This is a genomic window from Thalassotalea crassostreae, assembly GCF_001831495.1.
Taxonomy (GTDB): Bacteria; Pseudomonadota; Gammaproteobacteria; order Enterobacterales; family Alteromonadaceae; genus Thalassotalea_A; species Thalassotalea_A crassostreae.
Genome location: NZ_CP017689.1, coordinates 2,249,189 through 2,306,859, shown reverse-complemented (window position 1 = coordinate 2,306,859; position 57,671 = coordinate 2,249,189). Strand labels below are relative to the sequence as shown.

At 39.9% G+C, this 57,671-nt stretch carries 31 protein-coding genes (2 of these 31 running past the window's edge); 26 read left to right on the top strand and 5 right to left on the bottom strand.

Translation table 11 applies throughout. The features are described from left to right. From LT090_RS09900 to LT090_RS09885, 4 genes are all read left to right on the top strand, one after another. On the top strand, positions 1-2,413 hold the 3' portion of the coding sequence (locus LT090_RS09900; protein WP_068545420.1) for a M36 family metallopeptidase. Its footprint begins 2,060 nt before the window's first position; the window shows 2,413 of its 4,473 coding nt (coding positions 2,061-4,473); its start codon lies beyond the left edge, outside the window; its stop codon occupies positions 2,411-2,413. A gap of 24 nt (positions 2,414-2,437) precedes the next feature. Next, positions 2,438-5,572 carry a TonB-dependent receptor gene (locus tag LT090_RS09895; protein ID WP_082897079.1) on the top strand — a complete coding sequence of 1,045 codons (3,135 nt, stop codon included), beginning with the start codon at positions 2,438-2,440 and terminating at the stop codon, positions 5,570-5,572. Positions 5,573-6,003: 431 nt separating this feature from the next. After that, entirely contained in the window at positions 6,004-9,153 is a 3,150-nt protein-coding gene (locus tag LT090_RS09890) for an FG-GAP-like repeat-containing protein (RefSeq protein ID WP_068545421.1), read from the top strand. An 11-nt stretch (positions 9,154-9,164) separates the two neighbouring features. Continuing rightward, on the top strand, positions 9,165-11,138 hold the full coding sequence (locus LT090_RS09885; protein WP_068545422.1) for a vanadium-dependent haloperoxidase: 1,974 nt from the start codon (positions 9,165-9,167) through the stop codon (positions 11,136-11,138). Positions 11,139-11,609: 471 nt separating this feature from the next. On the opposite strand, the gene LT090_RS09880 is transcribed toward LT090_RS09885, so the two are convergent. Beyond that, entirely contained in the window at positions 11,610-15,413 is a 3,804-nt protein-coding gene (locus LT090_RS09880; protein ID WP_068545423.1) for a putative Ig domain-containing protein, read from the bottom strand. Positions 15,414-15,936: 523 nt separating this feature from the next. Here LT090_RS09880 and LT090_RS09875 point away from each other — a divergent pair. From LT090_RS09875 to LT090_RS09855, 5 genes are all read left to right on the top strand, one after another. Continuing rightward, entirely contained in the window at positions 15,937-18,663 is a 2,727-nt protein-coding gene (locus LT090_RS09875) for a putative Ig domain-containing protein (protein ID WP_068545424.1), read from the top strand. A gap of 527 nt (positions 18,664-19,190) precedes the next feature. Continuing rightward, entirely contained in the window at positions 19,191-22,280 is a 3,090-nt protein-coding gene (locus LT090_RS09870) for a TonB-dependent receptor domain-containing protein (protein WP_068545425.1), read from the top strand. A gap of 70 nt (positions 22,281-22,350) precedes the next feature. Continuing rightward, positions 22,351-28,854, top strand: coding sequence for a S8 family serine peptidase (locus tag LT090_RS09865; protein WP_068545426.1), 6,504 nt, complete (start codon positions 22,351-22,353; stop codon positions 28,852-28,854). A gap of 44 nt (positions 28,855-28,898) precedes the next feature. Continuing rightward, complete coding sequence (locus LT090_RS09860) at positions 28,899-31,352, top strand: Calx-beta domain-containing protein (protein WP_068545427.1); 2,454 nt, start codon at positions 28,899-28,901, stop codon at positions 31,350-31,352. Positions 31,353-31,561: 209 nt separating this feature from the next. Beyond that, positions 31,562-32,212, top strand: coding sequence for a LiaF domain-containing protein (locus LT090_RS09855; protein ID WP_068545428.1), 651 nt, complete (start codon positions 31,562-31,564; stop codon positions 32,210-32,212). A gap of 119 nt (positions 32,213-32,331) precedes the next feature. On the opposite strand, the gene LT090_RS09850 is transcribed toward LT090_RS09855, so the two are convergent. After that, the gene (locus tag LT090_RS09850) at positions 32,332-36,177 is read right to left on the bottom strand and encodes a S8 family serine peptidase (protein WP_068545429.1); all 3,846 of its coding nucleotides are present in this window, start codon (positions 36,175-36,177) and stop codon (positions 32,332-32,334) included. A gap of 366 nt (positions 36,178-36,543) precedes the next feature. On the opposite strand from LT090_RS09850, the gene LT090_RS09845 reads away from it, so the two are divergent. The 11 genes from LT090_RS09845 to LT090_RS09795 all read left to right on the top strand — a co-directional run bounded on the left by LT090_RS09845 (position 36,544) and on the right by LT090_RS09795 (position 47,177). Next, a complete protein-coding gene (locus LT090_RS09845; protein ID WP_082897080.1) occupies positions 36,544-37,776 on the top strand; it encodes a carbohydrate porin in 1,233 nt (410 codons plus the stop codon). 208 nt (positions 37,777-37,984) lie between these two features. Next, positions 37,985-39,133, top strand: coding sequence for an acyl-CoA dehydrogenase family protein (locus LT090_RS09840; RefSeq protein WP_068545430.1), 1,149 nt, complete (start codon positions 37,985-37,987; stop codon positions 39,131-39,133). Positions 39,134-39,358: 225 nt separating this feature from the next. Continuing rightward, positions 39,359-40,354: a YeiH family protein gene (locus LT090_RS09835; RefSeq protein WP_068545431.1), complete on the top strand. Its 996-nt coding sequence runs from the start codon at positions 39,359-39,361 to the stop codon at positions 40,352-40,354. A gap of 446 nt (positions 40,355-40,800) precedes the next feature. Beyond that, positions 40,801-41,772, top strand: a complete 972-nt coding sequence (locus tag LT090_RS09830; RefSeq protein ID WP_068545432.1) for a 1,2-phenylacetyl-CoA epoxidase subunit PaaC — start codon at positions 40,801-40,803, stop codon at positions 41,770-41,772. Then, positions 41,766-42,086: a metal-sulfur cluster assembly factor gene (locus LT090_RS09825; protein ID WP_068545433.1), complete on the top strand. Its 321-nt coding sequence runs from the start codon at positions 41,766-41,768 to the stop codon at positions 42,084-42,086. Before LT090_RS09830 ends, LT090_RS09825 begins: the two co-directional genes overlap by 7 nt. A gap of 48 nt (positions 42,087-42,134) precedes the next feature. Beyond that, positions 42,135-42,368 (top strand): hypothetical protein, encoded by a 234-nt coding sequence (locus tag LT090_RS09820; RefSeq protein ID WP_068545434.1) that lies wholly within the window; start codon positions 42,135-42,137, stop codon positions 42,366-42,368. Beyond that, entirely contained in the window at positions 42,368-42,577 is a 210-nt protein-coding gene (locus tag LT090_RS09815; RefSeq protein ID WP_068545435.1) for a PaaD-like zinc ribbon domain-containing protein, read from the top strand. Before LT090_RS09820 ends, LT090_RS09815 begins: the two co-directional genes overlap by 1 nt. A gap of 104 nt (positions 42,578-42,681) precedes the next feature. After that, positions 42,682-43,536, top strand: coding sequence for a Phenylacetic acid catabolic protein (locus tag LT090_RS09810; RefSeq protein WP_068545436.1), 855 nt, complete (start codon positions 42,682-42,684; stop codon positions 43,534-43,536). 243 nt (positions 43,537-43,779) lie between these two features. Beyond that, positions 43,780-44,931, top strand: coding sequence for an acyl-CoA dehydrogenase family protein (locus LT090_RS09805; protein WP_068545437.1), 1,152 nt, complete (start codon positions 43,780-43,782; stop codon positions 44,929-44,931). 24 nt (positions 44,932-44,955) lie between these two features. Continuing rightward, entirely contained in the window at positions 44,956-46,131 is a 1,176-nt protein-coding gene (locus LT090_RS09800) for an acyl-CoA dehydrogenase family protein (protein WP_068545438.1), read from the top strand. A gap of 212 nt (positions 46,132-46,343) precedes the next feature. Continuing rightward, a complete protein-coding gene (locus LT090_RS09795) occupies positions 46,344-47,177 on the top strand; it encodes a hypothetical protein (protein ID WP_198360657.1) in 834 nt (277 codons plus the stop codon). Between the two features lie 104 nt (positions 47,178-47,281). On the opposite strand, the gene LT090_RS09790 is transcribed toward LT090_RS09795, so the two are convergent. After that, positions 47,282-48,334, bottom strand: a complete 1,053-nt coding sequence (locus LT090_RS09790; RefSeq protein ID WP_068545440.1) for a helix-turn-helix domain-containing protein — start codon at positions 48,332-48,334, stop codon at positions 47,282-47,284. Between the two features lie 99 nt (positions 48,335-48,433). Between LT090_RS09790 and LT090_RS09785 the strand changes: the two genes are divergently transcribed. Together LT090_RS09785 and LT090_RS09780 are read left to right on the top strand one after the other, a co-directional pair. Beyond that, the gene (locus tag LT090_RS09785) at positions 48,434-49,468 is read left to right on the top strand and encodes an AraC family transcriptional regulator (RefSeq protein ID WP_068545441.1); all 1,035 of its coding nucleotides are present in this window, start codon (positions 48,434-48,436) and stop codon (positions 49,466-49,468) included. Between the two features lie 206 nt (positions 49,469-49,674). After that, positions 49,675-51,015, top strand: coding sequence for a carbohydrate porin (locus LT090_RS09780; RefSeq protein WP_068545442.1), 1,341 nt, complete (start codon positions 49,675-49,677; stop codon positions 51,013-51,015). A 100-nt stretch (positions 51,016-51,115) separates the two neighbouring features. Here the strand turns inward: LT090_RS09780 and LT090_RS09775 are convergent, their stop codons facing one another. After that, entirely contained in the window at positions 51,116-52,396 is a 1,281-nt protein-coding gene (locus tag LT090_RS09775) for an ACS family MFS transporter (protein ID WP_068545443.1), read from the bottom strand. Between the two features lie 38 nt (positions 52,397-52,434). Next, positions 52,435-52,857, bottom strand: coding sequence for a MaoC family dehydratase (locus tag LT090_RS09770; RefSeq protein ID WP_068545444.1), 423 nt, complete (start codon positions 52,855-52,857; stop codon positions 52,435-52,437). 294 nt (positions 52,858-53,151) lie between these two features. Between LT090_RS09770 and LT090_RS09765 the strand changes: the two genes are divergently transcribed. The 4 genes from LT090_RS09765 to LT090_RS09750 all read left to right on the top strand — a co-directional run. Continuing rightward, positions 53,152-54,267: a YkvI family membrane protein gene (locus tag LT090_RS09765; RefSeq protein ID WP_157726597.1), complete on the top strand. Its 1,116-nt coding sequence runs from the start codon at positions 53,152-53,154 to the stop codon at positions 54,265-54,267. Between the two features lies 1 nt (position 54,268). After that, on the top strand, positions 54,269-54,730 hold the full coding sequence (locus LT090_RS09760; protein ID WP_068545446.1) for a MaoC family dehydratase: 462 nt from the start codon (positions 54,269-54,271) through the stop codon (positions 54,728-54,730). 288 nt (positions 54,731-55,018) lie between these two features. Beyond that, entirely contained in the window at positions 55,019-56,842 is a 1,824-nt protein-coding gene (locus LT090_RS09755) for an acyl-CoA dehydrogenase C-terminal domain-containing protein (RefSeq protein WP_068545447.1), read from the top strand. 172 nt (positions 56,843-57,014) lie between these two features. Then, positions 57,015-57,671: the beginning of a molybdopterin-dependent oxidoreductase gene (locus LT090_RS09750; protein WP_082897083.1), read on the top strand. 1,713 nt of this gene lie beyond the right edge of the window; 657 of the gene's 2,370 nt are visible here — the first part of the coding sequence; it begins with the start codon at positions 57,015-57,017; the stop codon falls past the right edge of the window.

Here is a 57,671-nt window from a genome sequence, read left to right as displayed (position 1 = left end):
GCAGGGCGCTTCAATGGGTGAAGGTTGGAGTGACTTTATCGCGATGATGTTGCAACTGAAAGAATCTGACCGAAATATTCTAGGTAATGAGTTATTCCAAGGTCATAACCCAATGTCTACATTTGTCGGCCGAAATCTTATCGGTAATATCTCATTTAAAGAAGGCATTCGTCGTTACCCATACACAACGGACATGAATATTAACCCATTAACATTAGGTCATATCGCTTTTAGTGCGGAACTACCGCGTGAAGTGGGTACCTATTATAGCGGTCAATATATTCCAAATAACGAAGTACACGCGGCAGGTGAAGTTTGGGCTTCTGCTTTATGGGATGTATATATCGCATTGCATAATGAACGTCGCGATTTGAGTTTCGATATGATTGAAACTCGCATGAAAGAATACTTAGTAGCTAGCTTAAAAGTAACGCCTTATTGGCCAACTTATATTGAAGCTCGTGATGCGCTTTTAGCGGTAACAGCAGCTACGGACGAGAAAGACTTCGATATCATGGTGCGTGCCTTTGCGAAACGAGGATTTGGATTAGGAGCGGTTGCACCGGAGCGTACCGATGCTTTGTTTGAACAAGTCGTTGAAAGTTTTGCCACCTCTTATCCTGCGTTTTCTGTAGAAGATATCAGCGCCGATTATCAATTTATTGGTGACATTGGCGCCTATTGTGATCTTGACGAGTCATTTGATGTTGGTGAGACCGTTAAAATCACAATGAAGTTGAAAGACTTAAGTCGAGAGCCATTTACCGGCACTAAAGCCATCATCAATACCATTGACGATGTCACTATCAGTCAAAACGGAGTCGTTCGCCCTGATAATGTATTAAACATTGATTTTTCAGGTGAATACGGTAGTTACGTTGATTTTTCTTTCGAAATGACACTACATAGTGCTGAGCCTATGTCGACAGTACGTTTTGATCTAGCCTTTGAAAACACGGAAGTTGATGTGTTAATGCCGCCTGCGGGCAGTGCCTGGATGAGTGCGCAAACGGATATCCTAGCAAATCAGAATAATCTCACGCGTTTTGAAAATAATATAGCCGTGGATGCTGATTGGCTGCCAGTGACGGAAAATGTGTCTGTAGAATCTTATGGTGTTGCCGTGTTCCCTTGGTTACTCGATAGCAAATTTGGTTCTGATGCACTTGATATTCGTCAAGAGCAAATGTTCTGGGGCGGCGCTAGCCCAACTCGCGCTTTTACTGCCCTTGAGTCACCAGAAGTTGAAGTAAACGAAAGCGGTGAATTTAAATTTGAGTTTTTCCATATCCATGAATTTGAAGTTGCCGATTACAGAGCTGCCGAATCGTTAGATGACGCGCCATGGATCCGCGAATATTGGGACGGCGGCGTTATTGAAGTAAGTGTTAACGGTGGTGAATGGCAAGATGTCACTAGCCTAAATGCTCATATGTCTTCACCGTATACCAATGTTCTACATGGCACGTTCACTGAGAGTGAAGCAAAAGCGCAAAATCCATTAGGCTATCGTATGGCTTACACCGGCTCGACAAACCCGAAAGGTGAATTAGTTACCATTACTATTCCTGAAGGCCAAGTCAATGGTAAACGTGTAAAAGTCCGCTTTGCCATTGGTACCGATGAACAATCCCCTACCTTAGGTTGGTTTATCGATGATTTCGAATTTTTTAACACCGTTAAACCTGCGTTTTCTATCGCGGTAGCTGAACAAGGTGAAAGCTGTGGCAATCGAGCACCTATGATCAATACTGTGAATCGCATCACCGTTGATGAAAAAGACAGTGCTGGCAATCAGTCGTTAATCTCAACATCGGCATCAGCTATTGAGTTTGATAATGAAGCAGTGACATTCACCTGGGAGCAATTATCAGGTCCAACTGCCGAATTTACACAATCAAATGATGGCAACCTTAGTTTTGTTTCGCCGATTATCAGCAGAAATTCATTGCTGATATTTAAAGTAACTGCAACAGATGCGTCTGGTAACGAAAAATCTGAGACAGTTGAAATTATTGTGCGTGACGTTAACGTCGCACCTACTTCTCAAGGCGCTGATATGACAGTAAAAGAAGGTGCATTAGTGGTGATTAATTCCGTCACTGAAGACCTTGATGGAGACAGTTTAACTTTCAATTGGCAGCAAGTGTCTGGTGACGCAGTTGAATTTGATGGTGCGAAATCTGACGCCATTGAATTTGTTGCCCCAAACATTACTGAAACAACGACAGTTTCCTTTGAAATGACGGCTAGTGACAGTGATAAATCGACGACTTCGACTTATACGGTAACAATCGAGCCATACAGTTCTAATGTTTCGAGTAGCGGTAGTTTCGGCTGGATTTTAGGTGTATTCACACTAATGTTCGCAATTCGTCAACGTTATGCGTTGACCCTTTCTAATAATAAATAAGTTGCGGATATTTTAGGTAAAATTATGAATAATTTATTAATGACAAAAAGGTTTTCTAAAACCTTAGTTGCCGCAACGGTCGTTGCGGCGTTATCTTCGCCAGTTGCTATGGCGGACACCACGACTGGTCATATCGCCGGTCAAACTATTTCTGCACAGGACATGCCGGTTAATGGTGTTGAAATCACCATTATTAATACTCAAACAGGGTATTCAAAATCAATCATGTCCGATGAAGACGGAAAGTTTCGTTTTCCATTATTACCCGCCGGAATTTATAACATTTACGCCACTAAAGACGGCTTTATGGTTACAGAGCAAGAAGGTGTAAACGTTGGTGTTGGCGGTAAAACAGTAATCGATTTAGCGATGAATGAAGAAGGCATGGAGCGCATCGAAGTTCGCGCTTCTACAATTGCCGCTATCGATGTGACTAAAACTGAATCAGGATTAGTGATCTCTAAAGATGAACTTGAACTATTGCCAGTACCTCGGGATATGAACTCAGTAGCATTACTTGCCGCTGGCAATAACAAAGGTGACTCAGCGTTTGGTAACTTAGTCTCTTTCGGTGGTTCATCGGTTGCGGAAAATGCCTATTACATTGATGGTATCAACATTACCGACTCAAGAACTGGTTTAGGTCAAAGTGATCTCCCTTGGGAAATGTATGAAAGCTTTGAAATTAAAACGGGTGGCTTTTCGGCTGAATATGGTCGCGCGGTCGGCATTATAAGTGCGACAACTAAAAGTGGTACAAATGAATTCCATGGTGGTGTAAACGCCAGATATATTCCTGACAGTTTGCGTGAAGACCGACCTGATGTACTAAGAAATGACGTTGGCGCAGAGTTATACGGCACCGACTACTTTACCATCAACCACGGTCGTACTTACGAAAAAACTGATTTAGATGTATGGGCAAGCGGCCCAATCATCAAAGACAAATTGTTTTTCTATGCAATTTACAACCCGCTGTTCGAAACGCGCGAAAACGCAAGCCTTTGGTCATATACTGAAACCGACAGTAGTGATGCATTGTGGGCAACCAAGTTTAACTGGAACATTAGTAGCGATCACCGTTTAGATTTTACTTATTTTAATGATGAACGAGACTACGAAATAAGCTCTCGTCCTTATGATTTATCAAATAAAAGAATAGGGCAATATTACTTCCACGGTCGCGTTGTAGAGCCGGTAGCGGGTAATACTAACCCTCGTTATAAAAGCACTGTTGGTGGTGAAAACTATTCATTAAAGTACACCGGTTATCTTACCGAAGATCTGACAATGACAGCAATGATAGGTCATAACGAAACGGGAAGTTCCGATCGCTCATTAAACAATGAAGAACAAACACGTATTGTTGATGGTAAAACTGGGATTATTCTCTACGGTCCATCAACGAACTCATATGGTAGTTCTCGCGATTCCCGCGATCAGTATCGTGTTGATTTTGATTACTATTTAGGTGATCACAGCTTACGTTTTGGTATCGATGTAGAAGAGCTTGAGTCTTATGTTGACAGGCATCAATACGGTCAAGGCTCTTACACATTTACCTTGAGCACCGATAATATGGTTAACTTCCTTGAAGGCAATTCAGACTATATTTATCAGCTTGATAGCAATATTGTCAGCTCTGTCGACCTTAATAACAATGGTACTTACGAGACTGAAAACTTTGCCTTGTATATTCAAGATGAATGGCAAGTTACCGACGACGTTACCATAAATATGGGCTTACGTTACGATGAATTTACCAATAAAAATATCAATGGTGATGACTTTATTACTATGGATGGTCAGATCGCACCACGCTTAGCTCTAGCTTGGGATGTGTTTGGCGATGGCGAAAGCAAATTTACCGCATCCTACGGCCGTTTCTACTTGCCAGTAGCCACCAACACCAATATTCGACTCGCTGGTGAAGAGCTGTATATTATTAACAGGGACACTCAAAACGAACCTATACCACAATCAGAATTTGAAAATATTTCTGAGATATTAGGCGACCCTGAGCGTACGTTAATTGCCGCAGATGGTACGCTAAATGATACTCGTCAATTGGTTGATAAGAATATCGATCCTATGTATCAAGATGAGTTTATGCTGTCATTTGAGCAATCAATTGAGGATTATGTATGGGGCGTGCGTGCAACTTATCGTGATTTAGGTAGTTCGATTGAAGACGTTACTGTACAAGATGGCTTAGCAGCATACCTTGACGCTGAATTTGGCGAATCTTGTGCAGCTTGTGCTCCTTCACAAGCGGCAATGTACGTATTAACCAATCCAGGTAATGATGTATCAATTTGGGTTGATAGCGATAATTATGTTGATCAAGATGGTAACTTGGTTGAAGGTCCAAAAGCTGGCCGCCAAATAACCATTCCTAATGAATACTTAAAATATCCTGAAGCGAAACGTCAATATATTGCATGGGATTTAAAGTTTGAACGTCCATGGCAAAATGACTATACCTTCTCGGCCAAATATACTTGGTCGCATTCTTGGGGTAACTCAGAAGGCCTTGTTGACTCTGATTTAGGGCAACGAGATGCGGGGGCAACACAAAGTTTTGACTACGCAGCATTAATGGATCATTCATACGGTGATTTACCAAATGATAGACGTCATACATTAAAAGTGAATGGTGCTTATCGCATAGATGATAACTGGACAGTCGGTGTTAATGCGACTTGGCAAACCGGACGTCCGAACAACTGTTTTGGTTATCACCCTGGCGGTGAAGGAACGGATGTTCCAGAAATTTATGGGCCAACATCTTTTTATTGTGAGGAAGAAGTAATAGATCCGGACAGCGATCCAGAAAATCCTTCGTATATTGCTGAATCGGTGCCAAGTCCAAGGGCTTCTAAAGGACGCACACCAAATACCTTTACCCTAGATTTAAGTTTAACTTATTCAACAGAAATCTATGGTTTCGATACAACGGCTCAGCTACAAGTGCAAAACCTGTTTAACGAAATAACACCGACAAGTTATTACGAAACAGGGGAAGTGAACAACATTACTCTACCGCGTTTAAAAGAGATTAACCCGGATTTGATTGCCAATGAAAACCCAGATTACGGGTTGGTTACATCAACGACAGCGCCTCGATACGTAGAGTTTTCAGTATCAGCTAAATTCTAACGTGTTACTTCGCTAAGTTAACAACTACTTAGTACTTTGATATAAATGCCGTTCTCGAAAGAGGGCGGCATTTCTTTTAAAAGTTATTTAGAAAAAATTACCAGAGAAACAGGAGAAACAGTGCCACCCACTGTAATCATGAGAAATAGGAGAAACAGTGCCACCCACTGTAATCATTAAAAAGTTATTTAGAAAAAATCACCGTCATTCCAACGTGCTGTTGGGTGGAACCTTCTGCAGATATAACGAGAGAAACAGTGCCACCCACTGTAACTAGTCTCTTTCAATCAATGAACTATTACTTTCTAGCATTCCAATTTTCACACTAATTAACATTCACGTTGACTAAATATCGGTACATTAAACGGTGGGTTAATCGCCACTTTTAGGTTTTAAGTAAATCAGCGAAGCAAGATAGGAATAGTTTGATAATGTCTGGCAAAATTTTCACATCAAAATTAGTTAGAGCACTTATGTGTTTAATGTCATCTACCTTAATTGCATGTGGCGGCTCAGGTGGTTCTGATAGCAAAATCGATAATAATGTTAGCGTTAATAATCAACCTGAAATTTCTGCATTAACCGAACATCAAATATCTGAATTTCAATACTTTGAATTAATACTGCAAGTTAGTGATGCCGACGACGACTCATTGAGCGTAGAGGTTACCGGTTTACCTTCATGGCTTACATTTGATGCCAATAATTTACAAATTTATGGTAAGGCAACTGCACAGAGCGCTGGGGTTTACAGTGATATAACATTCACCGTAAGCGATGGCGAGTTATCGGATAGTGTAACCATTGCTTTAACGGTTGTCGATGCGGTGCAGCTTAGTGGAAAGGTGATCGATGGTTATATCTCTGGAGCCATCGTTTATGTCGATTTAAACAATAATGGTCAGTATGACGAAAATAGTGAACCCAATGCACTTAGTAATGCACAAGGCGGATTTTCGCTAATTGTAGATGAGTTTAATATTAATAAGGTCCAAACTTCATTTATTAGAGCTTATATAGGTAATGGTGCCGATGATATCAGCCGCAATACTGATGACTTTAGTAGTAAACCGCTGACATTGACTTATTCGCCTTTAATGGCACTGTCAGTTGCAACGCCTGTTGTTGAGAATATAAACATAACGCCTTTTACTCATCTTATTGCCGAGCAACTTCGCGTGCTAATTGATGAACAACAGGCAATTTCTGAAGCACAAATTATCCAGTTAAAGCAGCAAGCGACTGATAATATTGCATCGCGCTTGGCGTTGAGTCAGCAACAGCTTAATAGTGATTACTTCTCTTCATCGACAAACTTATCAGATGAAAAACGTCAATGGATGAAGTCATTTTCAACTTGGCAGTTCGAACAACTACATGAACTACAAAACAAAGCATTGGATAGTGACAATAATGGCGTAGCCAATGCACTTGATGCCGATGTCGACGGCGATCAAGTTGCCAATATATATGATCATTTTCCTTTAGATAATCGCGAGAGTGTCGATACCGATTTAGATGGAATTGGCAATAATCGAGATACTGATGATGATAATGATAGCGTCATTGATAGTGAAGATGACTTTCCTCTCGACTCGCGCTATTCAAAAGCCACGGATTTAGATAATGATGGTTGGCCACAAGGCCAAGATGTTGATGACGAAAATTCGTCTTTACCTATCGAGGAATTTGTTGATACTGACGGCGATGGTTATGCTGATAATGGCGGCCTTGCACCGGATAATGACGATGACAATGATAGTGTTATCGATAGTGAAGATGCCTTTCCATTAGAACCAAACGAATCAAAGGATACTGATTTTGACGGCATTGGTAATAACCAAGATAAAGATGATGACGGTGATTTAGTTGCCGACTATGACGACGCGTTTCCACTTGATGCCAATGAATCAAAAGATAGTGATGGTGATGGTATTGGCAACAACGCCGATCCGGATGATGACAACGACGGCATAATAGATGAACTTGATGAAACGCCTGTTGGCGAGCCACCAGCAAATGAAATAGCTAGTAGTTTAAGGTTTATTGACTCAACTGAGCAAAGCGAATTACAAAAATATTGGGGAGTGTCTGATCTCGCTAATTACCAACAAGAGCATGACTTAATTGTGCAACATGTTCACGGCGGTATCGCTAGTGGCGATTTTGATTTAGATGGTGATATAGATTTATTTATCATAGGTGGTGATAAAACTAGAGCTCAATTATATAAAAATCTTGGTAATGGATTGTATGAAGATATTGCAGAAATTGCTGGTGTAAACATTAGCGGCAAATACAGCGGCCCAAGTTTTGCTGATACAGACGGCGATGGTGATTTAGATTTATTTGTCGGCGGTATAGGTGGTAATAAATCTAAGCTATTCGTAAACCAAGGAAATGGAACGTTTACCGAAAAGCTTGCAGCTGTGCCGATCCAAGCAAAACATACTATATCTTCTACATTTGCAGATTATGATCGTGATGGCGATTTAGATTTAGTTATCAGCCACTATGGCACTAGTAATGAGCAATTGAGTGATCACTTATGGCTAAATAGTGGCAACAATGAGTTCATTCCTTACAATGTTAATGCAAGTCTTAAGGACACTAATATAGCCGGTTATCGTAACAATATAGAAATGAGTTTCTCACCTAGTTTTGCAGATTTTGATAACGACCAATATGCAGATCTATTTATGGTCTCAGACTACCTTCAAAGCAGTTATTTCTCTAATGCTAAGAACGGCACATTTATTGAGAGAACCCCTGACTTAGGTTTTAATATTGACGATCTTCAAGGTATGGGAAGTGCGATCGCTGACTTTGATAATGATGGTGATTTAGATGCATTTGTCACTAGCATATTTTCTTATCTGATCGATTCAGGATCTTTGCTTTATTCAGGCAATAAATTTCTTCAAAATAACGGTAGCGGAGAATTCAACGATATCTCCTACATATCAGGAACATTTGATTCTGGGTGGGCATGGGGCACCTGTGCCGCAGACTTTAATAATGATGGCTTAATGGATATTTTCGTTACCAATGGCTACTTCATAAACTTTCCTGATTCAAAGGGCCATGAACTTAATAGTGAAGACACAGTTAAGTTATTTATCAATCAAGGCAATAATAAATTTGTTGCGGTTAAGGCCGAAAGCGGCTTGACCGATCAAGGGCAAGGCCGAGCGGTATCATGTTTAGATGACGACAATGATGGGGATATTGATATTGTATTAACCAACCATAATGTTGTTGGAAACTCGATTAAACGCTATCAAAATAATAATGGCAATAGTTTAGGTAATTACCTGCAAATAACGCTTAAATCCTCTTCTTCAAATAGTCATGCCATCGGCGCTAGAGTTTATCTAAAAACGATAACTAACGAACAAATGCGTGAAGTTAATATCAACAGTAACTTTACCTCCCATAACCCAAGCCAATTGCATTTTGGTTTAGGTAAGCAAACAGAAATAGAGACAATCAAAATTGTTTGGCCAAATGGCGAAATTCAATATCTGCAAGATATCGCAGTGAATCAGTCGTTGTTGGTCGAACAAGTCCTGAGTAATTAAGAAGCAATATCATGAGAAACAATAAATTCACTCTATCTGCAATCGCCTGTGCGTTATTAAGTGCATGTGGCGGAGATAGCAACAGTGACGATAGCATTAAAGCTCCAATTGTCATTGAAGAGCCCAAATCAACATCGCCATCGGTCGCTCGATTGTGGAATGAAGTGTTATTAGAGGCGATCCGCAATGACTTTGCACGGCCAACGGTTCATGCCCGAAATTTGTTTCATATTTCTGCTGCTATGTATGATAGCTGGGCGGTGTTTGCAACAACTGAGCAGCCGTATTTACTCGGTAATACATTAGCTGGTGTTGATTGTGTTTTCGACGGCTTTAGTAATGAACTGGAAGATTCTGCTAATCGCGAAAAAGCATTGAGTTTTGCGAGTTATCGATTGATTGAACATCGCTTTAAATTATCCCCTGATAAAGCCGAAACGTTTGAACTAGCAGACGAATTAATGGCTGAGTTAGGTTATGACAAAGATAATGTCAGCGTTGATTTTCAGCAAGGTGACGCCGCAGCTTTAGGTAATTATATTGCTGAATGTTACGTTAATTACGGTTACAACGACGGCTCAAAAGAAGACTTTTTGCATTCGAATATCGCCTACCAACCAGTCAATGAAGCCCTGCAACCAGAGCTGCCTGGAAACCCAGAAATTACAGACTTAAATCGTTGGCAATCACTCGATTTAGGTACGTACATTGACCAATCAGGAAATGAAGTGGAAGGTGCAATTGAGTTCTTAGGGGCAGAGTGGGGCGACGTGATGCCGTTTGCACTTAACCAAGATGATTTAAGTGTATATCAGCGTGATGGATATGAGTATAAGGTCTATCACGACCCAGGTATGCCTCCGTTGCATGGTGGAGAGCTAGACCAGTTGTATAAGTGGAACTTTGCTTTAGTAAGCAAATGGTCAGCACATTTAGATCCAACAGATGGTGTGATGATCGACATTTCGCCAAAAAATCAGGGCAATATCGGTGTTGATGAATATCCGCAAACATTTGCACAGCATAAAGATTTTTATCAGCAACATGGTGGCGATATCGGTAAAGGTTATCAAACTAATCCGGTAACTGGTCAAGCCTATGAAGAGCAAATTGTACCGCGAGGTGATTACACTCGAGTACTAGCCGAATTTTGGGCCGATGGTCCAGATTCAGAAACGCCGCCAGGACACTGGTATGTAATAATGAATACCGTGTTTGACCATGAACAATTTGAACGAAAGTGGCAAGGTGAAGGCGATGAGCTCGAAGCGTTGGAGTTTGATGTTAAAAGTTACTTTGCGTTAGGCGCTACCATGCATGATTCTGCCATTACGGCATGGAGCGTTAAAGGTTGGTATGATTATATTCGTCCAGTATCTGCAATTAGGGCGATGGCAGATTTAGGACAAAGTAGTGATCCTAGCTTGCCGTCTTATCATATAGGCGGTATTGAACTAGATCCTGGCCTTGTCGAATTGGTTGAAATAGGGGATGCGTTAGCCGGCGAGAATAACGAGCATGTTGGCAAAATTAAAGTGTTTTCATGGAAAGGTCCTGACTATATCGAAAATCCAGAAACCGATATGGCTGGTGTCGATTGGATATTGGCAGAAAACTGGTGGCCATATCAGCGACCTTCATTTGTCACCCCGCCATTTGCAGGTTATGTTTCAGGACATTCTACCTATTCCCGCGCAGCTGCTGAACTTATGACTGCATTAACAGGTAGCAAGTACTTCCCTGGCGGTATGAGTGGTTTTGAAGTAACAGCCAACGAATTCTTAGTTTTTGAAGAAGGTCCAAGTGTTAGCATGACATTGCAATGGGCGACGTACCAAGACGCCTCAGATCAATGTAGCTTATCGCGCATTTGGGGGGGGATCCATCCGCCAGCAGATGATATTCCTGGGCGACTAATGGGCGAAAAAATCGGTAAAGCGAGTTTTACCAAAGCTAACAGTTACTTTAACGGTACCGCTAAATAGCCGTCGAAAGCTCATTATTTTCAATGAAAAGCTCAACCACAGGTGTTGAGCTTTTTTATGCACGAAATAAAAGTTACAAGTTACAGTGCCTGTCACTGTAACTGATGCAGCTTATCGCGCATTTGGGGCGGGATCCATCCGCCAGCAGATGATATTCCAGGGCGACTAATGGGCGAGAAAATTGGTAAAGCGAGTTTTACCAAAGCTAACAGTTACTTTAACGGTACCGCTAAATAGCAGCCGAAAGCTCATTATCTTCAGCGAAAAGCTCAACCACAGGTGTTGAGCTTTTTTATGCACGAAACAAAAGTTACAGTGGGTGGCATGATAAAAATACAGTGGGTGGCATGATAAAAATAACAGTGGGTGGCATGATAAAAATAAAAGGTATAAAAAAACCAGTAGCGTGCTACTGGTTTTTTAATTGTTTTTGGTAAAGTAGGGCGTCGCTAAACGTCCGGTTTTACCTTGTTATTGGTCAGCTGGAGCTGTGATAGCGCCGTCGTATTCGCGACCCTGGATGATTGACTTACAAACAGTGCTGTCATCCGCGAAAACACAGGTAGCGCCCGCACCAGACTCTACGTTGAAGATATTCGTGATATCAGCAAAGTCATGATTTGCACAGACAATGTTAGTACCACCGTTTTCAGCAGTATCGTCAACTAGCACGTTCTGGCCTTCAACTACACAGTTATCCGTACCTAATGATACTTGCGTAGCTTGAGTAATACCGGCAAAAGCCGCTTCGTCGCTTGTACAATTTAGGCCTGAAGCACTGATATAACAAGCTCGGTTATACTTCAATGCGAAATCAGAATATGCAACAGTTTGCATTTCTAATGTATCTTCTTCACCATCTTCACCTGGCACCAATACTTCTTCAGTATTTAACGTGTTATAGATAACTACGCCATCTAACTGTTGTTGTTCAGTGGCAATGTTTTCACTACCTATACCATTTTCAGTATTTCCCCAACATTGAATATTTGCATTAGTTAATGCACAAGCATTTAATGAGGTTAGTTCAAACTTTTCAAATGCAGTGACAGAGTTCGTTGGTGCATTCGTTTGGCCATGTTCACCATTACCCCAACATGCTGGCTTATAGTAAGTTTTATCTTGGCTATTGATATAACCAGCAACAACACACGCATATTCTTGTGCGGTATCGTGATGAATTGCTAAGCCTTTAAACTCAACAGCTTCACTAAAATCTGGCATCTCATCGATAATACTAGAGCTTACTTTAGTATTGGTATTAACACAGCTTAAGCCTTGCTCTTCAACGTAACATACGGTGAATTTACCCATCGCCATTTGTGTAGCGTCAGTTGAATAAGGAGAGGCAGAAATATCTACTCCGCTGCCACCATGACAAGACACTGTCGCGTCATTTAATATACAAGTTGGGCCAGTATCGCCGATACCTGATAATCCTGGTTTTACAATGGCGTCTGCTGAGAGCTTGGTTGTTACCCCGTCGATTTCATATTCAGGATATTCTAAGCCCGCAGCTGTTAAACAAGCTAAGTTATCAGTCGCTTTAACACCGACACAAATTGTATAATCAGCAATCGTCGCATCAGATGCTGTAAAAGCAGCACCGTCAAACAAATCAGTTAAACCGTCATTGTTGATATCGCTGTCCGTAGTGCCTTCACAAACTTCTGTGTCATCAGCTAGGATTACACATTTAAATAAATCACCACCAGTAAGGTAACTTACATTTGCCGCAATATTTGTGCTTTCAAACTCTGCACTTGCACCCCAACATACTGGGTCTTGAGTAGCACCTTTTAAGTACGCACAAGTCGTATTTGCTGTTGCTTTAATTGTGTCGAAATCTACACCGTCAAGAGTGTCGCCAATTTCTAACTGGCCAAAGGTATTGTCACCCCAGCAATGTACTTGCTTTGTTGCTTCATCTACTTGTTCAATCGCACATACGTGGGTATCGCCGGCAGTAACTTGGTTAAGGACTACGCCGTCTTTATTAAGATCTAAAGTCTTTAAACTACCGATACAAGTGGAACTGCTTTTATTTGTATAAGTACAAGTAAAATCTTTACCTAAAGCAAAGTCTACAATTTGCAGCGTGTTATTACCAAACCCGGCTGATGAAGTAACAAGCTTAGTTTTAGGGTCATTAGTTAAACAATATGGAATACCACGGTCGATACCATTTTCGATTAGCATTGAAGTGGCACAAATATGATTCGGTCCACCTTTAACTAATCCAAAACTGCCGTTTCTTAGTACAAAATCGTCATCGATTGTATCAACTAGAGCGCCGTAACACTTTACGGTATAACCTTTTTGGTCATCGCTATCGTTTGCCACTGTACAGGTATAATTATCACCTAGTACAAGTTGCTTAATATCACCTGAAGCTTGTGCAACATCAAGTTGGTTAAAGCTATTGTCACCCCAACATACCGCTTGTGCTTTGTTATCACTCGATACCGCACAAGCGTGATTACCGCCAGCGCTTAATAATTCAACATTGGCTAAATCACCAGGAACATTGATTTGTTCAAATGTATTATCTGAAGCGTTATCACAACTCACTGTTTTATCTTGATTGATAGCACAGCTAAAGTTTCGACCTGCGGCAATTTTTGCTTCATCAGCGTCTGCAAAGCCGTTTTCATCGCGATCTGTATCGGCGTTGTCACCGATTTCATCACCGTCAATATCAACGTGTTCTGTTGGATCTAGTGGGAATTGATCTGCACCGTTTACAACGCCATCTGCGTCTAAATCGTTAGGGTTTGAAGCGGCATTATCCGGATCGGTGTTGTAAATATTGCTTTCATCTTCATTAGAGAAACCGTCCCCATCTCTATCTAATACAGTAGAGTCTGGATTAAATGGATCTGAACCACCGGCGATTTCATCTTCGTTGCTATCACCATCGCCATCAAAATCAAACGGTGTGCTTGTCGCATTTTGCGGATCCGACCCCATATATACTTCGTACAAATCAGGGTAACCATCGGTATCGCTATCTTTAGTATCTTGCAGACCAATTTCTCGGTCGGTTAAATCGATAGCGGCATCTTTGATTAAAGTGAACAAATCTGCTGCTACAGTAGATGCTAAAAAATCACCTGCTAATGCGGCTTTAATTTCATCGATGCTTGGATGGTTATTATCAACACTTATCGCTGTCAAAAATTTAGTCATCTCTTCATCAGTCGCGAGTAAAAGCGCTGCTTTAATATCACCAAGAAATGAAGATTGTGCCATGCGAGTCGCTAAGTTATGCGCGATTTGAGTGCTATATGGCGTAATGTGTGCATTGTTAATAGCATCGGTTGTTGCGTCTGCATCAACTGCTGGACTTAATGAAAAGGTCACTGGCGTTGTTGAAAAATCAATATCTGGGCGTGAAGAGTCATTAGCACCATTACCAATATAAGCACGTAAGAACTTAGATTGTAAATGCGTTAGGTTTTCTCCTAGCACCACAAACGAATATTGACCATTGGCATCAGTTACATAAGCTGGCTCGTTGGTATTTTTAACCCCATCGTTATTTAAATCTAAATAAACCTTAGCACCTTCAACGTAACCGTCGATAACCTTACCACTTACTTGAATCGATTGATTCACCATAAGCTCAAACGACGTTTGCACAGTATCTTCGCCATCACTTGCTTTGACGATGATGTTGCTGGTTCCTGCATCGGTTAACCCAGGCGTTCCTTTAAGTTTGCCGCTAGCTTGATCAAAAGCTAACCATGTCGGCAGGTTTTCAAAGCTTAACTCTACCTGTTGTCCATCGGCATCAGCGGTAGATAAAGCTTGGCTAAAAGCAACGGTTTCATCTACTGAGGTATTGGTGATGTCAGCAATACTCGGCGCGCGGTTGGTATTAGCTACTGTGATATTAAAAGCACTAAGTGATGTGCTCAATTTACCATCTGATACTGAAACTGTGATGTTTTGGTATGTACCGGCGTCGTCAAACGATGGCGTACCAGATAATTCACCAGTTGAACTATCGATTGATAACCAGCTTGGATTATTTTCAACGGAATAGGTTAATGTATTATTTTCAGCATCATCTGCACTGATCGAGCTATCAACATATAGCGTATTTTCTTGTGCACTTGTTGATGGAGTTCCTGAAATTGTAGGAGCTGTGTTTGTTGGCGTATTGTTACCGCCGCCAGTGTCACCACCACCGCCACCGCCACCACATGCGGTTAGACCTAATGATGCGGTAACAAGTAACGCTAGATATGATTTTTTCATCGCGATAGTCATCGATTTTTCACCTTTGTTATTGCCCGCGCACAGTTAATTTTGACGCCAGCATAGATAATTCTTCACTGTCCAGATTATGTGAACTGGCTGCATATAGATGTTAAAAACTGTTAACGGACTTTTAGTCGTTCAATCACTCTGGTTAAGTGTTTGTTATTAATGGGGATTGGTTTGGTTGGTAGGTGATTTGGGTAAGCACCTATTTCAATGAAAATATTTGAAAAATTTTAGTTACGATTAAACATTTTAGTATCGCTGTAAATGCTGAGTAACGATGGTGTTAATGGGTTTGTTAACAACTGTTGAGGTTAATTTTTAATTTCAGTTGATTATTAACATATTTTAACAAACATTAGCGACAGAGTTGATTAGATTGTATTCATCAAAAAATAACAATAATTAGAAAATCTATAAAAACAGCATTAAATAACAGGCTTATATAAAAGCTTATATAAAAGCTTATATAACGGCTTATTTAAAGACTTAAAGATCTAAATATTAATACTCTAGGAAGTTAATCATTATGAACGCAATTTTAAACAAAACACGCTTAGCGTTGGCGTTGTCTGCAGTTATCGGACTTAGCGCTTGTGGCGGCGGTGGTGGCGGTGGTGGCGGTGGCGGCACCGATACAAGCGGTGGCGGTGGCTCTACGCCAACGAACAACGCACCAACGATTTCAGGATCTCCATTAGCAAGTATTAATGAAGGTCAGTCATATACTGATACCTCTATTAGCGCTAGTGACAGTGATAGTGGCGATACCTTAACTTTCTCTATTAAGAATAATCCAAGCTGGTTAGTTATTGATAGCGCTACGGGCGACTTATCTGGAACACCAAGTTATAGCGATGCCGGTGACTATACCGATATTACTGTGTCGGTTTCAGATGGTACTACATCAACTTCACTTACAGCGTTTTCAATTAATGTTGGTGATGTATTCTCGTTAAATGGCAGTAAGGCGTTAAATGCTTCTGCTGACGAAGAGTTTTCATTTACACCAGGTTCAATCGGTGGTGTGTCTGGCGATAGTTATTCTGCGTCTAATTTACCTGCGTGGTTGGGTATTGATAGCGCAACTGGCAAAATTAGTGGTACACCAAGCAACAGTGATGCTGGCAGCACAGAAATTACTATTAGTGCAGATAACGGCTTCACAATAGCGACTCATACAATCACTATCACTGTGACTGCTACGAGCTCCAACAGTGATTTTGAAATTAGCGGAAAGGTAATCGATGGTTATATTAGCGGCGCTAACGTTTTTGTCGATTTTAATAACAATCTAGTTCATGACAATAATGAACCGTCGGCAATAAGCTCGTTTGTGCCCGGCTTTGAAGGCGGCTTTACCATTACTGTTGCCGCTGCTGATGTTGATAAATTAAGTCGTGCCAATTTAGTCGCAGAACTTGGCACTGGCGAAGGTATTAATGCCTATGACACCGATCGTAATGCACGATTTGAAGATCTTCCTAATGAACTGAATCGCTCTATCGTATTGATGAGTCAGGTAATGAATAACCTTGATTTAGAAAGTGGCGAAGGTACAGTATTTATCACGCCATTTACGCATTTAGTGCAGCAAGAAGTTCTTAATAGCGCTGGCGATAATCTAGCTGCGCTTAACGACTCAGTATTAAGTGTGATCTTAAGTAATGCTATTGCTGCAGTTGAAACAGATGAAGGCGTTAACATTGTGTTGGCCACTTCAGATTATTTTGCAGATTCAGTTGATAACTCAACAAAACAAGAAATTGCCGATAAAGCATTTGCAATTGTCGAATATATTCAAGCACATACCAATGATTCAGATAGTGATGGCTTCTCCGATTTTGAAGACCAACTACCACTAAATCCTAGCTATCATTTAGATATGGACGGTGATGGCATTGCCGATGAAGTCGATACTGATGTCGACGGTGATGGGCTTGCTAACTTAGATGATCCTAATCCAACCGTATTCAATCAATTCGAAAATTTTGCGCCACTGAAAAATAGCAACTCTTCAATTGGTAACTGTGTTGCTGATAAAGTTAACGATGACATTGTATGTTTGGAACAAGGTAATTGGACTAAAAAGGCAAACTATGCTGGCAAAGCGTTTGATTTTTCAGCAGATACAATTTTCGCATCAACCAATGACTCAACCAGTCGTTCGAGTTGTTTGATTACCAATAACAAAGTTTATTGTTTAACAGGTACCGTTGGCGAAGAGTTCACGAGTAAATTTGGTGTTGATTTACCTGCGTTTGCACAAAACCCTCGTGATATTAAAGGTTCATACTCAACCATCTGCTACCTTGATGATTTAGGTCTAAACTGTTTTGACGGTAAAGACGGCGATGATGGTGTAATAATCACTGACATCCCTGATGACTTAGGTTATATCGACGACTTTGCTATGACATCAGATGCTATTTGTACGTTAAGCGAAGAAGATATTACATGTTGGGGCGCTAATAGCTACAATTTGATAGAAGACATCAATGCCAGCGAATTTAACCAACCAAAAGCGTTTTATCATAACTTGGCTACTGTCTGTGTTGAAGATGCCGATGGGCTGCGTTGTTGGGGACCAGAAGAGCGTCTACTAAATGAAATTAATCATCAAAGTACATCAATTATCGATGTTTCCTTTAGAGGTTCAAACGTTTGTGTAACCGATGATAATGGCGCCCAATGTTACGGGTACAGTCCAGAGACGAATGAAAACAATTTCTATAGACCAATGGTTGCTGGTGATGTTTATGACCCTGTTAGCGCAGAAGTGCTTTTAGACATTGATTTTGCAGTCGATGAAAACCAGAATGTTATTCCAGTTGAGTTAAATGCTACGTCAACGACGCCAGTATTGTTTAATGAAGAAACTGATACAAGAATATTGGTTCAATCCCCGATTGATGTGCCAGAGCTGATTGCTCCAACACAAGTTGCTCATCAAGGTGTGTTTGCGTGTTTTGTTGATAGTGATGAGTCAGGTCAATTTGTTGAATGTAATATGCCAAACCGTTGTAAAGTTGAATTAGCAAGCCAATCTACGTTAGTGGAAAATGCAGAGTTATTCCCTGAAGATGCGCATATTTGGAACTGTCAAACAACGTCGGCAACGATGGCTATTGATACGCAGCACAACATTAATGAACTGCAAACCAATGGTCAGTTAACCTGTGCATTTACCGTTGCAGGTGCATATTGTGAAGCTGCAGACGGCAGTTTTGTTGGCGATGTAGTATTGCCACAATAGCGCATTTGTAAATAGTGCATATGTGAAACGCGCCTTTAAGGCGCGTTTCAAGCACACTTAAACCAGACTTAAACCAGACTTAAACTAGACTTAAACCACATTTAAACCACACATCAATCGTACCAGAATCGCAGCAGATGCTGCATTTAACAGCATAAGTAAGTGATTGATGTTTTATTAAGTCTAACGAAAAACCAAAACAGTGGTCCTAATACCACTGTTTTTTATTCGCTTGAAAAATAATCAATAGCAACGCCTAGAATAACCAGTTATCTTGTCAAAATCCTGTTTGTTGACACTTCATTAATCTTTTCTAAACCCCTCGTAGACACTGGGTTTACCTCGTGTTTACGTTTCTAGCTTTCTACAATCACTTGTTAACGATTTTTCACATCTTTTAATACTTAATTACTTTAGTTTAAGGCTGAAAATTTTTTTCTGATGCCGGAACGATTAATAAAATCAAAAGAGCGATGGGATCAGAGTGTAAATAAACTAATAATTACCACTGTAAATAGGCTAGCATTATGAAATTAAGCTTAAACAAGTTAACAAAGGCTATGAGCCTCTCGCTGTTAACTTCATCCTTGTTGCTCGCACAAGCGGCAAGAGCAGAAGCCGAACAACGCGTATCCGATCAAGATGAATCACAAATCGAAGTTGACCAATCGTCAGACTCAGAGCTTGACGAGTCTGAAATAGAACAAGAAGTTGAAGTCATCAAGGTTACAGGTTCTCGAATTAATCAAACGACTTTAGAGGGGCCTCTACCTGTTGAGATCATCAGTGCTGATGATATGCTAAAAGCCGGTAATATGACGGTTTATGATGCATTACAAAACTTAACTCAAAATACAGGCTCGGTAACCGCCGATGAAAATTCAAATGGTTTTACGCCAAACGCTAAAGTATTAAACTTTCGTGGTTTAGGCCCTCAATATACGCTTGTACTTATCAATGGTCGTCGAATCGCCAATTACCCACAAGCGTACAAGTCTAATGCAACCGTGGTAAATGTTAACTCAGTGCCTATGGCGGCAGTTGAGCGCATTGAAGTCGTTTCAACTGGTGCTTCTGCAATCTATGGTTCCGATGCTGCAGCAGCCGTTATTAACGTGATTTTGAAGAAAGACTTTGAAGGTCTTTCAATGGGCGGAACTTTGGGCACACCTGATAATGTTGATGGCGATTCAATGCGCTTTAACATTGTAAAAGGTTTTGATTTTGATAACGGCAATATCACCGCGGTTATGGAGTACACAGATTCTGATGATATTTATGGTCCGTCTGATATGGATTATCCATATGGTACGCCAGTGATGAATCGTGGTGCGGTTGTCGTCAATGCTTTAGCTGCACAAGGTTATGATGCTTTTTATAACAACATTCCTGAAGATATGCAGCCGCCAACGTATGTTGATCCTGGAAAAGACGCCTGTGATTCTATTCCTGGAATGGAATACCAAAGCCGTGCACGAAATGAAGATAGCAGCACACCAGGTTCATTTGGTAGCTACTGTGGTCTAGATATCGGTAAACGCAGTACCATTCGAAATGGCTCTGAAAAAATCTCTGCGATGATTTCAAGTAACTTTGATCTTGATAATGATATTAGCGTTTTCGCCGACTTTATTTTTACCAATGTTCAAGCAAGTAACGACCGAGGCTATATAAACCTACAGGGTATGGTTGAAGAGCCTGGCACAACACCACCATTAATTGAATTACCATGGGGTACTTATCCTGGTACCGATTTTGGTTATCAACATAACCTGCAATCAGTTCAGCGCTTATTTGCCTCTGAAGAAATCGGTAACACCGGTACTGACTTTGATGAAAATGCGTACAGTTTTACTGTTGGCGTTGAAGGTCTGTTGATGGATGAATACGATTGGGAAGTAAGCTACACCAATTCTCGTTACACCTTAGACACCGAGCGTACACTAGCAGATTATAAAAAAGTTGAAGAGTATTTCTTTGGTGAGAACGTAGTAAATAACAACGGTGACAATGTCACTTATCTAGGTAATCCATTGTACGATGGTAACAGCCTAATCGATGTTTTTACGCCTCTTGATGCTGTAATGATTGATGACATCTTTGGTCGTGGTAAAGAGAAAAACGAAACCTATTCAGATATGGTCACCGCGGTTATTTCTGGTGAAGCATTTGATTGGTACGCAGGGACTGTGCAGTTTGCTGCCGTATTAGAATACATGAATGAAGGTTTTGATTATAAAGCCGATGAAAAAATGGAAGCTGAAGACGGCGAAGGTTGGTGGAATTTTGCTGGTTTCTCCGGTGAAGGTGATCGCGATCGTTACTCTGTTGGTCTAGAAGTTCAAGTTCCATTATTAGATAACTTAAGTACCACAATGGCACTTCGTTATGACGAATATCATTCAACTGGCCCTGTAAACGGGGACTGGACACCTGCAATAAGTCTTGAGTACCGTCCAATGGATGACTTATTGGTGCGTGCATCTTATTCAGGTATCTTCCGTGCTCCTGATCTACAAGCAATATACACAGAAAGCTCATTCTACACGTCTGGTATCGACTACTTAACGTGTTACGAGCAACAATATGCACCGGATAACATTACGCCAGAAGACTTTGAAACTGGTAGTAAGGAAAAATGTTTTACCTATAACTCTGGTTTTAAAGCTGACAAATTACCTGCTTCAGATTTAAAAAATGAAACCGGTGATTCATACGGTATCGGTATTGTTTGGGAGCCAATCGATAATTTAGCAATTAAGTTTGATTACTACGACACTGAAATCAATAACCAGATCCAACAAGCAAGCTCAAACGGTCTTTTATACGACGAGTTTTTATGTGCCTATGAAGATGAAGTAACTGGCAACGTGACTTTTGGTTGTGAAAAAGTAAATCAATTGGTAAATCGCGGTCCAAATGAACCAGGTTTTGGCCAAACCAACATCGAAAAAGTAAATACCACACCATTTAACTTAGCAATGCACCGTCAAACCGGTACAGACGCGAAAATAAGCTACCGCTTTGAAACAGCAGATTATGGCTTTTTCAATACCAGCATTGCCCACACAGGTATCATCAGCACCGAGCGAGATACCATCGAAGGTGATGGTATCAAACCGACTGAATATCATGATGAGCTTTGGAATAACGAACCTATCGACACCATTGTTGGTACGTTAGGTTGGGCTTATGAAGATTTTACCGCCAACGTAACGGTTCGTTACCAAAGTGGTTTAGGCCCGCGTCGTCGTGCTGAACTGGTAAACGAAAATGGCGACCCTCGATACTTTGATTCTGACGGTAAAGAAGTCGATTACGTTGATCTTAATGAAGATGGTCAACCGGTTGATGCCGAAGGCGAAGTTATCGAAAACGTCAATACCAAACTGTCGAATAAGCGTTTAGACCCATATATCACAACAAATCTAGTTTTAGGGTACACGTTCAATGAAGGTGATACTCGCGTTAACTTTACGGTTAACAACTTATTTGATGAAAACTCACCGGAAGACGACTCTTGGAGCTATAACGAATGGCCATGGTACAACATCAGTGCTTATGCCGGGTCAGCGATAGGTCGTGAGTTTTATTTAGGATTTGAACACAACTTTTAATTAGCTCGCACTAAAAAGTTGTCATTAAATATATCAGCCGCAACGCGGCTTTTAAAAAGAGGAATACAAGGTGAAATTAAAGCAAATCGCTATAGCTGCCACATCGACGCTTTATATGAGCGCAGTAGCTGCTGCCGCAGTGTCTTTACCTGTAGTAGAAAACAGAATTGATTTACCAGATTTTCAACAATCAGATTTACCAGAATATTTGAAACAAGCTCCTGTATTTGAGCATCAACAAGTATTTGGTAATTCAGAGTCAAAGTTTGCACAAGTAAACCGTCTTACCGGCTTACCGATGACAAACGGCGCTAACATTCAATATAACCGCAAGGATAAGTTTGTCCCAGAAGACGGTATTGAAGGTGTTCAACAATATTTCGTAAGTTTACATGATCGTCCTGCCGCGCAATATACCGGTGGTATACCTGGACTTGCTGCGACACATCTTGCGACAGTAGCTCAAGAACATATCGACAGTAATATCACGACCTTTAAAGAAGGTAATGAAATTAACTTAAAACGATTAAAAGCCTCTGACGAATATAAAACTCGAGTTGCAAATTACAAAGAATATATTGCCAGTAAACAAGCTGAATTTATTGATAGTGCCTATGATTTTGGTTTCTCAATTCAAGCGGAAACACAATACGATGTTGCGGTAAACGCTTTTACTACGTCAATGACTCAAGAAGAAGCGATTAAACTTGCTGAATTATCGTCAGTTAAAGGTATTCATCGTGTAACCTTGCATCAAATCCAAGGTTTTACTGACGCTAGAAACGACGTTGCTGGTGTTCACGATATTATTGACTCATACGCTGCTTGGGATCTTGATGCCAAAGGCGAGGGCATTATTGTTGGTGTTGCTGATACAGGCATTAATACCGATCACCCTTCATTTGCCGATTTTGATGGTCACAGGTTTTATACTGACCGAAGCGGTATCACTTGGGAAACAGCTGACGCGGTACCTTATGATCACGTTAACCCGTGGGGTGCAGGCAATTACGTTGGTGATTGTTTGAAAGATGGTTTTGAGCATATGTGTAACGACAAACTAATTGGTGTTCGTTCATATACCCGTTTAACCGATCAATATAGTAAAACTGCATTAATCGACCATGTAATGGATAAAGCAGGTCTTGATTACAACGATCTTTATTCTGAAAGTGGTAAGTTTTATGCGGTGCCACCAGTTGGTGAAGATCACGCAGGTCATGGTTCTCATACTGCCGGTACTGCCGCTGGTAACAACCTAAAAAGTATAAAACATCACTACCGTGAAATTGACGGTCCAGGTCTTGCTGCATCTCGTGAAGCAATCGGTAATGTTACCGGGGTTGCACCACGAGCCAATGTAATAGCCTATCAAGTATGTATCTCTGCCAACTCTAATTCAGGTTACGCAGGTTGTCTATTGGATGTAATGCTAGAAACCGTTGAAGATGTGATTGAAGATGGTGTTGACGTATTAAACTGGTCACTAGGTGGTGCACCGTATGATGCATGGGAACACCCATTAGGACAAGCGTTCCTATCGGCCTATGAATCAGGTGTTCATATCAACGTAGCTGCGGGTAACAGTGGTTATCAAGGGACGGTAAAACATAGTGCCCCTTGGATCACAACCGTTGGTGCAACGCAGACGAACCGTAAAGAAGTTTTCACTAACACCTCTGACTTAAGTCAAGGTGCTGATTTACAAGCAAGCATAGATGGTCAAGCATATGACTTAGTATCTAGCCAACGCATGTTCAGCATTTCAGGTGAGCACGACAATGGTCGCGCAGTTCTAGGTGAATTTATGGGCGCTTGTGTCGAAAACGACTGTAGTGAAGCTCCTGTATGTAAAATAGGCTTTGAGATGCTTGATGATGGTTTATGTTATCAAGAATGTACTGAAGACGAATTCCGTAATCCAGATACACTTGCGTGTAATAGTTTTGGTATTGAAGATTTGCCTGATCAAAAAGATCCAGCAAATTGTCTTATTGGTACTGAGTGGGTGGACATCAATGATGTGTCTACTGGTGCTGAATGGGGTTGTTTAGATATTAACCGTGAGGTTCCTGCAAACTACACTACACGTGAATCAATCTGTCCAGATAATGTTTATGGTGGTGACGATGCAGTATTCCCATCGTTAACTGATACAGGTTCTCCTTACTGGCAGCAAGCTGCACAGCGTTTCTACTGTCCTGGCATAGATTATGATGATGCGCATCCTAACTACCGCGGACGCCTTGGTGGCTCTTACGGTATCGTTTGTGCCTACGGTGTTGAGTATTATTGGGAAACTGAATTTAGTAACGGTTTAACAAGAAATAACAAAGACACCATCGTTTATTGGGATGGTGATGACTGTAAAGATAGTGATGAAGAAAACTGTGTACCAGAAGATAGAGATGGTGACGGTGAAAACTCTACAATCGATGAGCCAACACTAGGCCAATGTCGCGTTAAAGCGCCAGATGACAGAGATTATGATAACTACGATCTACGTTATGGCAATAGTTCTGGTCCTGCACCAGCAACTCAAGCTTTTGGTTTGGTGTCAGAGCGTCCAGTATTAACTGATTACGTCGCACCAGAGCCATTGATTAAACAATCTCGTTCAAAAACATCAGCTAGCACGCAGGCTACTGTGGTCGGTATTGCGCCAGAATTACGTGTCTTTGAAGGCGATCTTTATTGTGAAAATTTAGATGAGTGGCGCGACCCTAGCGATGTCACTAAACCATATAACTTCGACGATGCTATTGTTTTCTGTGCTCGTGGTACCGGTAATAACATCGACTTTAATCAAAAAAGTAAGAATGTGCAGGAAGTTGCTGAGCGCGACGCGATTAACGCTGGTCGCAGTGAAGAAGAAGTAAATGCGTCGATTGTAGTCTACAACGATAGTCAATTTTATAGCTCTTTATTTAACTTCCCAAGCCGTATTCCATTTGTACAAATACAAAAAGAATCATGGGAAAATGACTTTGAACCTTTCTTTAAAGGCGGTGAAATTAGCGAGCCGAGCAGTCTTGTAGAGTTGCAACGTGAACGTCGTTTAACTATTACCTCTCTATACTCTGAAATTCAGCGCATAGAAGAAGACGACGATCGTTACGATCATGTATTAGCTAATTTTACTTCAAAAGGTCCGCATTACTTCATTGAAGATTTAATGCCGGTACAAGTGATGGCGCCAGGGGTGAATATTTTTGCCGCTTGGACTGATAATGCGGTATTAGATAAAGGTTACAACTCAGCCGACTTTGGTTTTGCTAACGGTACATCAATGGCGACACCGGTTGTTTCAGGCGCATTCGCTATTTTCAAGCAAGCTCGTCCTAATTGGACTAATGCTGAACGTCAATCTGCTTTAACGATGACTTCAAAAGAAGTTATTTATACTGAAGAATTCATAAATGAAGCCGATTACGATGCAGATAATCCAGATCATAGTAAGTCATCAACTCTTGTACCTAAAACGAATGAAGAAGGTGAGCTAGTATTTGATGCCGATGGCAACTTAGAAATGATTGAAATCGCCATCTATAAGAGAATCGTTAACGTTAATTCTTGGCATGTAGGCACAGGTTTAATCGACTTAGATGCAGCAATAAATACTGGTTTAGTCCTAGACGAAACTTTAGACAAGATGCTGGCTGCTAACCCAAGTGCTGGTGGCGATGCGCGTCAATTAAATATGCCATACATGTTTGATGGTAGTTGTCCTGAAACTTGTACTTGGTTACGTACATTTAAAGCAAAACGCTCTGGTAGCTGGTCAATTAACATTGATAAATTTGAATCGGCAGTTGAAATTGAATCTTCAATCGATAGCTTCACATTAGACGCAGGCGAAACGGTAACTGTTATGTTTACTGCGAAAATTGACCGTGCAATTGCTCAAAGTCAATACCAGTACGTAATAGACGGCTCTGGCTTTACCGGTGGTGAAGTAGAAATTGTTGCAACTGACCCATCGATTCCAACACTGAGATTACCTGTGGGTGTATCACTAGATACGGACACATTACCAACATTAGTGAAAGCGGAATCAACATCAACAGTAGGGCGTTATCCGATTGATTTAAGTATGCCGGCGATGTCAACAGATGAACTAAGCACTAAGCTTTATCATCAAAACAATACGTCGTATATCGATACTGATGAAAATGGAGAATTAGCGACGTCATCTTTTGGTGTGACTGAGTTACAAGCATCTACTGGCTATGGACAAACTTGGATTGGTCGTACTGAGCTAAACCTCGATCAATCTCGACGTAACTTTGACTTTGAGACTGCACATAATGACCCTTCAATTAAACTTGTTTGGGTAGATGTGCCAGAAGACACTAAGATGTTAGTTGTCGATACCATTCGTAAGGTATCAACTAACGCTCACACATCTGCTGAATTACGTGTGCACTCAGGTACATTAATGATGGTTGTTGGTCGCGATATCGTTGAACCAGGCCGAATTAATCCATTACAAGAAATCACCTGTGCTTCGGTTGCTGAAAACTTAGAAAACTTCTGTTACATCGTAGATCCACAACCTGGTAAGTACTGGGTGTTAATGCAAAATACCAATGATCTTGCGCCATTCGGAATAGATTGGCTGAAAGATACTTATGACTATGCAATTTCTGTCGTAAGCGCTGATGCGTCACCAAACTTAATTTTGGATGCACCAGAAACAGCGAATCCTGCACAGGATATATTGCAGATGGACTTGGTATACAGCATAGATACAAAAGAACATGAAGTAAGCTACGCATTAGCAGAGCTATACTCGAATGAATATGCGACTTCTGCCGACATGGGCTCAGTGCCAATTCGTTTGTACCGTAAGGAAGAGCCGGTAAGTGTTACTTTCAATCGTACTAATAAAATTGAAACCCAAGAGAATGCTTTTTCAGCTTCACCAGGAAGTTATGTAAAAGTTGAATTAGATGTTGCGGCAAACCATTCAGGTTACGATCGTGCGGTAAACGTTAATGTTAACTTGCCTGAAGGCGTAACATACGTGCGCAACGCAATTAGCGGTGATGTGCGTTTTGTAACCGGATACGCTGAGTCTGAAAATGGCGAAGGTATGTCGTTAAGTCTATACCAGCCTAATACTCATCGTTTAGGTAAAGGTTATATTCAAAGTACAAACATTAATCCGGAAGATCCGAAGAATTCGAATCATCCATATGTGTTAAACGGCACCCATAACTACGATGCACAGTGTCGAACGCCAGCTGTTGGTAATTACGCGAATGGCACATCAACAGAAGGTGGATATGTCGATATTATTAACCTAAATCCAGCTTACGGTAGAACTATGTTTGGCGAAGATACCTATGTCGACCTTGAGCAACTATTCAATTTTGATAGTCAACGTAATTACGATTTAAACTTGTATGACGGACCTCGAAGTCACACTGAATTTAAAGTTTCACCAAGCGGTTATATTTCTGCAGGTTATGGTATGACTGAAGACACTAAATATTTTGGTCCAACAGTATATCCATTTAATGAAGTACTACTTGCGCCATTGTTTAGGAAGGGTATTCGATACAATCAAACCGTTGATCTTAAGTCGACTAGAGATTTACTTCCTAACGAAAGTATCAATACTGTTGAAGGTATGACGATGGCGGTATTTGCTGATGGTATTGAGTGGAAGCTTCTTGTTGAGTGGGATAACGCATACACAGTGCAAGGCGACCAAGACTACGGTGATAGTATGGACTTCCAAGCATGGTTTGATATCGAACACAGCTATAAGGCTGGCGCTTATGAAGTAATGTTCGCTTACGATAACCTAGATATGTTACCTCCTTTGGATAACTTCCAACGTAATGATGCGATTGGTATGCAAGGTCTTGACTCTGATAGACACTTCTTTGGCTTAATTAACCCGCCAAGAAGAGAGTTTTTTGCTTACAACAATATTGAAGAAGTTTTATATGACGATTTGGTTGTGTGTTATGACTACTATGGTCCAGATTACAGTGAAAGTTCATTTATCTTCTGGGTTCGAGTTGATGATGATACCGCCGGTAAAGATCTCAATATTGAAATTGAAAAGCAAATTGCTTCGTCAACCGTTATTACTGATTACACTATTTCGGTACCTAGCCAAATTACCATTGCTGACTTTAATCAAGTGATTGTAGAGCAGGGCAGTACTGTGACTATGCCGGTTTACTATGCAGATTCTAACCTAACAGCAAATAGCGTGAATGCGTATGCAGATCACTTAAATGTTTCTGTTGACGGTAATGAACCAGGAGCAATGTTAACGATTGATGCTGCTTGTAGTTTCACTGGTGACACAACCGTTACTGTCGAAATCGCCGATATGCATAACAACAGCGATGTCGCGACAAAAGATATTGATGTTAGGGTTATTGCAAAATCAGGTTACAGCGCTGACGAATGCAGTACCTTAAGACCTGATGATGAAACAGAAAGCGAAGTTGAAGCCAATGCCGATGACGATAGTGGCTCATCTGGTGGTAGTTTTGGTTTCTTATTATTGCTAGCGCTAGCTGGTTTTAGATTTCGCAAAGTTAACGGTTAAGGCAATTGGGCAGTGTCAGTCGCTGCCCAACTCTGGAGAAAAATATGAAATTAATAAAATTATCAGGTATTGCTTTATCCGTAGCACTAGCGACTTCGTTAAGTACAGCGAATGCCAATACCGAAAATACAAATACTGAGCAAGGTTTTAATGCGCTAACCTATGACCAATCATCATATGACGTATTGAGCAACTTAAGTTCAGGTGAAACCTTAGAGATTGATAACGCTAATTCAGACGATAACGCTGAAAACAGCAAAGACAATATTAAACTGCTTGATGTTACCTATGAATTTCTTAATGAACATATTGAGTCAGGTAATACCACATTAAGTTTTACTGTCGATGGTAACAGTTTTGAATTTACCACTCGCATCGAGACACACTATGGCTTATTACATTTATACGGTGAAAATGAACAAGGTAATTTCATGCGCTTTATTCGTGGCACCGAAACCAGTTGGTTTGGTGATGTGAGTAATGGAGATGATAGTTATAGCTTAATAGACACTGTAGAAATTGGTGGACCAGGTTGGTTTATCAGTAGTATCAGAATTCCTAACAAAGGCGATATTCTTGTTAATGGCCAATTACCTGTACCTGCTACGCCTGAAAACTCTACCGTTATCGATATGGGCTATACCTACACCCATTATGTAGCCGGTCGTTATAAACCGATGGGAACGCGAGCATCAATTTTATATTTCCACTATATGCTTCAAGATGTTTTAGATAATAGTGGCTCTGGCTTTTACTTAAATCCTGTGTATATCGAACGTCAAGATGATCGTTTTTTGACTGAAGAAGAACTAGACGATGCACCAAAAACATATTTAGCCAGTGGTTGGGAATATATGTTTGGTGACATGGACGGTGCCGAAGCGATGCGTGATTATTTACGTGATTTTGGCGCTGACTTTCATGCCGGATTTTATGCAGGCGGCTCTTGTGGTAGTCGTCGTAATGAATATAAACTTGATGATATCGGTCAACCTGCATACGTTTATGATGACGAAGAAGAGCGTGCTGATATCTTATACGGTAGTATATTGAATGGCACTCGACATACATGTCGTAATTTGAATTTGATCCCGCAGTTTTTATACCATGGTTTTGCTCGACCGAATCGTGCTTATTACGAGAACAACCCGTTTTTACCTGAAAACAAAAAGACTGATTTTGGTGGTGTGTCAGACTATGCCTATGCGTCTCGATGTGGCACTGTACCGACAATTTTTAATCAAAATTTAACGGTAGATAACTTACCATTACCAGTTATCTCTTCTCCTAATGTTACCTATAAAGGACAAGCATGTGGTGATGAGAAAAACAATAATGTGATTTCGTTGCAAAATAATTTACCTTCCGTTGTTGATAATGGTGAAAGACCAGCAGCAACGGCTACAGTGAGTTTTAAATCAGGCATTATTATTGCTGACGAAAATGAAATGAAAGCTACGGTTACTCTAATTCGTGAAGGCGAACTATTAGAAAGTGCAAGCGTTGAATTATCGGTATTGCAAGGAAACAATAATCTATCGGCGATTGCTGGCGAAGACTTCACTGAAGGCTTTAAAAGAGTAGAGTTTGCACCAGGTGAAAGCGAAGCTAGTGTTGATGTTCGTATTCTAGATAATGACATCTATCGTGAAAATGGTACAGTCGAATTAGCGTTAGGTTTACCTAAGCGCCTCGATATAGCACCTAACACCAGATCGCAAATTTTGATCATTGATAATGATACTGGTAAACCGGGTTCATTTAACTTTGAAGCAAGCGCGGTTACTGTAAGTGAAGAAAGTGGTATTGCTACTATCAAAGTGATCCGCAGTGGCGACTTTGAAGGCAGTCAAATGATCCGTTATGCACTTATCGACGGCAGTGCTCGTAAAGGTAGTGACTATAACGGCGATGATGGCTTTATCGTGTTTAGCGATGGTGAAACCGAAAAGTTTATTGAAGTAGAGCTTGTATCTGATAAACGTCAAAACGCAACAGAACGCAGTTTTACCGTACAAATTGTTAGTGATGTGGATGGCGATATCAAATCTACGCAAGTGATTATTGGTGATGATGAAGCGGCAACAGGCTTTGTCGCCGTGACCACTGAAACAATAAATGTAGATTATCATGCGTCGCAAGCGTCTATTACATTAGAACGTAATGATGGCGATATTGGTGAAATTACGGTTTTATATGAAACTGTAGATGGCACTGCAATTGCTGGAACTCACTATGCGAATACCAAAGGCAGCGTTAAGTTTGACGCTGGTGAAACAACCAAAACAATTAGCATTAATAAGCATAAAGTCGAAGATGAAACAGAGCAGACGTCTTTTACTGTCGTACTTGCTGCACCGCAGTTAAATGGTGCCAAAATTGTCACGGTTAACCTTTTACCTGAAGAAGAGCGTGAGAGCAGTTCAGGTGGCGGTTCACTAGGTTTTGCAAGTTTTATGTTATTTGTATTAACGGCATTGCGACGTAAACGTATTTAACAAGCAACGCTTAGTCATCAATTAGAAACCGCCAATTTAGGCGGTTTTTTTTTACTAACTTTGTTAATATTTGGTTAAATTAACTAATACCATATTTTTTGTTTTTATAAGTTGTTGAAATATTAGTGTATTTTTTATTGGCAAGGATATTGCTTCTATGAAAGTTATAAAGAAACTATAAAAATTGTTATTAATAAAAGGTGCATATTGTGGACGTAAAACTAGAAGACCGCCCAATTGAACAAGTAAGAGACGAGACTGTAGATCGATTAATTTATAATTACAGCCGTCAAGTTATATCTGCAGAAGCATTTGAACATCGACTGGATAAGGCGATGCAAAGTGATGATGCTTATGAAATTGTTGCTTTAGTTGAGGACTTACCGTTAAAAACAGATAATCAATATCAAAGTGAAAAAGAATCTCAATTTACGCCAAACTATAGCCACCATATTAGTGACGAAGAAGTTAAGCTAAGAAGCATTCTTGGCTCGAATGAACGAAGTGGTAAATGGTTAGTGCCTAAAGAAATTACTGTTGTCGACGTCTTAGGGTCAACGACATTAGATTTTACCGATGCAATATTTCAGCACCAAAACGTCACCATAAATATTAATTGTGTGCTTGGTACAGATACAATTTATATTCCTGAAAACGTTAATGTGGTGTCAAAAATATATAGCGTGATGAGCAGTGTTGAAAATAAATCACCAAGTGTGGCAAATCGACAAGCGCCGACAATAACGATAAAAGGTAAAGTGGTTATGGGCACTGTCGAGGTTGAAGTTAAACGCTCTACTAAAGAAAAATTGTTAGGTTTTGCCGAAAGCTTGAAAAGCTTATTTTCTGAACCGAAATAAGCATAGGGCTTTCTGTACCTTTACTAATGCACTTGTAAAAATAACACTGGAATTTAAAAAGCCACGGTAACTGATTTTTAGTTACCGTGGCTTTTTTATACAGCATTTTATAAGTGAATTTAACGAATGTAATCTAGTCTTTTTCGTACTAAACCTAAGCTGAGAATTACCAATAACCAGAACAAATTACCACCGCCAGAGCTCGACTTTTTATTTTCTATGTCTATGGTTGCAGTAGCAACAGATTCAACACCATTTTGATAAACTGTTAATTCAATAACGACGGTTTCATCGGCATTAACTTCAGGTAAGCTTAATTGCAGTTCGCTGTTATTACTGGCGATGCTTAAGTTAGGGCCAGAAATTTGTCGCCATTGATAAGTTAAATTACTCACTGCGCTTGGATTAAAACTCGCTAAACCAGACAGGGTAATTTGTGAACCTTCAACCGCTGTTCTAAAAAATGATTCACTGTCATTGATTAATGCAACGGGCTTGCCCTTAATACTGATGGTAGAAAAATTTAATGTCTGTTCATTACCCGCATCTAAACGATAAGTTAATGATAAATCGATCATTTCGTCATAGGTAACGGCATTAGTATTTAAATCAATCGTAACGGTTTGAGCATCACTGTTAGCTGGTAACTCAAGACTTAAATTAAGCTTACCGTTCGCAAATTCAGCGTTGTGACTGCTAGTTAATAGATTCAAGCTTTCAGGTAAGTCAATACGGATGTCATAAAGTTGCGCCGTATCGGTATCGTTACCATCAACATTAATCGTTAGGGTTAATATTTCTCCGCCGATAGTACTAGCGGCATTATAGACACTAATCGATTGAAAAGAGCGTTTTATACGAACAGGGATATAGGCAATATCTTCACTAGTATCAGCGGCAGAGGCTAAATCGATAGCGGTTATGTATTCACTACCTTTTTCCATTTCTGCATCCCAATCAAGTACTAAACCTATATCTTGTAGATCTAGAATATCGTTATTTACATAGGCATTAACCATGTTGTTGTTCGGCGCAATACTATAAAACTCTATTTCGACATCGTCTAAGTCGCCTGTCGCAGTGTCATAATCGCCGTAATTATGCACAAGCAATACATAATTGCCGTAAGCAGGGTAATCGATAACACAAGCTTCATCGGAGCCATAATTGGCACTTTCACAAAGTAATTCTGAAAACTCGTAAGCATCAACCTTACCGTTAAGGTTGGCATCAAATGCGACATACAGATCAATGTCTGGCGACGTTGTTGAGATTATTTTGGCGGAGAAAAATCTAGACTCCCAACTAATGCCAAATGGCACACTATAAAAACTACCTTCATCATTAATCACATTGTATGGAAAGTTACTAAAATCACTGTCATCACGTTGTAATTGTAATTGAGTTTGATTGATTTTTGATAACGCAAAAGGCGTTACTACTATGTTGTCTACACCAACAGTAACCACGTTTTCAATGTTTTCTGAACCAATATTTGAATTCGCGATTATCTCAATATCTTGTGGGTACTTACCACGTTTAAACGATGCCATAACCGGCAGCGATAATGAAGAAAAGTTGTCGTTATTGTCGATGGTTATCGTACTTTCTTGATAACCACCTTGATAATTTGAATCAATCTTTGCCGAAAATTCAATGCTAACAGTTTCCCCAGCAGATAAGCTAAATTGACTTGGATTAGCCGTAACTAATAAGCCATCTTCACTGTCGATGGAGAGGTTAAATTGACTGTTATTAGTTGCCGTGAATGTGCGCTGCCAGGTACATTCAATTAAGCAATCTTTAGCAACGAGGGCGGGTAGGTTTAATTGCTGTGGCTTACCGTTGTTACTTGGATCAGCATCGATATAATTTTCAATAGTCTCATCCATGGTTAGTGGGGCATTTAACGCTCTATCAATTACAATTGAGCCGGTGCCACGGTCGAAAACTGTGGTCGCTTGTTTTGAGTATTGGTTTGTCACTTCATTTAAAACTAACCTAAAAACACCTGCATCAGCGGTTAGCATTAGAGCCGATTGTGCTTGCGCTGGCGTCCACTCTGGTTTTAAACCGGCAATGAGCGCAAGTGCGCCGGCAACGTGGGGGCTAGCCATTGATGTACCCGATAGCTGAATTACTGAATTGTTAGTATTGTTATCGGCAGCATAGATTTGTACACCAGGAGCAGCAACCGTTGGTACTAAATAGCTTTCAAACAGTGGTTCTGGCCCAATAGAGCTAAAGCCGGCGAGTTGGTTTTTAAAGTTATTATCTGTTGTTAACTGTGAATCACTAAAACTTACACTATATTGATCTGCTCCAGAGCTGAGCCAGTTTAAAATTTTCTCACCATCAACATAGTTAACATGAACCGTTGGTAATTGATGCAGGTCGCCATTTAAACTTTCATCGCCGTCAGCAACATTAATCAATATCATGCCAGCCGCATTACCGGCTAATGCATTTGAACCTTTTTCCACTCGCGGAATATCACCGCGACGGCAAATTACAATTTTATTTGATAGTGTGTTTTCAGCAAACGGAGATAAACAATCCCCATTGCCAAAATCTTTACCGTCAACGATTTCTGCTTCAACACCTTTTGTTGCAGATAGACCAGAAATATTTTCAACTACACTTGATGCAGGTGAAAACGAAATGGTTTTCTCGTTGCTTAAAGTACCACCGTGATCAACCGCAGCGACTGATGTTAACCATGGCGCATTTGCTGGCGCCAAAATGGTTTCACTGTCATCTATACCATTATTTCCTTCGTTGCCCGCTGAAACGGCAACATGAATACCGGCTGCGCGAGCATTTAGCATTGCTTGCGCATCAAAGTTAAATGAATCCCATGGCGAATTGCTTACTGGTGAACCAATCGAATAATTCAGTACATTGATACCATGTTCAATTGCATGATCTACCGCCGCTAAGGCAATGTCTGGCCAGCAGGAATATAAATCACATACTTGGTAAGAAACCACATTAGCATGAGGGGCAACGCCACTTACTTGTTCAAATACAGCATTAGAAACATCGCCTAATACATTGTTTGGACGAATATTCTTTAATACATTGCCGGCCGCAGTGCTTGCTACGTGACTGCCGTGACCATCAAAGTCGATACCAATATCCGGTGTGTCACTTTGATTGGTGATCTCTGGGTGGCTCCAAATACCAATAAGCTTGTCGTTACATAAATCTTTGTATTCAGGTTGCGCACAATCACCCAAATACTCGCCATTTGGTAGCGGATTGTTGTGCTGATAGTTGTCTTGGCCAATGGCAGCAAAGGATTGATGATTTGGATTGACGCCGGTATCTAGAATACCAACGATTACGCCTTCGCCTTTATACTCAACACCCGTAGCAATCCCACTCCAAACTTTGTCAGCCTTAACATGTTGTGGTCCAGAGAATGTTGTCAATTTTCTTGGTGTCACTTTAACGACAGACTTGATGCCTTGATGAGATCTAACTTTAGCTAAATCATCGGTGTTAATTCTTGCGGTGAATGCGTTAATTGAATACTTAAAATTGTTTTCAACTTTTAACTGTCTGTTTAGTTGCATCGACAAGTCATTAATGACTTTACCTTTACTTGCTTCTAATGCCGTTAAATACCCTTGAGTAGTTGCCGATTTTAAGTTTAATTTCTTCGGTTTAGCTGCGCGGTTAAGTTGAAGTGTCTGCTGTTGTTGGGCAAAGGTCACCAATGACTGATCTTGCATGATGATAATATAAAGATCGTCAACGTTACGTTGGCTTACTTGCGTTTTGCTACCAACTGATTTATCAAATACTCGTACTTTTGGCTTCGATGTTTGTTCGGATTCAGCATGCATCGTAGAAGTTTTCTGCCAACCTACAGAGTTACTATTTGCGTAGACCTTCGCATGAAGCATTGTGGTAAACAAAATAAGTATTAAACAACATTTATTGATTTGTGTTATTACCATTACATCCTCGGTAAGTAGTCAGCTATTTAATTCTTAAGTTAGTAAAACAGCACGATTTTAAACGTCAGTATTATACGCGAAACGTCTTTATTTGTTGATGTTTAAATCACCTTAAACTGGTTATTTTAGGAAAAATAGCTCGCTGATAAAATGAACTAAATGTAGAACTTTTATTTATACGTTGTTTCTACTGAAAAAGTTCACCGATTTTGTAGTTATCTGTAACAGTTTGTTTTCGATTAATTTACCTGCCGAAATTAACCATTTTCTTTGTACTTTATTCTTTAAGATGCGCCCATCATAGAAATCGAAATATAACTGTACATTGTGGGTTGAAATGTACGTCATTTTAATAGGTAAATAATTATGTCGTTAAAATTTAAATCGCTTATCGCAGCTTCAATATCGTTAGCATTGAGTCCAATGGTTTTTGCTAAAGACGGTCAACGTGTTGGTTCTCCAAGCGCTACAGAAAACGAGATTGAAGATCACAAGCACAGTCCGCGTATAGGCTGGAAAGAATCTTTAGAAAAAAACTATGGTTTAAGCGTGGCAGCCGATTATAACTCTTATGCCATTAATTCTGGTGATGTATATGATGGTGCAGACGAAACCGCAGCTTCTGGTGTATTCCGTTTTATGGGCTCTTGGGCGGCCACTGAAAATGGTTCATTAAATTTTAAAATTGAACATCGTCATGCGTATACAGACAGAGACCCGAAGTTTTACGGTTTATTTAACCAAGGATATGCTGGTATGCCTGGTGCTAACTTCAGTGATCAAGGCGGACGTATAACCAATCTTTATTGGCGCCAAAACTTCAACGATGGTAACACCATTGTTTGGGGTGGTTTTTTAGATGCTACAGATTATATCGATGCCTTTGCGCAAGCAAGTCCTTGGACCGACTTCACACATTTAACGCTGGCCACAGGTAATGGTACTATGGCTTTGCCTGACGATGCTGCGTTTGGTTTCGCCGCAGGACATATGCTAAACAAAAACTTCTATGTATTAGGTGGCGTTATCGATGCAACGGGTTACTCAGAAGTTGATGAGTTTACCGACAACATCGATGCCTTCTTCAGTGAGAATAAGTACCATAAATCAATTGAGTTTGGTTACACTGGAGCTGGTAAAGGTGCAATTTACATGGACAATGTACATGTATCATTATGGCACCAAGACGGTGGTACTCGCCACAATGCTGGTGACGGAATGGGGGGTTACATGACTGATGACTCTCACGGTGTAAATTTCTCAGCTAGCTTTATGATGGGGCAGTGGATGCCATTCTTCCGTGCTGGTATGTCTGAAGGTTCTGCGCCGTTGCTTAGTAAGTCTGTAACAGTAGGTGCTGGCTATTACGGTTTATTACAAGAGAAAGACACCTTAGGTTTTGCCGTACAGCTTGCTGAGGTTAACGAAGATCAAATGGGTCACGATGGGAACCAAGTTATCTCGCAAATGTATTATAAAATTCCTGTAACTGATTACTTCCAGATTATTCCTGATGTGCAATACATTAAGAATTCCGAAGGTGTTGCAGCTGAAGATGATCAAGTTGTAATCGGTTTACGCGCTCGTATAATTTTATAATTTATAGTCACTGATTATCAGTTCATCCTTAAACTATAATTAGATAAAGGTCATTATTTTACCCATAATGACCTTTTTTTATGTACAAAATATCATACACTTTTCATCATGATAAAATTTTAAATAACGTCGAGAATGTTTCATACATCTAGTTAATTCTAACTTAACGGTGTATCTTTGCGTCATAAATAATATATTTGGAACTACTATGAACCTTTCATTAACTGAAGAACAAATGATGATTCAAGATATGGCAAAGAAATTTGCGGAATCTGAGTTAGCCCCTGTTGCTGCTCATCTTGATGAAACCGGTGACCAAGAAATCTTTAAGAAAAACTTAGCGCAATTGTCTGAGTTAGGTTTTATGGGATTAAACATCAAAGCTGAGTACGGTGGCGTTGAAGCAGGGGTAGTTGCGTTTTCTTTAGCAATAACTGAAATTGCCAAGGCATGTGCATCAACTGCGGTAACCACGTCGGTAAGTAATATGGTTGCTGAAGTTATTCAAGCTGTAGGTAATGAACAACAAAAGCAGACTTATTTGCCAAGACTTTGTAGCGGTGAATACCTTGCAGGCGGGTTTTGTTTAACTGAATCTGGTGCAGGCTCTGATCCTGCAGGGATGAAAACTACGGCAGTTAAAGACGGCGATGACTATATTTTAAATGGCAGTAAAATCTATATCACCAGTGGAAACTTTGCCGGTGTATTTGTGGTTTGGGCTGTCACAGATCCTGACGCAAAGAAAGGTCGTGGCATTTCTTGTTTTATCGTTGAAGCAAATACGCCAGGTATAAATATAAGCAAAAATGAAGACAAAATGGGACAAAAAGCTTCACCAACAAATGAAGTACATTTTGAAAATTGTCGTGTACCAGCAAGTGCTCTAATGGGCCAAGAAAATAAAGGCTTCGGTGTTGCCGTTGGTGAGTTAGCTGGCGGTCGTATTGGTATTGGCTCGCTTGCTTTAGGTATTGGTTTAGCTGCATTAGATTACGCCAAAGAATTTACCAAAGAGCGAAAGCAATTTGACCAACCAATCAGCAACTTCCAAGGCCTACAATGGATGATGGCTGAACGTTATACCGAAATGGAAGCGGCGCGATTGTTAATTATGCAAGCGGCATACTTAAAAGAGCAGGGCTTACCGTTTGGACCTGCGGCGTCTATGGCTAAATTGTTTGCTGCAGAGAAAGCAAATACCGCGTGCTATGACGCTCTGCAAATGCTTGGTGGTGCTGGCTATATTAAAGAATATCCACTTGAACGTATGGCACGTGATGTGCGTATCACGTCCATATATGAAGGCACTAGTGAAATTCAAAAAGTCATTATTGCTCGAGATTTGTTATCTTAATTGAGTTAATGCCATTTGTAGCATCAATTAGAGTGATTAAAAGGCCAATAACACCTAGTGTTATTAGCCTTTTTTGTTATGATCGAGTCTATAAAAGAAACTATTTTGCCAGTTGCGACAATAAATTTGATTAAATATCTGGCATTGTAATGTTATTCACCAATCCATTATTCGAATCCAAGGCATGCCATGACATCGCAAAGCAGTTCTAGCGTTCATTCTCTAATGAGCAATTTTTTTGCTAAATGTAATTCTTATTACTCTGGCGTAGCCATCAGTGTATTAATTGCTATTGCATCAGGTGCATTAGCTGCTCGCTATGACGCACCAGTTATGCTGTTTGCACTGTTACTTGGTTTAGCATTACACTTTTTATATGAATCGCCTAAGCACCAAGCCGGTATTAATTTTTCATCACGAGCGGTATTGCGGTTTGCTGTAGCATTGCTCGGAGTACGTATTGCCTTTTCGGATATCGTTTCGCTTGGTATAACACCACCAATGATAGTCATGGTCTCGATGGCATTAATGATGCTATTTGGTATCGTGCTATCTAAGGCGCTTGGCTTATCAAGAGTCTTCGGTGTATTGTCATCTGGCTCTGTTGCGGTATGTGGTGTTTCAGCGGCCGCTGCGATTTCAACGGTTTTACCGAGAAAAGAATATGAAGAAAAGTTCTTTGCATTAACCGTTATTGGTGTAACAACGCTAAGTACTATCGCCATGGTTGTTTATCCGTTAATTGTTGCTTATTTAGGCTTACCAGACGATTTGGCCGGGGTATTTATCGGTGGTTCAATTCATGATGTCGCACAAGTGGTGGGCGCAGGCTACTCAATTTCTCCTGAAGCCGGTGATATAGCGACTTACATCAAGCTACTGCGTGTTGCACTGTTATTGCCGATAGTGATGATTATCTTTTTCTCGTTTAAAGAACGTGGCTCTAAAATGGAAGGTGGGGTGACAACGTTTATTCCATTGTTTCTTATTGGATTTTTTATTTTAGCAGTGCTCAATAATATCGGCTTAATTCCTGCTGAAGTTGCTAACATGATCAAAACATTATCGAGTTGGTGTTTAGTAGTCTCAATTGCGGCAATTGGCGTTAAAACCTCATTAAAACAAATTGTTTCCGTAGGTTGGAAACCAGTCGTGTTGATAACGGCTGAAACTCTAGTGTTTGCGGTGCTGATTTTAGCGGGCATTTATCTATTCGCATAGCTTCGAATAAAGCGAAAGTGGCCTTTTGATAAGCCACTGTGGCCTATTGATATAGGCAATTATTGACCGGCAAATAAAGCCTGAATAGCTATCTCTATTCAGGTTTTTTTTTCATTTTTCGCCTAGACTTAGTTGTATAGATTTAGGTTTTTGAGTCTATTCCCACAACAAAAATAAGGTTTCAATAAAGGTTGAGAAACCTGTTACGCCCAAAATGACAAGTTTAAATGTCAGTTATATGACCTTTTATTTTACTTTTTATGTCATTAAACTCTTTAAATACAAGTGTTTAGAAATTTTTACTGATTGTTTTATACCGTTTATATCACCCTTCGAAAGTATTCGATATCGATATCGATGGCTGCTAATTTTAGTTACATGACGTTTGCTTAGTGCAAACCAAACAAAACTCAAGATAATAAAATCCTTATTAATTGGAGACAACAATGGAATCAACCGTTATTCGACCAATGGCAAAACCAGAAATGGTAGCCGACGATCCTGCTGAACAAGCGATGCTTGATCGCATTAAAGCAGGCGAATTGATTGAAAATATAGACGAGCTTACCCCTCGATACCGCAAAGTTTTGGAAAACACATTAGAAATCGCTGCAGCCGGTGAGGTGACCGTATTGACATGGGCACAAACGGGTTATGTAACAGCACCTGATCTTGGTGCCAAAATGGCAATATCTGGTTCAATTCAAGATGAAGTGGGTCACGCACATCAGCAAGGTATGTTGTGGGAGCGTTTCGGTGTTGATATGCATAAAGAAGCATTTGAACGTCCACCGGAAAGGTTTTGGTCCATGCCAGTCCTTGAGTTTGAATTAAAGAACTACATTTATTTTGTCGTTGCTCAAGCCTTTTTAGACCGTGCAGGACGTTATACAACATGGGATATCGAGCTACATTGTTCATTCGCCCCTTACCGTCGTGCATTAAGAAAGGTTAACTTTGAAGAAGCATTCCATATGCGCCATGGCTCTTACTGGATGGAGTTTTATTGGAACTACAACGATGAAACGCGTGCGATGGTTCAAGAAGCCGTTGACTGGGTATTCCCACATGGTGTGTTCTGGTATGGCCGTCCTGATGCGATGAAAGGAAAAATGGACCAACTTATTTACGGCGTACGTAAATGGTCAAACGATGAAATGCGTGATAAGTGGTTGCAATCAGCTTGTAACCTAGCAAAACGAATTGGCTGTGAAGTGCCTGCGCATTTTGACGAAGACGAAGGCAAGTACGTTTTAGACTTACCATACCCAATGACATGGGATCGTGAATCAGGTGATTGGATCTGGGAAAAATGTGAGTGGACTGATGTCGTAAACAACATGAAAAAAGGTGGTCGCATGCGCCCGGCAATTTATGAGCGTTTACAACGTGAAGAATGGGGTGCGTCATTTTGGTAAACGAACAATTACAACTTATTAATGCTGCTTTGAAGGAAGTTATCGACCCACACATGGGTGTCAACATTCTTGATATGGGAATGGTTAGACGAGTAGAGGCTACCGTTGATAAAGGCATTTATGTTGGATTGGTTTTACCTTGTATTGGTTGTCCAGCATTAGAGCTGATGATGGCTGATATTCGCAAGCGTGTAGGTGACTTAGACGGTGTAGATAAAGTCAAAGTAAAAGTCGAGTGGGGTCATCAATGGGACCGAACTCACATCACCGAAGAAGCACGAGAACGCGCAGCCCGTCACGGATATGTGATTTAAAGTTATTAGTTATCGTAAATCGATAACTCACAAAGAGAAGAGTTAATTATGAGCAAGCTTGATCATAAAGCCGATGCGAGCGTATACGAAGTATTCGGTCGTGAAAAAATTGATAAAGAATTAAGCCACTTAGGTTGTATATATGCGCTAAATGAAGATTTGGCCAGAGCGCAAGCCTACATGACATATTCAGAAAAACCATGGGTTGAATTATGTTGTGTTCGTCAAGATCACATTCTTGGCATCATTGGCAAAGAAGATACGCCAATCGGTTTTGCATAATGACAACAGATAATAATCCAAAACAAAAACACGATTCGAAAGTCTTTAAAGATGAGTACGATCAAACTGTCGAGTGTCCTTGGTGCAAATCGGAAGATACTCAGGTTGCGAGTCCTTTTGGTGGAACGGTTTCAGAAATCTTATTCAAATGTAATGGCTGTAAACAAACATTTGGTTGGATGAAATGGCAACATAAGATGCCTGAATAGCGTTATAAATTATCAATTATTAAACACATTTATAGATCTGCTTTTCGCGTTGTTATTGCAACAAAAAACAAAAGCAGTAAAAGCAGATAACATAGGTAAAGAAAATGACTATAGAAAAGAATTTAATGGCTGAATTACTTTGTATCGCTGATACAGAGTGGGTATTAGGACATTGGTATACACGCAGCTTAATGAATAGCCGTAATCTTCAAGATGCCACGGCCCTAGGTGCTATGTCGCAAGATACATGGGGCCATACCCGTGCATTATTCCGTTATTTAGAAGAAGAAAATAACTTACCAGATTTCCAAATTGAATTCGGCCGTAAAGCGGTTGAAGTTCATAATATGGACATGCTTGATAATCCGCCGCAAAGTTACGGAGATTATATCGTTACCACATACTTGGCAGAGCTTGCAGTTTGGCGCTTAATGGCAACATTTAAAGACGGAACACACAGTGACATCGCGCCTATGATGACAGCGTTTGGTAAAGAGTGTTATTTCCACCGCTTAAACTCTGATGGATGGTTCACTTTATTCACAGAAGCTGAAAAGCAAGAAGCAATCGCCTGTATTGCGCATCGTTTAGGCGCCGCTATCGCTTGGTTCGGTACTGAGAAAGCATCATCTGAATGTGAGCTGTTAGCTTCGGGTGTTCGCAGTCAGTCGGTATGGGATGCACGTCAAATGTTTATCAAAGAAGCTTCAGCTAAACTTGCTAAAGTACTTGATATTACCGAACAAAAAATTGAAGCGCTGGTAGATTCGATTAACCCAGCAGAACGTAATAACAAACGCCGTCGCCCTGAAGGTAGTGAAATGCCTGCCGCACTATGGGAATACGTAGTTCCAACCAATGAAGGCGCTATTTTGGCTCGCCGTCCATTGTCTATTTCTGTACAAGATGAAATTGATTTATGGGATAAGCCAGAAACCATTGCGTTTGATTACGATTAATCTCAATCTGATCTAAATTTTCTAAACCCTAGTTTGTGCTAGGGTTTTTTGTTTGGGTTATTTAATTTAATTTAAGTTTGAGGTTTAGGATTAGCAAGTTTGAAAGCAATCGCAATGCTCGTTTTGATAAAGCAAAGTCGAGGCAAGGCGTTATTATCAATTATACTAAAAAAACTGATCAAGATAAAAACAAATTTACGCAACTTCACAGCAGCAGATCAGTAATAAACAAATGAGGCAACAATGGATTTTTCATTAGATGAAATGCAAACTATCGCCGTTGATGGTTTTAAGAAATTCTTACAAGCAGAAATTAAACCAATCGCTGACGAATATCGTGATAAATATATTCCAACTGAATTAGCCAAAGACATCCAAAAGAAACTTGCACCATTTGGTGTGGTTAATGGTTTTTTGCCTGAAGAGCTTGGCGGTTTCGATATGGATGCGGTGACTCAAGGCCTACTCATGCATGAGCTTGCAAGGGTTTCGCCAGATATTGCCATCACCACCTTAATTTATTTTGCCTCTGGTAAGATGGTTGCCGGTACTCCTGAGCCACTGCGTAGTATATATCTCGATAAATTCTTAGAGTGTGATCTAATCGCATCTGTCGCTATATCTGAACCAGGCACTGGCTCTGATATTTCTTCAGCGACTTGTCGTGCAAAGCCAGATGGTGCTGATCATTTTGTGATTAACGGCGAAAAAATGTGGATATCATCAGGTGACTATTCAGATTTTATGTACGTATTAGCAAACGTAACTGAAGGCGATGAAACTGGTCTTGCTGTATTTTTAGTTGATCGTGAAGAGCATGGTTATGAAACCACCAATATCGACAAGACAGCATTAAATAGCCAATCTACCGCACAAGTATTCTTTGATAACTGCCGTGTACCTCGAGAAAACATGGTGGCAGCACCAGGGCAAGGATTGAAAATGCTGTTAACATTACTACAATCTTCTCGTCCTATCGTAGGTTTAATGGCGATGGGCATTGCCCAAGCGGCGTTTGATGAAGCACTACAATATTCTCTTGATAGAGTGCAATTTGGTAAGCCAATTGCAGCCAAGCAAATCGTGCAAGAAAAGCTAGCGACTATGTATACCCAAATCGAAGCGGGTAAGTTAATGGCATTTAAAGCACTGCATTCAATTGATATGAAGAAACGCTCAGACATCGACGCGGCAATGGCAAAATGGTACTGCACCGATTTAGCCTGCGAAATCGTTGATGAAGCGACTAAAATTCACGGTGGTAATGGTGTTACCCGTGAATTCCCTGTTGAATATATGGCGCGAGCGGCGAAAGTTTTTCGTGTTACCGAAGGGACTAACGAAATCCAAAAACTAATGATTGGCCGTGCCATCACTGGTTTAAGTGCGTTTTAAGTTAAATTATTAGGAAATAACATTATGAACTTTGATTTAACCATGGAACAGCAAATGATCGCCGACATGGCTGCTGATCTTGCAAAAAAATACGACCCAGAATACTGGCGTGAAATGGATGAAAATAAACAATATCCAAAAGAGTTTATGGAAGAAATTGGCTCGCTAGGATTCTTTGGTTTACCACTTGAAGAAAAGTGGGGTGGTGCTGACGCTGGTTTAACTGATGTAGCACTTGCCATGGAGGCTTTGTGCCGCGGTGGCGGTGGCGGTGGTCCAGCGCTTGGTTACTTGTTTGGCTTATTGGGTAATTTATCTGTGGCTCATCATGCTAATGATGAACAAAAATCTAAATATTTACCGGCATTTGCAGCTGGTGAAAAAACCTGTGCTTTTGCTTTATCAGAGCCTAACGCTGGTACGAACTCATTAAACATTGAGACTTTTGCAAAAAAAGAAGGTGATGATTATATAATAAATGGCGGCAAGTGGTTTATTACTAACATAGATAATACTGATGCAGTATTGGTTGTTGCTCGTACTTCGAAAAAAGAAGACGTAAAAAATAAAGCGGCGGGTATTTCACTATTTCTAGTAGATTTACCCTGTGAAGGGATCAGTTATACGCCAATAGATAAGCACGGATATCATTACTATAAATCCTTCCAAGTCTTTTTTGATAATGTAAGAGTATCTAAAGACTGCTTGTTAGGTGAAGAAGGAAAGGGCTTCTATCAATTACTAGGCACCTTAAATCCAGAGCGTATTTTAATTGCCTCTGGCGCCTGCGGTACCGCTAAACTTGCACTTGAACACGCGATTGAATACGCAAAAGAGCGTAACGTATTTGGTCAACCTATTGGCGCCCATCAAGCTGTTCAGCATCCTCTTGCTGCGGCGTACGCTAAAGTAGAAGCTGCTTGGGGACAAGTACTGAAAGCCGCTACCTTATACGACGATGGCAAATCTGATAAAGACGTTGGCGACGTAGCGAATATGGCAAAATGGCTTGCTGCAGAAGCTGCTTTAGAAGCAACGCATCATGCGATGCAAACCTTGGGCGGCTGTGGATTTGCTCGCGAATATCATGTTGAACGTTGGTTTAGAGAGTGTCAGTTGTTCCGTTTGGCCCCGGTAACACAACAAATGACGTTGAACTATTTAGGTGAACACGTTCTTGGTTTGCCGCGTTCATATTAATAGTCCCATAAAAGCGTTTCTAAAACAAAAAACGAAACGTTAGTTAGGGTTTATAATCTCTTCGTTTTAAGGAGCGCAAAATAGTCTATTTGATTTTTTGTTACTGTTTTGTGATTAAGACGTTAAAAATCAAGGAAATTTTTGATACTATCGACTATAAATAAATTGTATTATCAAAAATAACTAAAAATCATCAGGGAGATTTAAAGTTTATGTCCATCATCCAATCAAAAATGAGTAAATTATTTTTTGGCGTTTTAGCAACAGTTTCACTATCTGCTTTTGCTGCAGAAGGAGAAAGTGAAGCAGATAAAGCGGCAAAAGAGTTAGCTAACCCTAATACTGCCTTTGCATCATTGAATTTCAAATTTCAACATCGTACTTACGAAGGAGATATTCCGGGCGCTGACGATCAAGACAGTCAAATGATATTGTTTCAGCCATCTTTGCCGTTTCCACGAGACGATGGTACGAAAATAATTTGGCGTCCAGCAGTTCCTATACATGTGTCCACCCCTTGGGCTGAAGAATCAGGTCTTGGCGATATTTCTATGGATGTTGCCTATGCGTTTGCGCCACCAAAAGACAATCCTGGCGAGTTAATGGCACTTGGTGTTTTTACATCATTACCTACTGGTGATGAAAAAGTTGGTGGCGGTGAATCTACTACATTAGGACCTGAGTTTTTATGGGGTCAGATCTCTGCAGATGGTATTATCGGTGCGTTTCCTAATCACCAGTGGGATGTTGGCGGCGACATAGATATCAGCATTACATCATCACAATTTTTCTGGGTGAAATTACCTGGTGGAGGTTGGAATTACGGAACATCACCAATAATTTCTTATGACCATGTAGCTGAACAATGGACAGTACCGGTAAACTTTTCATTTGGTAAAACAGTAATGTTTGGTGCTCGTCCATGGAAACTAGGTATGGAAATAAACTACTACGTGGAAAAAGATGATGATTTTGGTCCAGAATGGATGATCAGCTTTAACATTTCACCTGTTGTTGAAAACGTTATGGCTAACTGGTTTAGATAAATCAATACTTTATTTATACCTTAAACATGAAAACCGCTATATTCTAGCGGTTTTTTTATGTGGTCTGTTGAAGCATTATTAATGACATTTAATTAATATTAAGACTAAAATTTTAGGTTATTTATACGCTCAATATAAGATTTCCGATAATCGGCTGGGGAATGACCGGTCCAGCGGTTGTATGCTTTATTAAAAGAGCTGGCGCTGGTGTAACCGAGTTTAAAGGCTATTTCTTTAATTTGTACACCTTGCTGTTGTAGTAGGTGCCTTGCTAAAGTCGGCAGGACACTGCTCTTTACTTTATTGATATCACTATTATGCTCAACAAGTTTTTCTTTAATAAATTCTATACTTAAGCCGAGGTCTTTAACAATATCTGCATGGTCTATATTATTGCTAATTATGGTATCGATAAACCACGAGCGGACTTTGTAAACCATGTTATCTGGAGCAACATCAATAAGGCGTCTTGCCGCTAACTGGTAATAGGCAAGGTTACATTGGCTATCGCCGGCCGGTAATAGAGTCGATAGACGACTTTTATTAATGATCAGTTGGCCAATATTTTCTTCAGTAGTTTCCACCGGACAGCCAGCTAATTCGGAAATAGCATCTCTCGATTTTTGACTGATACCGCTTGGTAAAACAATTTTATCAGGGCTAAAGCTTGCGCTAGATACCGTTCTTAAATTAGATAAACTCGCTGCAATACCGCCTTGTATTGTTTGGTAATGAATATTCTCTTCAACAACATCAGCATCAGGATGGAAGGTTAACGTCGCAACCGTATCGCCTTCTAAAAATGTAGTGGTATTAAAGGTAAATAGGATACGGCCAAATTCAGCCCATTGCTCAAAGAAGCAGCGTAATGTAGTCGCAGAACCTACACAAAGACCAAACACACCGAATAAAGCTGGGTTTATTGGTTTGGCAAAATTAAGTTGCATTGCTACGTTGAGGTTAGTCTTTCCCCATCTATGAACGATGTTTTTAATATATTTGCGTCCACTTACGCTAATATCATCGGCGTTAATGTATTGTTCTAATAACTCAGCAAGCTCCTGATCGGTATCATTAATTTGTTCGTTATAAATTTTTTTAAACGCTTCTAGAATAAAAAGATAACGTTTTGTTTGAATTGATGCTTCAAGTTTCATAGATTAGACTTTAGAATTAAATATTCGTTATGCTAATAAATATTAGCAGATTCAGTATATTATGCTGATTACTAGTTATAAGGCAAGGGAGAAGACAAGTTGCAAATACTTGATTATCAACATTCAGTGATTCGTTCACTACTGCATATGCTTATTCAAACACTGGAAGAAGCAGGTGAAAGTGTCGATTCATTGCGCCAATATATTGAATTAGTTGATGCTCAAGACTTACTTGCACAATGTGGTCGAGTTAAAGGTAGCTCGTTTTTGCCTATTTTATCAATGATTATTGATAATCCTCGAAAACCATTTTTAGCATTAAATATGGTCAATAATTATCGACCGGTAACGCTTAATGCGCTTGGTCCTTTATGTTATTCCTGTAAAACTGTTGAAGAAAATGTCGAATTGCTGATAAAACACTGCACAATGGTTTCAACGGGGTCAGTAGTAAGGACAATAAAAACGGAAGATAATTGGTTTGTATATGCTGAATCTACCCATGGAAAGTTATCTGAAACAAATATGCAGTTTGCGTGGGTTTGTTTAATGTATGCACATTTTAAATTCAGTATTAGTCCTGATTTTGTATTCCATAAAGTATGTTTCTCTACTGCTAAACCTCAGCAAAAGTACGTCGACCAAATCCAGAAAGTATTTAATACAGAGATAGAGTTTGATGCACCGATGACTGGATTTTATTTAACCAAGGGCCAGTTAGAAATAGAGCAAATTGGCTATGATCCTCAAATTTACGATGTTAATCAAAAGCTTGTAGAAGAATATACGAAGCGCTTTGAACATTTTGAATTACCGACCCGAATCTATAGTAATATTATTGATCTAATGAAAAAGGGCGTATTTTCAAAAGAAGCGATAGCTCGCGAGTTGGGAATGAGTACCCGAAGCTTAAGTCAAAAGATTAAGCAATTTGGCTTAAATTATCGTGATATTTCTGAAAATGCCCGTATGACTTTAGCGAAAGAATACTTATCCAATTTGGATTTAAAACTCGTTGAAGTTGCTGAGAAATTATGTTTTTCAGAAAATAGTAATTTTACCCGCTCTTTCAAAGCTCATACAGGTGAAACGCCAAGGGAGTTTAGAAGTAAACTGAAAAACGAGAGTGTATAATAAGCTTTATTTTTGCTTCACTTTCTTAGGTTGTTTTGAACATTATTTCAAAGTTAATGTAGCCAATTCATTTAAATCATTATCTTCTAAAATGAAATATAAATAATTCTAATTATTTATTTGATTTATCAGTGCTTTTTCCTAAAATTAATATATAGCAGTATGACTTAATAGAGAGTTCAATTAAGAAGCTCCGAGGAAATAAAATGAAAGATAAATTTAATTTAATGAAAATGTTTGTACTTTCGAGTGCACTTGTACTTTCTCCAAACGTTTTTGCAGAAGAAATGGCCAAAGAGGGAACTGAGAAATCGAAGTCAAAAGTTAAATATGACTCAGATGAAGGCTTTGGTGGGCCAGCAGAAACTGGTCATCAGTTAGAAGACGATGATAAAGACAAATATCCAATTTTTAGAATTAAAGGATTAGATGACAGTGTTAAAGGCGTTAAAGATTGGAAACACGATATCTATGAAGACACTGGTCTGCAATTTGGCTTAGATTATAGTGTGTTATATCAAAGTTTGAGTGACACAACACCCGGCGCTGCTTACGATTCAGCTGCTTCTGGTATCGCTCGTTTTTATGGTAAGTGGGAACTTGTCAATAAAGGCACAGCGAACAAAGGATCATTAGTCTTTAAAGTGGATCATCGTCACGAGTTAGGCGATACCACTCCATCTGAACTTGGTGGCAATGCTGGTTACCTAAGTCAAACCGGTATGCTGTTTAGTGATAAAGGCGGGGTGTTAGTCGACTTAAACTGGCAACAATATTTTAATGATGGTAATACGGCAATAGTTGTTGGTAAATTCGATCCAAATGACTATTTTGATGTTTTAGGTTATGCGATTCCTTGGACCGCTTTTTCAAACTTAGATACTTTATTAAATATGTCTATCGCGCTTCCTGATAACAGTTACGGTGTTGCCATTGGCCATTGGTTTAGTGATACGATTTATGTCCAAGCCGCGGTTAATGATGCTAACGGTAGCGTTGATACCGATGACCCATTTGAAGAAGGCTTCGACGAGTTATATAAAACTGTAGAGTTTGGCTACTCACCATCTCGCGGCGAACGCTATTTTAAAAATATCCACGTAACGCTTTGGCAAATGGATGATAGAACCGCATACGGTGAATATGACGAAAGTGATGATGGTGCCGAGGGTATTGTCATTGGTGCTAACTATACTTGGGACTTGGAGCACATGGTTTTTGCTAAAGTTGGTGTTTCCGATGTGGATGAGATAAAACACGATATTGTTCAGCTTTACCAAGAGTTCGTTACTGTAGGTTATATGAAGTATTTCCAACAACGCTCTGATTTGTTTGGTATTTCAATGTCACACGGTAATATTGTTGATGAAATTATTGATTTCGGTTTCGCACAAAATGAAAGTCAATCTACGATCGAGAGTTTCTATCGAATGCAATTAGCACAAAATTTTGCCGTAACAGCAAACATACAATATTTAATAGACCCAGCAAACAACACTGAAGATGATGTCTTAGTTACGGGGATCCGATTCAGAATGACGCTGTAGTTACTGTCTTCTTGCGTAGTTAAAAATAAAAGAGCTAAACGTAATGTTTAGCTCTTTTTTTTGAAATTATAATTAACCTTTCGTCAAATATTCGTAAGATTTAGTCAATAATTTTTTTTGTGGTACCAAATAAAGTAAATATTAAAGCACCACTGAGGCTAAATGTAGCGGCGAGAATAAATGCTGAATTGTAGCTGTTAGTTACATCGACAAGCCAACCTGTTAACGCCACCGAGAGAATACCTGGTAGCGTTCCAGCGGTATTAACTATTCCAAATAAGACTTCCGAATGCTTTGGCGCGATATCCATAGGATTTACGGTGTAACCAGAATAGCAAAAAGATAGTAGCCCTAATGCTCCACACGTGCATACTATCGCCATCACTGGCTCTGTAATATACAAGGCTAAAAGTAAGCATAGCGCTGAACCTATTAAACCGATACTTTGCACTAGCTTTCGCACAAAACATACTGACTTACCACGAGCGATAAGTTTATCTGTGGTATATCCAGCAACACTGATCATGACAATCATGGTTAGCCAAGGCGCCGCCGAAGAAAAGCCTGCTTGGGTGATACTAAAACCATGGACGTCTGAAAAATAACTCGGTAACCAAGCGATAAATAAATATAAAGTCCATTGAGTGGTAAAAGCCGCATAAAATAATGCCCAAACTGGAGGCTTGGTAAAAAACTGTTTCCATGGAATGACTTGATGTTGCTTGATCTCGTCCTTTTCTGCATAAATGAGCGCAATCTCCTGCTCACTAATATGAGGGTTTTCACTAGGTTTAGAATAAGAAAATTTTAGCCAGAATATGATCCAGATAAACCCAAGGCCACCAAATAGGTAAAATACTATTTCCCAACCATAGTGATGGATAACCCAGCCAGAGCCAATTAGTCCGATAATGGTGCCAAGCGGTGCTCCAGTAGAAAAAGTACTAATGGTTCGTGCTTGCTCTGATCTTGGAACCCAATGTTTAAACATTGAATAGGCAGCAGGGACGCTTGCTCCTTCACCAAGACCTAGTAAAATACGGCCAATAATTAACAAAGGAAAAGACGCCACTGCTAACATTGGTGTTAACATGGTAAATAAAGACCAAAAGATCACTGCGCTGCCGAGTACAACTTTACCGCCAAACTTGCTAGCCAAAATTCCGCCTAAGATTTGCATTATCATATAGCCGATAAAAAACGAAGCTAAAACAAGACCTTTGGTTGTATCATCCCAACCAAATTGCTGTTGCATTGGTAAAATAGCAACGGAAATATTTACCCTATCGATAAAACAAATAATCAGTGCGAATGTACACAAAATAGTAATATTATGGCGTTGTTGCCAATTTGATAAAAAAGCTGAATTTAACATATTCATTTATTCGTTATAGGCAAAGCAGAGGAGAGTGCTCAAGTTTAGTCGTCACGCAAAAGCACTTTCATTCTAGCGGTAATTAATGCATTACCAGCATCGTCGAGCATTTTTCCAGACAAAGAAACAAGATAGCCACTTAATGACTTTTTAAATTCAATGCGATTTGTGCGCCAGACAATGGTTAATACTTGATCTGGTAATACAGCGCGATGAAACCGATAACTGCAATCGAGGCCCATAAAAGTGCCGGTATCTTGAAATTTTTGTGTTAATACGCCACCACACAATCCTGATGTGTGTGCGCCACTTGCAATAATACCAGGGTAACCTGCTTTGATTGCCGCCTGTTCATTAAAATGAATCGGATTGGTATCACCAAGAGCCGTCGCACCATTTGCAATATCGTGAATAGTTAGGGTCATCGTTTGGCTATATATTTCACCAACATATGTTCTTTCTGTCATCAAACCCCATTCCTTTAATATTTGTTATTGAGCTCGACTCAATCATATCTCCTAACTGTGATGTTATCAAGTTGATAATGATTCAATTTACAAAGGCTCTTTTGTTACTGGATTTCATGGTGTTTTATGAGCGTAATAGCTAGATTTCTTAATGTTTGTATTTTCTTTTTAAACATTGTTATGGGTTGATAATAAGATTTTAATGAGTTAGGCTCAGTATGGTGTTTTCTAGTGTGGTTGATAAAAGAGATCTAACAACGCTAGAATAAAGAAATAAACATTGTTGAGGTAGTTGTGGCAAATTCTTTTTTTAATAGAGTGATATTGATCCCTGCAGCGGTATGGTTATCAGTATTTTTTGGTGGTTCTATGGGATCTGGCGTTGAGCTAGTTCAATACGTCACTGTCAATGGGCCTATCGGCGGCTTTATTGCTATTGCTAGTATAGTAGCGGTCGTAGCATTGGTTATATTCCTTTGCTTTGAGTTATCACGGACACATCAAGCTTACGACTACAGAAAATTTAGCAAGATTATTTTAGGTAAATTTTGGTGGCTTTATGAAATCGCCATTTTACTGTCGATGATAATTGTTATCGCTATTTCATCAACGGCAGCAGGTACCGTGCTTGGTGAGTACTTTGATACCAATAATTATATTGGCCAAATATTGCTACTCTCAACAGTTATCTTCTTTACCTATAAAGGCAGGGAGTTTATCGAAAAATCAATGGAATTTGCCTCGGCTAGTTTATTGATAATTTTGACGGTTATAGCAGGCTACGTATTTTTCAATCTTGGTGATGTTACCAGTGCCCATTTTGCTAACGATACAGCCTCAGTAGCGCCAATAGGTGTCGGCATGCAATATGCCATGGTTAATGTCGCTTTCTTTCCATTGTTATTATTTGCTGGCCGTAAAATTCAACAACGAAAAGAATCATTTGTCGCCGGTTTTTCAACCGCAGTAATTGGGGTTTTACCATTGGTAGCTCTGCATTATGCTATGGTGTCCCATTATCCTGAAATATTAAATTCCGGCGCTGAAGTACCGGTTTATTGGTTATTAGAAAAGCTTGGCTCTGAATGGTTGATCGATATTTATGTATTGATTTTATTTGTATTAATTTTGCAAACTGGCGTTGGCATGATGCAGGGGTTTGTTGAACGAATTGATAACTATTTGCAAGAGAAAAAAGGCACAACGTTAACTGCTACGCAGCATGGTTTGACGGCAGGCGCTATGGTGATATTTAGTTTAGCGTTGTCGACGATGGGCATCGTTGGTTTGATTTTGGCTGGCTATAAATTTTTATTCCTAACCTTTATTGTCGTGTTTTTTATCCCACTTTTAACCATAGGTTTATACAAGGTTATTACTAATAAAGCTGAACTTGTAGGTGCAAAATAACATGACAGCTAAAATTGAATTACACGGTATAGAGTCGTTATTTTCCTACGAAGGAAAAGAACTGTTTACCTCTCGCCCGATGCATATCAGCGCCGAAATGATCCAAGATTTTTGCCGAAGCGTGAATCAAATGGATTGGTTTCATTTTGATCAAGAGCGCGCAAAAGCTTCGCCTTTTGGCGCGATTGTCGCACCTGGTATGTTTACTATGTCATTGTTGCATTCGGTATACTTTGACCATGTTGAATTACATAATATGAAGGCATTATTTTTAGGCACTGATCGATTTAGGATCCTAAAGCCAGTAAAAGCGGGCGATTCTATCGTACTAAAATTTAGCGTCGATAAAATCGAACAGCGTAAAGAGGGGATCGCGGTGCATTATGATTTTACTTGGACAGTGGAGGGCGAAGAGCAACCTGTCACCCTTGGAAACTTCATCGTTCGTTATTGGCCGTTATAAACTCAATTCACGATCCCTACCACAGAAGGTAATAGTAAAGTTACCTTCTAATTTTATCTTCTACTTTCTTTGTTTTAAATTTTATTTACTACCTTTTAATTTTCTTTGCATTGTATTTTCGTTTTCTATTCTCTTTTCTACTGATAAGCACCGTAGCCCTTACAATTTAGCCTTGTTAGATCCATGTTAAAAAAAACTGTATTTAGTGGTATGACCAGTTTGTTTTTCTGTTATACTCGAACGATAAATAACGATTACAGAATAAATTACAGGGTTAAGGTTTTCACTATGTTGAGCTATAAAGCGCCAATTACGGATATAAAATTTCTTATTGAAGATGTGTTTGATTATTACGAACATTACCAAAAGTTTGATGAGTTTGAGGAGGCTACTCCTGATCTAGTTGATGCCATCATGAGTGAGTGCGCAAAATTTTGTGAAAATGAATTGCTGCCGCTTAACCAAAGCGGTGATAAAGAAGGCTGTAGCTTTAATGAAGGAATCGTAACCACGCCATCAGGGTTTAAAGAGGCGTATAAGCAATATGTTGATGGTGGCTGGCAGAGTTTATCTCACCCTGTCGAACATGGCGGGCAAGGGTTACCACCGTCATTGGGGATGGTAAAGTCTGAGATGATGGGCACTGCTAATTGGTCTTGGGCGATGTATCCAGGATTAAGCCATGGCGCGATGAACACTATACAAACGCACGGCACTGAAGAGCAAAAAGAACTTTATTTAACACGTTTAACTGAAGGTACTTGGACTGGTACGATGTGTTTAACTGAGCCGCAATGTGGCACAGATTTAGGTCAAGTAAAAACTAAAGCAGAAGATAACGGTGATGGTACTTATAACATTACCGGCACTAAAATATTTATATCTGCTGGTGAACATGATTTAACTGAAAATATTGTTCATATTGTTTTAGCTCGTTTACCGGGAGCTCCTGAAGGAACTCGTGGAATTTCTTTATTTATCGTATCTAAGATGAATGTTGATCAGCAAGGAAATATTGGCGAAGCCAATAATGTGACTTGTGGGTCAATAGAAGAAAAAATGGGAATTAAAGCTTCCTCGACAGCGGTATTAAATTTTGATAATGCTAAAGGTGTTTTAATTGGGCCAGAAAATAAAGGTTTGGAATGTATGTTTACCTTTATGAATACTGCTCGCGTAGGTACTGCTTTGCAAGGCGTTTGTAGCGCAGAACTTGCTTATCAAAATTCGCTTTTGTATGCCAAAGAACGCTTGTCTATGCGTTCTTTAACTGGAAAGAAACATCCCGACAAAGTTGCCGACCCAATTATTGTTCATCCTGATGTTCGTAAAATGCTGATGACACAAAAAGCAATCAGCGAAGGCGGTAGAGCTATGATCTACTACACCGCAAAATTGGTTGACGAAATCGAAATGGCGAAAACCGAGAAGGAGCGTAAACGAGCAGATTATCGTTTAGGATTTATCACCCCTATACTGAAGGCTTTTTTAACGGAATTAGGCTCTGAAAGCGCAAATCATGGTCTGCAAATATTTGGCGGCCATGGCTATATTAAAGAGTGGGGCATGGAGCAAATTGTACGAGATGCTCGGATAGCAACTTTGTATGAAGGTACAACAGGGATCCAATCATTGGACTTGTTAGCCCGTAAAATATTGCTCAATCGTGGTAAGTCCTTTAAACAGTTTGCCTTCGAAATTTTGGGTTATTGTAAAGACAAGTCGATGTTATCGACTAACCCACATAAAGCACAAATGAATCGGTTTATATGGCCTTTAAGTAAAGCAACGGCAAATTGGCAGCAATATACGTTGCGCTTAGCGCTAAAAGCGAAGAAAGATCGTGATGTTATAGGCTCTGCGTCGGTCGATTATTTGATGTATTCAGGTTATGTGACAATGGCTTATTTCTGGGCGCAAATGGCACAAACAGCCTACGAAAAACTAGCGACAGATGTTGAAAACAGAGATTTTTACAGAGCAAAAATTAAGACTGCTGAGTTTTATTTTGAACGCATTCTTCCTAGAACAAAATCGCTTGCAGAAACGATGATGGCAGATCCTAAAACATTGATGCAACTTGATGAAGATTTACTAAGTTTCGTTGATTAATAACCATAATGTTATCAGCTAAAAGAGCCTCAATGAGGCTCTTTTGTATTACAAAATATAAAAACGTCACTAATTTCAACTTTTTATCACTTAAAGACAATTCTTCCAAGGTTTAAAGTTTTAGTATGAGTTAACAATTATTTTACCGTTAACTCTTATACTAAGGTATACAATGTCTGTTAAAAATAGCAATTCTTCTAAGAAAGTTAGAATGTCGCCAACTTGTTCACATTGGGGAAATTACCGAGTTGAATCAGACGGTGAACAAATCATTTCTATTAAAAACTATGACGTTGATAAAGAACCGACAGACATCGGACAATCGCTCAATGATGCCTTAGATAAGGGCGCTCGTATTGCCCAACCTATGGTGCGTAAAAGCTATTTAGAAGACGGAATAAACAGTGATGGTAAGGGGCGAGGTAAAGAGCCCTTTGTTGCTGTGAGCTGGGATGTCGCACTCGATTTAGCGGCTAAAGCGATTAAAGTTACTAAAGATAAATACTCGAATGATGCGATTTATGGCAGCTCTTACGGCTGGGCAAGCGCTGGTCGATTTCATCATGCACAAAGTCAAATACATAAATTTTTAGGTTTGTGTGGTGGTTACGTTGACTCGCTAAATACATATTCATCTGCTGCTGCTGAAGTCATTATGAATCATGTCACTGGAATTCCATTTTTGTTATTGGTTCGAGAAGCACCTAGTCCTGAGGAAATCGCTAAAACGTCGAAAAATTTTGTATTGTTCGGCGGTGCCGCAATCAAAAATTCGCAAGTTAATGCTGGTGGCATTGGCGCTCATACTGCAATACAGCAGTTAAAACAG

Coding starts and splice junctions, on each gene's coding strand:
- LT090_RS09895 (WP_082897079.1), top strand. CDS start 2,438: ATGAATAATTTATTAATGACAAAAAGGTTTTCTAAAACCTTAGTTGCC.
- LT090_RS09890 (WP_068545421.1), top strand. CDS start 6,004: ATGTCTGGCAAAATTTTCACATCAAAATTAGTTAGAGCACTTATGTGT.
- LT090_RS09885 (WP_068545422.1), top strand. CDS start 9,165: ATGAGAAACAATAAATTCACTCTATCTGCAATCGCCTGTGCGTTATTA.
- LT090_RS09880 (WP_068545423.1), bottom strand. CDS start 15,413: ATGACTATCGCGATGAAAAAATCATATCTAGCGTTACTTGTTACCGCA.
- LT090_RS09875 (WP_068545424.1), top strand. CDS start 15,937: ATGAACGCAATTTTAAACAAAACACGCTTAGCGTTGGCGTTGTCTGCA.
- LT090_RS09870 (WP_068545425.1), top strand. CDS start 19,191: ATGAAATTAAGCTTAAACAAGTTAACAAAGGCTATGAGCCTCTCGCTG.
- LT090_RS09860 (WP_068545427.1), top strand. CDS start 28,899: ATGAAATTAATAAAATTATCAGGTATTGCTTTATCCGTAGCACTAGCG.
- LT090_RS09850 (WP_068545429.1), bottom strand. CDS start 36,177: ATGGTAATAACACAAATCAATAAATGTTGTTTAATACTTATTTTGTTT.
- LT090_RS09845 (WP_082897080.1), top strand. CDS start 36,544: ATGTCGTTAAAATTTAAATCGCTTATCGCAGCTTCAATATCGTTAGCA.
- LT090_RS09840 (WP_068545430.1), top strand. CDS start 37,985: ATGAACCTTTCATTAACTGAAGAACAAATGATGATTCAAGATATGGCA.
- LT090_RS09835 (WP_068545431.1), top strand. CDS start 39,359: ATGAGCAATTTTTTTGCTAAATGTAATTCTTATTACTCTGGCGTAGCC.
- LT090_RS09830 (WP_068545432.1), top strand. CDS start 40,801: ATGGAATCAACCGTTATTCGACCAATGGCAAAACCAGAAATGGTAGCC.
- LT090_RS09820 (WP_068545434.1), top strand. CDS start 42,135: ATGAGCAAGCTTGATCATAAAGCCGATGCGAGCGTATACGAAGTATTC.
- LT090_RS09815 (WP_068545435.1), top strand. CDS start 42,368: ATGACAACAGATAATAATCCAAAACAAAAACACGATTCGAAAGTCTTT.
- LT090_RS09810 (WP_068545436.1), top strand. CDS start 42,682: ATGACTATAGAAAAGAATTTAATGGCTGAATTACTTTGTATCGCTGAT.
- LT090_RS09805 (WP_068545437.1), top strand. CDS start 43,780: ATGGATTTTTCATTAGATGAAATGCAAACTATCGCCGTTGATGGTTTT.
- LT090_RS09800 (WP_068545438.1), top strand. CDS start 44,956: ATGAACTTTGATTTAACCATGGAACAGCAAATGATCGCCGACATGGCT.
- LT090_RS09795 (WP_198360657.1), top strand. CDS start 46,344: ATGTCCATCATCCAATCAAAAATGAGTAAATTATTTTTTGGCGTTTTA.
- LT090_RS09790 (WP_068545440.1), bottom strand. CDS start 48,334: ATGAAACTTGAAGCATCAATTCAAACAAAACGTTATCTTTTTATTCTA.
- LT090_RS09780 (WP_068545442.1), top strand. CDS start 49,675: ATGAAAGATAAATTTAATTTAATGAAAATGTTTGTACTTTCGAGTGCA.
- LT090_RS09775 (WP_068545443.1), bottom strand. CDS start 52,396: ATGAATATGTTAAATTCAGCTTTTTTATCAAATTGGCAACAACGCCAT.
- LT090_RS09770 (WP_068545444.1), bottom strand. CDS start 52,857: ATGACAGAAAGAACATATGTTGGTGAAATATATAGCCAAACGATGACC.
- LT090_RS09760 (WP_068545446.1), top strand. CDS start 54,269: ATGACAGCTAAAATTGAATTACACGGTATAGAGTCGTTATTTTCCTAC.
- LT090_RS09755 (WP_068545447.1), top strand. CDS start 55,019: ATGTTGAGCTATAAAGCGCCAATTACGGATATAAAATTTCTTATTGAA.